General features: G+C 68.9%; 54 protein-coding genes, 1 tRNA gene and 1 pseudogene (2 of these 56 cut by a window edge). 33 read left to right on the top strand and 23 right to left on the bottom strand.

The genetic code is table 11. From position 1 onward, the window contains the following. A protein-coding gene (gene prmB / locus ACT9AS_RS11045; protein WP_445100181.1) for a 50S ribosomal protein L3 N(5)-glutamine methyltransferase crosses the window boundary here: on the bottom strand, window positions 1-336 show its 5' portion. 636 nt of this gene lie to the left of the window's left edge; 336 of the gene's 972 nt are visible here — the first part of the coding sequence; it begins with the start codon at window positions 334-336; its stop codon lies off the left edge, out of view. A gap of 115 nt (window positions 337-451) precedes the next feature. Between prmB and ACT9AS_RS11040 the strand changes: the two genes are divergently transcribed. Further along, the gene (locus ACT9AS_RS11040; protein WP_445100180.1) at window positions 452-1,099 is read left to right on the top strand and encodes an SCO family protein; all 648 of its coding nucleotides are present in this window, start codon (window positions 452-454) and stop codon (window positions 1,097-1,099) included. Between the two features lie 10 nt (window positions 1,100-1,109). Next, window positions 1,110-1,955, top strand: coding sequence for an archaetidylserine decarboxylase (gene asd, locus ACT9AS_RS11035; protein WP_445100179.1), 846 nt, complete (start codon window positions 1,110-1,112; stop codon window positions 1,953-1,955). Window positions 1,956-2,174: 219 nt separating this feature from the next. Here asd and ACT9AS_RS11030 read toward each other — a convergent pair whose 3' ends face one another. Beyond that, window positions 2,175-3,707: a transglycosylase SLT domain-containing protein gene (locus tag ACT9AS_RS11030; protein ID WP_445100178.1), complete on the bottom strand. Its 1,533-nt coding sequence runs from the start codon at window positions 3,705-3,707 to the stop codon at window positions 2,175-2,177. Between the two features lie 132 nt (window positions 3,708-3,839). Between ACT9AS_RS11030 and ACT9AS_RS11025 the strand changes: the two genes are divergently transcribed. Genes ACT9AS_RS11025 through ACT9AS_RS11015 form a run of 3 tightly spaced genes read left to right on the top strand, consistent with a single transcriptional unit; the run spans window position 3,840 to window position 7,196 of the window. Beyond that, on the top strand, window positions 3,840-5,354 hold the full coding sequence (locus ACT9AS_RS11025; RefSeq protein WP_445100177.1) for a helicase HerA-like domain-containing protein: 1,515 nt from the start codon (window positions 3,840-3,842) through the stop codon (window positions 5,352-5,354). Between the two features lie 58 nt (window positions 5,355-5,412). Further along, a complete protein-coding gene (locus ACT9AS_RS11020) occupies window positions 5,413-5,910 on the top strand; it encodes a copper resistance protein NlpE N-terminal domain-containing protein (RefSeq protein WP_445100176.1) in 498 nt (165 codons plus the stop codon). A 23-nt stretch (window positions 5,911-5,933) separates the two neighbouring features. Then, window positions 5,934-7,196, top strand: a complete 1,263-nt coding sequence (locus ACT9AS_RS11015; protein WP_445100175.1) for a hypothetical protein — start codon at window positions 5,934-5,936, stop codon at window positions 7,194-7,196. Between the two features lie 9 nt (window positions 7,197-7,205). Here the strand turns inward: ACT9AS_RS11015 and ACT9AS_RS11010 are convergent, their stop codons facing one another. Next, window positions 7,206-8,696, bottom strand: coding sequence for a rhomboid family intramembrane serine protease (locus ACT9AS_RS11010; RefSeq protein WP_445100174.1), 1,491 nt, complete (start codon window positions 8,694-8,696; stop codon window positions 7,206-7,208). A 92-nt stretch (window positions 8,697-8,788) separates the two neighbouring features. Here ACT9AS_RS11010 and greB point away from each other — a divergent pair, with 92 nt between their 5' ends. Further along, complete coding sequence (gene greB / locus ACT9AS_RS11005; protein WP_445100173.1) at window positions 8,789-9,295, top strand: transcription elongation factor GreB; 507 nt, start codon at window positions 8,789-8,791, stop codon at window positions 9,293-9,295. 9 nt (window positions 9,296-9,304) lie between these two features. On the opposite strand, the gene ACT9AS_RS11000 is transcribed toward greB, so the two are convergent. After that, entirely contained in the window at window positions 9,305-9,991 is a 687-nt protein-coding gene (locus ACT9AS_RS11000; protein WP_445100172.1) for a hypothetical protein, read from the bottom strand. A gap of 138 nt (window positions 9,992-10,129) precedes the next feature. Beyond that, entirely contained in the window at window positions 10,130-11,515 is a 1,386-nt protein-coding gene (gene rimO, locus ACT9AS_RS10995) for a 30S ribosomal protein S12 methylthiotransferase RimO (RefSeq protein ID WP_445100361.1), read from the bottom strand. A 265-nt stretch (window positions 11,516-11,780) separates the two neighbouring features. On the opposite strand from rimO, the gene ACT9AS_RS10990 reads away from it, so the two are divergent. Together ACT9AS_RS10990 and ACT9AS_RS10985 are read left to right on the top strand one after the other, a co-directional pair. Then, entirely contained in the window at window positions 11,781-12,203 is a 423-nt protein-coding gene (locus tag ACT9AS_RS10990) for an HIT domain-containing protein (protein ID WP_445100171.1), read from the top strand. 38 nt (window positions 12,204-12,241) lie between these two features. Then, a complete protein-coding gene (locus ACT9AS_RS10985) occupies window positions 12,242-12,532 on the top strand; it encodes a hypothetical protein (protein WP_445100170.1) in 291 nt (96 codons plus the stop codon). A gap of 21 nt (window positions 12,533-12,553) precedes the next feature. On the opposite strand, the gene dcd is transcribed toward ACT9AS_RS10985, so the two are convergent. Together dcd and apbC are read right to left on the bottom strand one after the other, a co-directional pair. Beyond that, on the bottom strand, window positions 12,554-13,141 hold the full coding sequence (gene dcd / locus ACT9AS_RS10980) for a dCTP deaminase (RefSeq protein WP_445100169.1): 588 nt from the start codon (window positions 13,139-13,141) through the stop codon (window positions 12,554-12,556). A 73-nt stretch (window positions 13,142-13,214) separates the two neighbouring features. After that, window positions 13,215-14,306, bottom strand: a complete 1,092-nt coding sequence (gene apbC / locus ACT9AS_RS10975) for an iron-sulfur cluster carrier protein ApbC (protein ID WP_445100168.1) — start codon at window positions 14,304-14,306, stop codon at window positions 13,215-13,217. A 202-nt stretch (window positions 14,307-14,508) separates the two neighbouring features. Between apbC and ACT9AS_RS10970 the strand changes: the two genes are divergently transcribed. The 3 genes from ACT9AS_RS10970 to rnfB all read left to right on the top strand — a co-directional run bounded on the left by ACT9AS_RS10970 (window position 14,509) and on the right by rnfB (window position 17,725). Further along, on the top strand, window positions 14,509-14,946 hold the full coding sequence (locus tag ACT9AS_RS10970) for a DUF2147 domain-containing protein (RefSeq protein WP_445100167.1): 438 nt from the start codon (window positions 14,509-14,511) through the stop codon (window positions 14,944-14,946). Window positions 14,947-15,112: 166 nt separating this feature from the next. Continuing rightward, window positions 15,113-17,218: a methionine--tRNA ligase gene (metG, locus tag ACT9AS_RS10965; RefSeq protein ID WP_445100166.1), complete on the top strand. Its 2,106-nt coding sequence runs from the start codon at window positions 15,113-15,115 to the stop codon at window positions 17,216-17,218. A 69-nt stretch (window positions 17,219-17,287) separates the two neighbouring features. Further along, window positions 17,288-17,725, top strand: coding sequence for an Rnf electron transport complex subunit RnfB (rnfB, locus tag ACT9AS_RS10960; RefSeq protein ID WP_445100165.1), 438 nt, complete (start codon window positions 17,288-17,290; stop codon window positions 17,723-17,725). Window positions 17,726-17,837: 112 nt separating this feature from the next. On the opposite strand, the gene ACT9AS_RS10955 is transcribed toward rnfB, so the two are convergent. From ACT9AS_RS10955 to ACT9AS_RS10930, 6 genes and pseudogenes are all read right to left on the bottom strand, one after another. Continuing rightward, on the bottom strand, window positions 17,838-18,839 hold the full coding sequence (locus tag ACT9AS_RS10955) for a TraB/GumN family protein (RefSeq protein ID WP_445100164.1): 1,002 nt from the start codon (window positions 18,837-18,839) through the stop codon (window positions 17,838-17,840). Window positions 18,840-18,848: 9 nt separating this feature from the next. Next, on the bottom strand, window positions 18,849-19,796 hold the full coding sequence (locus ACT9AS_RS10950) for a DUF1684 domain-containing protein (protein WP_445100163.1): 948 nt from the start codon (window positions 19,794-19,796) through the stop codon (window positions 18,849-18,851). Between the two features lies 1 nt (window position 19,797). After that, window positions 19,798-21,639, bottom strand: coding sequence for a DNA mismatch repair endonuclease MutL (gene mutL / locus ACT9AS_RS10945; RefSeq protein WP_445100162.1), 1,842 nt, complete (start codon window positions 21,637-21,639; stop codon window positions 19,798-19,800). Between the two features lie 90 nt (window positions 21,640-21,729). Then, window positions 21,730-23,250 carry an N-acetylmuramoyl-L-alanine amidase gene (locus ACT9AS_RS10940; protein ID WP_445100161.1) on the bottom strand — a complete coding sequence of 507 codons (1,521 nt, stop codon included), beginning with the start codon at window positions 23,248-23,250 and terminating at the stop codon, window positions 21,730-21,732. Between the two features lie 88 nt (window positions 23,251-23,338). Continuing rightward, window positions 23,339-23,821, bottom strand: coding sequence for a tRNA (adenosine(37)-N6)-threonylcarbamoyltransferase complex ATPase subunit type 1 TsaE (tsaE, locus tag ACT9AS_RS10935; protein WP_445100160.1), 483 nt, complete (start codon window positions 23,819-23,821; stop codon window positions 23,339-23,341). Next, a pseudogene (locus ACT9AS_RS10930) lies at window positions 23,818-24,642 on the bottom strand (NAD(P)H-hydrate dehydratase); the annotation flags it as partial. The gene tsaE and the pseudogene ACT9AS_RS10930, both read right to left, overlap by 4 nt. Before the next feature lie 105 nt (window positions 24,643-24,747). Here ACT9AS_RS10930 and queG point away from each other — a divergent pair. Next, on the top strand, window positions 24,748-25,854 hold the full coding sequence (queG, locus tag ACT9AS_RS10925) for a tRNA epoxyqueuosine(34) reductase QueG (RefSeq protein ID WP_445100360.1): 1,107 nt from the start codon (window positions 24,748-24,750) through the stop codon (window positions 25,852-25,854). 183 nt (window positions 25,855-26,037) lie between these two features. Here the strand turns inward: queG and pgi are convergent, their stop codons facing one another. The 6 genes from pgi to pcnB all read right to left on the bottom strand — a co-directional run bounded on the left by pgi (window position 26,038) and on the right by pcnB (window position 31,652). After that, window positions 26,038-27,573: a glucose-6-phosphate isomerase gene (pgi, locus tag ACT9AS_RS10920; protein WP_445100159.1), complete on the bottom strand. Its 1,536-nt coding sequence runs from the start codon at window positions 27,571-27,573 to the stop codon at window positions 26,038-26,040. Window positions 27,574-27,593: 20 nt separating this feature from the next. Then, on the bottom strand, window positions 27,594-27,974 hold the full coding sequence (panD, locus tag ACT9AS_RS10915; protein WP_445100158.1) for an aspartate 1-decarboxylase: 381 nt from the start codon (window positions 27,972-27,974) through the stop codon (window positions 27,594-27,596). A gap of 106 nt (window positions 27,975-28,080) precedes the next feature. Further along, a complete protein-coding gene (gene panC, locus ACT9AS_RS10910; protein ID WP_445100157.1) occupies window positions 28,081-28,929 on the bottom strand; it encodes a pantoate--beta-alanine ligase in 849 nt (282 codons plus the stop codon). Between the two features lie 9 nt (window positions 28,930-28,938). Beyond that, on the bottom strand, window positions 28,939-29,766 hold the full coding sequence (gene panB / locus ACT9AS_RS10905; RefSeq protein ID WP_445100156.1) for a 3-methyl-2-oxobutanoate hydroxymethyltransferase: 828 nt from the start codon (window positions 29,764-29,766) through the stop codon (window positions 28,939-28,941). 6 nt (window positions 29,767-29,772) lie between these two features. Then, window positions 29,773-30,309, bottom strand: a complete 537-nt coding sequence (gene folK, locus ACT9AS_RS10900; RefSeq protein ID WP_445100155.1) for a 2-amino-4-hydroxy-6-hydroxymethyldihydropteridine diphosphokinase — start codon at window positions 30,307-30,309, stop codon at window positions 29,773-29,775. After that, entirely contained in the window at window positions 30,306-31,652 is a 1,347-nt protein-coding gene (gene pcnB, locus ACT9AS_RS10895; RefSeq protein WP_445100154.1) for a polynucleotide adenylyltransferase PcnB, read from the bottom strand. Before pcnB ends, folK begins: the two co-directional genes overlap by 4 nt. Window positions 31,653-31,761: 109 nt before the next feature. Here pcnB and ACT9AS_RS10890 point away from each other — a divergent pair. Next, window positions 31,762-31,837: transfer RNA gene (locus ACT9AS_RS10890), tRNA-Glu, on the top strand. Between the two features lie 99 nt (window positions 31,838-31,936). Then, the gene (gene fdxA / locus ACT9AS_RS10885; RefSeq protein ID WP_332614229.1) at window positions 31,937-32,260 is read left to right on the top strand and encodes a ferredoxin FdxA; all 324 of its coding nucleotides are present in this window, start codon (window positions 31,937-31,939) and stop codon (window positions 32,258-32,260) included. Window positions 32,261-32,340: 80 nt separating this feature from the next. On the opposite strand, the gene ACT9AS_RS10880 is transcribed toward fdxA, so the two are convergent. Both ACT9AS_RS10880 and dapA read right to left on the bottom strand, forming a co-directional pair. Next, window positions 32,341-32,970, bottom strand: a complete 630-nt coding sequence (locus tag ACT9AS_RS10880) for a hypothetical protein (protein WP_445100153.1) — start codon at window positions 32,968-32,970, stop codon at window positions 32,341-32,343. A gap of 16 nt (window positions 32,971-32,986) precedes the next feature. Continuing rightward, on the bottom strand, window positions 32,987-33,889 hold the full coding sequence (dapA, locus tag ACT9AS_RS10875) for a 4-hydroxy-tetrahydrodipicolinate synthase (RefSeq protein WP_445100152.1): 903 nt from the start codon (window positions 33,887-33,889) through the stop codon (window positions 32,987-32,989). 198 nt (window positions 33,890-34,087) lie between these two features. On the opposite strand from dapA, the gene ACT9AS_RS10870 reads away from it, so the two are divergent. The 7 genes from ACT9AS_RS10870 (at window position 34,088) to ACT9AS_RS10840 (ending at window position 41,012) form a co-directional block, all read left to right on the top strand. After that, window positions 34,088-34,648 (top strand): ACT domain-containing protein, encoded by a 561-nt coding sequence (locus ACT9AS_RS10870; protein WP_445100151.1) that lies wholly within the window; start codon window positions 34,088-34,090, stop codon window positions 34,646-34,648. Window positions 34,649-34,673: 25 nt separating this feature from the next. Continuing rightward, window positions 34,674-35,147 carry a redoxin domain-containing protein gene (locus ACT9AS_RS10865; protein WP_445100150.1) on the top strand — a complete coding sequence of 158 codons (474 nt, stop codon included), beginning with the start codon at window positions 34,674-34,676 and terminating at the stop codon, window positions 35,145-35,147. 124 nt (window positions 35,148-35,271) lie between these two features. Next, on the top strand, window positions 35,272-36,669 hold the full coding sequence (locus ACT9AS_RS10860) for a PhoH family protein (RefSeq protein ID WP_445100149.1): 1,398 nt from the start codon (window positions 35,272-35,274) through the stop codon (window positions 36,667-36,669). A gap of 3 nt (window positions 36,670-36,672) precedes the next feature. Beyond that, complete coding sequence (locus tag ACT9AS_RS10855; RefSeq protein WP_445100148.1) at window positions 36,673-37,353, top strand: DUF1275 family protein; 681 nt, start codon at window positions 36,673-36,675, stop codon at window positions 37,351-37,353. Between the two features lie 108 nt (window positions 37,354-37,461). After that, a complete protein-coding gene (thiD, locus tag ACT9AS_RS10850) occupies window positions 37,462-38,274 on the top strand; it encodes a bifunctional hydroxymethylpyrimidine kinase/phosphomethylpyrimidine kinase (RefSeq protein WP_445100147.1) in 813 nt (270 codons plus the stop codon). A 4-nt stretch (window positions 38,275-38,278) separates the two neighbouring features. Then, window positions 38,279-39,136, top strand: coding sequence for an alpha/beta fold hydrolase (locus tag ACT9AS_RS10845; RefSeq protein ID WP_445100146.1), 858 nt, complete (start codon window positions 38,279-38,281; stop codon window positions 39,134-39,136). An 82-nt stretch (window positions 39,137-39,218) separates the two neighbouring features. Next, window positions 39,219-41,012, top strand: coding sequence for a sulfatase-like hydrolase/transferase (locus ACT9AS_RS10840; RefSeq protein WP_445100145.1), 1,794 nt, complete (start codon window positions 39,219-39,221; stop codon window positions 41,010-41,012). On the opposite strand, the gene galE is transcribed toward ACT9AS_RS10840, so the two are convergent. Then, window positions 40,925-42,037, bottom strand: coding sequence for a UDP-glucose 4-epimerase GalE (gene galE, locus ACT9AS_RS10835; RefSeq protein ID WP_445100144.1), 1,113 nt, complete (start codon window positions 42,035-42,037; stop codon window positions 40,925-40,927). The genes ACT9AS_RS10840 and galE overlap by 88 nt on opposite strands. A gap of 129 nt (window positions 42,038-42,166) precedes the next feature. On the opposite strand from galE, the gene ACT9AS_RS10830 reads away from it, so the two are divergent. Genes ACT9AS_RS10830 through ACT9AS_RS10780 form a run of 11 tightly spaced genes read left to right on the top strand, consistent with a single transcriptional unit; the run spans window position 42,167 to window position 54,354 of the window. After that, window positions 42,167-42,784, top strand: coding sequence for an XrtA/PEP-CTERM system exopolysaccharide export protein (locus ACT9AS_RS10830; protein ID WP_445100143.1), 618 nt, complete (start codon window positions 42,167-42,169; stop codon window positions 42,782-42,784). Beyond that, window positions 42,781-44,358, top strand: coding sequence for an XrtA system polysaccharide chain length determinant (locus tag ACT9AS_RS10825; protein ID WP_445100142.1), 1,578 nt, complete (start codon window positions 42,781-42,783; stop codon window positions 44,356-44,358). The genes ACT9AS_RS10830 and ACT9AS_RS10825 overlap by 4 nt, the downstream gene beginning before the upstream one ends. Then, the gene (locus ACT9AS_RS10820; RefSeq protein ID WP_445100141.1) at window positions 44,355-45,098 is read left to right on the top strand and encodes a polysaccharide biosynthesis protein; all 744 of its coding nucleotides are present in this window, start codon (window positions 44,355-44,357) and stop codon (window positions 45,096-45,098) included. The genes ACT9AS_RS10825 and ACT9AS_RS10820 overlap by 4 nt, the downstream gene beginning before the upstream one ends. 7 nt (window positions 45,099-45,105) lie before the next feature. After that, window positions 45,106-46,464, top strand: coding sequence for an outer membrane beta-barrel protein (locus ACT9AS_RS10815; RefSeq protein ID WP_445100140.1), 1,359 nt, complete (start codon window positions 45,106-45,108; stop codon window positions 46,462-46,464). Continuing rightward, entirely contained in the window at window positions 46,439-47,650 is a 1,212-nt protein-coding gene (locus ACT9AS_RS10810) for a glycosyltransferase (protein WP_445100139.1), read from the top strand. The genes ACT9AS_RS10815 and ACT9AS_RS10810 overlap by 26 nt, the downstream gene beginning before the upstream one ends. Next, window positions 47,647-48,798: a glycosyltransferase gene (locus ACT9AS_RS10805; RefSeq protein WP_445100138.1), complete on the top strand. Its 1,152-nt coding sequence runs from the start codon at window positions 47,647-47,649 to the stop codon at window positions 48,796-48,798. The genes ACT9AS_RS10810 and ACT9AS_RS10805 overlap by 4 nt, the downstream gene beginning before the upstream one ends. After that, window positions 48,779-50,152, top strand: a complete 1,374-nt coding sequence (locus ACT9AS_RS10800; RefSeq protein WP_445100137.1) for an O-antigen ligase family protein — start codon at window positions 48,779-48,781, stop codon at window positions 50,150-50,152. Before ACT9AS_RS10805 ends, ACT9AS_RS10800 begins: the two co-directional genes overlap by 20 nt. Then, window positions 50,149-51,180, top strand: a complete 1,032-nt coding sequence (locus ACT9AS_RS10795; protein WP_445100136.1) for a polysaccharide deacetylase family protein — start codon at window positions 50,149-50,151, stop codon at window positions 51,178-51,180. Before ACT9AS_RS10800 ends, ACT9AS_RS10795 begins: the two co-directional genes overlap by 4 nt. 2 nt (window positions 51,181-51,182) lie before the next feature. Continuing rightward, window positions 51,183-51,947 carry a polysaccharide deacetylase family protein gene (locus tag ACT9AS_RS10790; protein WP_445100135.1) on the top strand — a complete coding sequence of 255 codons (765 nt, stop codon included), beginning with the start codon at window positions 51,183-51,185 and terminating at the stop codon, window positions 51,945-51,947. Further along, window positions 51,944-53,092 carry a glycosyltransferase gene (locus tag ACT9AS_RS10785; RefSeq protein ID WP_445100134.1) on the top strand — a complete coding sequence of 383 codons (1,149 nt, stop codon included), beginning with the start codon at window positions 51,944-51,946 and terminating at the stop codon, window positions 53,090-53,092. Before ACT9AS_RS10790 ends, ACT9AS_RS10785 begins: the two co-directional genes overlap by 4 nt. Next, entirely contained in the window at window positions 53,092-54,354 is a 1,263-nt protein-coding gene (locus ACT9AS_RS10780) for a glycosyltransferase (protein WP_445100133.1), read from the top strand. The genes ACT9AS_RS10785 and ACT9AS_RS10780 overlap by 1 nt, the downstream gene beginning before the upstream one ends. On the opposite strand, the gene ACT9AS_RS10775 is transcribed toward ACT9AS_RS10780, so the two are convergent. Continuing rightward, window positions 54,309-55,085 (bottom strand): ElyC/SanA/YdcF family protein, encoded by a 777-nt coding sequence (locus ACT9AS_RS10775; RefSeq protein WP_445100132.1) that lies wholly within the window; start codon window positions 55,083-55,085, stop codon window positions 54,309-54,311. The genes ACT9AS_RS10780 and ACT9AS_RS10775 overlap by 46 nt on opposite strands. A gap of 146 nt (window positions 55,086-55,231) precedes the next feature. Here ACT9AS_RS10775 and ACT9AS_RS10770 point away from each other — a divergent pair, with 146 nt between their 5' ends. Continuing rightward, window positions 55,232-55,878, top strand: partial view of a choice-of-anchor Q domain-containing protein gene (locus tag ACT9AS_RS10770; RefSeq protein ID WP_445100131.1) — the 5' end (the start) only. The gene runs 1,294 nt beyond the window's last position; 647 of the gene's 1,941 nt are visible here — the first part of the coding sequence; the start codon lies at window positions 55,232-55,234; its stop codon lies off the right edge, out of view.

Genomic DNA, 55,878 nt, shown 5'->3' with positions numbered 1-55,878 from the left:
CAGCCCGGCGAACCAGGCCTCGCCCGTCAGGTAGGCGGCCGGGATGCGCTCGTTGATGCGGCGCTCGAACAGCGCCAGCACCCTCGCCTTCTCGTCACCGGTGACCTTTGCCACGCCGTAGGCCGGGCCGAGGTCGTGCGGCATCCGCAACGCGTGCAGCACCAGCTGGGTGGCCTCGTCGATGGCGTTGTCGTAGCTGTGGCCGAAGGTCAGCCCGGCTTCGGCAAAACGGCTGCCACCGAAACGGATCAGGTCGATGATCGAAACCGGCTCGAAGGCGGTGGATGCGAAGTCCACGCGTTCGCCGCTGGCTTGATGGGCGGTCACCTGGGTCATGGGGGCACGTTCGGCGGAGGGCCGCCGATTATAACGGTCGCGGCCGGCTATCATGGCCGGCAACCGGGCCGCGCCGATAACCATTGGTTGGCCCGCCATTACTTTCGGGATCGCCATGTTCGACCGCAGCACCATCATCGTCATCATCGTCGCGCTGGCGGCCGGGCTGGGCCTGTGGGCCGTGCAGGATCATTTCGGCAAGGCGCCGGCCACGCAATGGCCGCAGACGCAGGCGGTACGGCTGTTCGACCCGCCGCGCGAACTGCCGGCGTTCGGGCTGCGCCAGTCCGACGGCACCCAGCTGGTGCCGGGTGAGTTGAAGGGGCACTGGACGCTGGTGTTCCTCGGTTTCACCCATTGCCCGGATGTCTGCCCGACCACGCTGGCGCAGCTGTCGCAGGCGCAGAAGCAGTGGACGTCGATCCCGGAATCCGTGCGGCCGCGGGTGCTGTTCGTGTCGGTCGATCCCGAGCGCGACAGCCCGGACCGCATCGGCGAGTACGCGCACGCGTTCCACGAGGACACCCTGGCGGCGACCGCCAACATCCCCGCGCTGGAGAATTTCGCCAAGTCGCTGAGCATGGTGTTCGTCAAGGTGCCGCCGCCGGAGGGCGTGCCGGCCGACCAGTACTCGGTGGACCACAGCGCCTCGATGGCGGTGCTGGATCCGCAGGGGCGGATGTCGGGCTTGATCCAGCCACCGTTCGACCCCAATGCCATCGCCGCCGACATGGCCGCGCTGACCCGGGCCACCGCACCCTGAGCACCGACGCATGAGCCTGACCACCCACCTGACCCATGTGTTGCCGCACCGGCTGATGTCGTCGCTGGCGCGTCGCCTGGCCTACTCGGACCATCCGCGCGTGCGCCGCTGGCTGATCGATACCGTGGTCAGCCGGTTCGGCGTCGACCTCGACGAGGCCGCGCAGCCCGACGCGACCGCCTATCCGACCTTCAATGCGTTCTTCACCCGCGCGCTCAAGCCCGGCGCGCGCGTGGCCGATCCCGACCCGCGTGCGCTGGTGATGCCCGCCGACGGCCGGATCAGCCAGTGCGGGCCGATCGAGCACGGGCGGATCTTCCAGGCCAAGGGGCAGTCGTTCACCGCGACCGAACTGCTGGCCGACGCCGCGGCCGCCAAGCCGTTCGAGGATGGCCTGTTCGCGACCGTCTACCTGTCACCGCGCGACTACCACCGCGTGCACATGCCTTGGACAGGCAGGTTGCTCAAGACCGTGCACGTCCCGGGCCGACTGTTCAGCGTCGGCCCGGCCGCGGTGCGCCATGTGCCCCGGCTGTTCGCACGCAACGAGCGGCTGGTCTGCCACTTCGAGACCGGTTTCGGGCCGATGGCGGTGGTGATGGTCGGTGCGCTGCTGGTGTCGGGGGTGGAGACGACCTGGAGCGGCGAGGAGATCCCCGCCTACGGCGACAAGGTCACCACGCGCGACTGGCGTGGTGAGGATATCGACATCGAGCGGTTCGAAGAGATGGCGCGGTTCAACTACGGCTCGACCGTGATCGTGCTGCTGCCCGCCGGCGTGGCCGAACTGGACGCCGGGCTGGTGGCCGAGGCTCCGGTGAAGCTGGGGCAGCGACTGGCTACGTTGACCGGGTGATGCGGGGTGGTGGCGGAGCGTCGGGCGTGAGGTCACCGGCTGTTGCGTTCCGCCTTTTGCGTTCCTCGTGTATCCCGTAACTCGCTTCGTGCGTCCCGCCTTGTGTAGGAGCGACGTAAGTCGCGATTTCCTGGAATCCCGGGATCGCCGTGCAATCGCGACTTACGTCGCTCCTACAGGGGGCCATCGGGTTGTCGGGGCGCGGGGCGCTACATGCGCCTACCGGCAACCGGTCAGTTCCAGCGCCTGCCCGGGCTTGATCATGTAGCGCGGCGCCTTGATCCCGTTGGCGCGTGCAAGCTCGCCGGTGTCGCACTGGAACTTGCGGGCGATCGATGTGAGGGTCTCGCCGCGCTGCACGCGATACTGGCGCGGACGCGATGCGGGCGCCGCAGCCCCGACCGCCGCGGGCGCCGCCGCGACCACACCGGCACCGCGCACGATCGCCGCGCCCGGATCACTGGCCACCAGGGTGCGGGCCAGCTCGGCACGCGGTCCTTCGACGCAATATCGCTGGTACAGCCCGACGATCCTGCGCGTCGCGTCCAGCGTGGTGCCGGCGGGCAGGCGGTCGTCGGCACGGTATCGCGGGTTGAGGTTGCGCAATGCGCGCATGTAGCCGATGTCCGTGCCGCGGTTGCCCAGGCAGATCGTCAGCTGGTAGATCGACGCGGGCTGCTGCAATTGCAGCTTCGCGGCCTTCGGGTCCACGTCCGGCAGGCTCAATCCATATTCCCGCGGGTGCAGGAACAGCCACGCCGCGGCGATCACCATCGGCACGTAGTCGCGGGTCTCGGGCGGGAACTGCCGGTAGACGTCCTCGCTCCAGAAGCTCTTGCCGGGGTTCTGCTGGAGGATCCGCCGCGCCCTGCCCTCACCGCCGTTGTAGGCGGCCAGCGCCAGCTCGATGCTGCGGTTGAGTTCGCGCATGCGCTCGTTGAGGTAGGCGACGCTGGCCTCGGACGCGGCGTACGGGTCGTAGCGGGTGTCGAAGCCGGTGCCGTCGTCGCCCAGGCCGAAACGCTGTCCGGTCGCGTACATGAACTGCATCGGCCCGGCGGCGCCCGCGCGCGAGGTGGAATGCACGCGGCCGTTGGATTCCTTGGCCATGATCCCGAACAGCAGCGCCTCCGGCAGCCCGGCACGCTCGTACTGCGGCCACATCTGGGGGCGCAGGTACTGGTAGTTCCGGTAGCTGGTGATGAAGTCGTCGCGCATGTCGGTCAGCCAGCGGCGGATGCCCTCCTGCACGGCCGGGTTGTACTGGACCATGCGGTCGAACGCGTGGCGATCGTCGGCCAGCAGCGCCGCCGCGCGCGCGGCCTGTGGCACCTCGTGCGGCATCGCATGGTCCAGCGGCATCGCGTGGTCCGGGCCCATCCCATCGTCGGCCAGGCCGCCGTCGCCGGCTTCCGCATCCGCGTTGAGCTTGAGCAGGCGCTCGTAGGTCGTGAGCAACGAGGGCACCGCGCATCCGCGCTGTTCGACACAGGCGGCCATCACGTCCTCCATGTCCTCCAGCGCGGCATTGGCCCGGGCGGCGCCATCGGGGTCGGCGTTGCCGATCGCCACCATCGCCTCGCGGTAGCTGGCTTCGGCAGCCTCCATCCGCTGGCCGAGCGCCTCGACCGCGGCCCGGTCGCGTCGCGATATGGCGGTGGCATCGAACGGAGCCAGGAGCAGCACTGCGGTCGCAACCGCGATTGAAAACGAGGCGGGAACACACGAACAAACGCGGGCAAGGACGGGCATGGACTGCAAGTGCTGCGAAGTGACCCGCAGGGTAGTCCGGCAATGCCGGCGCCGGCAATCGAGGGCGGCACCGGAAGCCGATGTGCGTGGTTTAGGCCATAGAATCGGCCCCAACCCATCAAGGAAGCGGACATGGCGCCCACCCCCAACCCCATCCTCGTCGGCAAGGCGGTCACCACCCCGACCAGCGGGCAGGTGTTCCTGCAGCCGCGGCTCGGCAACCGCCACGGGCTGGTCGCGGGCGCCACCGGCACCGGCAAGACGGTGACGCTGATGACGCTGGCCGAAGGTTTCTCGCGGATCGGGGTGCCGGTGTTCATGGCCGACGTGAAGGGCGACGTCGCGGGGCTTTCGATGCCCGGCACCGTCAGTGAAAAACTGCAGGCGCGGATCGGGCAGATCGGCGTCGACGGCTACACCAGCGAAGGCAGCCCGACGGTGTTCTGGGACCTGTTCGGCAAGCTCGGCCATCCGGTCCGGGCGACCGTCAGCGAGATCGGACCGACCCTGCTGTCGCGCATGCTGGAGCTCAACGACACCCAGTCCGGCGTGCTCGACATCACCTTCAAGCTGGCCGACGACCGTGGCCTGTTGCTGCTCGACCTGGACGACCTGCGCGCCCTGTTGAACCTGGTCGCCGAGGAGCGCAAGACGATCTCGACCGAATACGGCCTGGTCAGCACGCCGTCGATCGGCGCGATCCAGCGCGCACTGCTGCGGCTGGAGTCCGACGGCGGCGAGATGTTCTTCGGCGAGCCGGCGCTGGAGCTGGCCGACCTGATGCGCACCACCACCGACGGGCGCGGCGTGGTCAACATCCTCGCCGCCGACAGCCTGGTGCTGAAGCCGCGTTTGTATTCGTCGTTCCTGCTGTGGCTGCTGTCGGAACTGTTCGAGCAGTTGCCCGAAGTTGGTGATCTCGACAAACCGAAGCTGGTGTTCGTGTTCGACGAGGCCCACCTGCTGTTCGAGGACGCGCCGAAGGCGTTGCAGCAGCGAGTCGAGCAGGTCGTCCGTATCATCCGTTCCAAGGGCGTCGGCGTGTACTTCTGCTCGCAGTTCCCCGACGACGTGCCCGACGACATCCTCGGCCAGCTCGGCAACCGCGTGCAGCACGCGTTGCGTGCATTCACGCCGCGCGACCAGAAAGCGGTGCGCACCGCGGCGGAAACCTTCGTCGCCAACCCGGCGCTGGACGTGGCCGAAGCGATCGGCCAGCTCGGCACCGGCGAGGCGCTGGTCTCGACCTTGCAGGACAAGGGCATCCCGATGCCGGTCGAACGCACCCTGATCGCGCCACCGCGCTGCCGCATGGGCGCGATTACAGATGCCGAGCGCGCGCACGTGCGTGCCGGCAGCCCGGTCGGTGCCAAGTACGACAATCGCCTCGATCGCGAATCGGCCGAGGAGATGCTGGCGAAGAAGGCCGCGGCCGCGACCGAGCAGGCCGACGCCCCGCCGGCCAAGGCCGCCGAGGACGACGAAACCGGCTTCGGCGACGCCATCCGCAATGCCGTGTTCGGCACCAAGCGCCGCCAGGGCATGGTCGAGACCATGGCCAAGCAGACCGCCCGCACGGTCGGCAGCCAGATCGGCCGGCAGATCCTGCGCGGCCTGCTTGGCGGTATCTTCGGCAGTCGCCGCTGACCGCGGCGTCGGCCCAGCCACCTGCTTCCCCACCCGTTCCATCGACAGGAGTCAAAGCATGAACAAGCCACTGCTCGCCCTCGCCTGCCTCACCGTGATCGCCGTCGCCGCGTGCCAGCCCGAGCCCGCCGCGACCACTACCGCGGCTCCGGGCGCCGCCGAGACGGCGCCCGCCCCGGTCGACGTCGCTCCTGCCGGCGAAGACCTGTCTTCGGACAACGCCGGTTTCGACATGAAGGGCTTCGCCGGCACCTTCAGCGGCACCCTGCCCTGCGCCGACTGCCCCGGCATCGACACCACGCTGGTGCTCAACCCGGACGGCACCTATGAGATCAGCGAGGCCTACCAGGATTCGGATGGCGTGGTGACCCGGATGGACGGCACCTGGACCGTGGAGGCCGACGACAGCCAGGTCCGTCTCGATCCCAACAGCAAGTCCGAGCAGGACCGCCTGTACGCGATCACCTCCAACGAGGAGATCACCATGCTCGACCTTGAGGGCAACCCGGCCGAAAGCGGGCTGGACTACAGCCTGGACCGCCAGCCCGCGAACTGAGCCATCGCCCAAGGAACGAGCCGATGCACGCCACCCCGACGTCCCGTACGCCGCCGATCCCGTTCTGGCACCGCCTGCGCCAGATCACCCTGTATCCATTCCGCGGCGCCGCGCTCTACAGCCTGCTTGCGCTGACCTTCGCGAGCCTGCTGGGGCTGGTCCCCGTGATCGGCTGGGTGATTTCGCTGCTGGTCTGGGTCGGCGCCTACAAGTACGCGTTCGAGATCCTGCGCGCGACCGCCGATGGCCGGATGGAAGCGCCGGAAGTCGTGCTCGATCTCGATGACGGCGTGGTCACGCGGCTGATCGGCATGCAGTTGTTCTTCATCGTGCTGATCGTGCTGGCGATGTGGCTGGGTGGACCGGTGATCGGGCTGCTGGCGATCGCGCTGATCGCGTTCCTGCAGCCCGGCTGCGTGATGTCGCTGGCGATCGACGGCAGCCTGTCGCACGCGCTCAACCCGGCGACGCCGCTGGGCGTGGTGGCACGGATCGGCTGGCCCTACCTGGCGGTGTTCGGCCTGCTGTTCGTGATCCAGGCCAGCATGTTCACCGCCGCCGTCTGGCTGGCCGGGGTGATGCCGCCGGTGCTGGCCGACCTGGCGGTGACCGCCGTGTCGTTCTGGGCGCTGTTCGCCGCGTTCCACCTGATGGGCTATCTGGTCTACCAGTACCACGAGGTGCTCGGTTACGTGCCGACCGGTGCCGATGCGCTGCCCGGCCGGCACACGCCGGATGCCGACCTGCTGGAGGAAGCCCAGGGCTACGTCCGCGACGGGCAGCTCGGCACCGCGCTGGAACTGCTGCGCGGCGAGACCCGCAGCCGCGCGGTCGGCCTGGACACCCACGACCTGTACCACCGCCTGCTGCGGCAGAACGGCGATACCGCCGCGCTGACCGAGCATGCCGGGCAGTACCTCAACCAGTTGATGCTTGAGCGGCAGGACCGCCGCGCCCTGGGCCTGCTGCGCGAGTGTCTCGATACCGATCCCGACTTCGTGCCGTTGCAGGTCGAGCATGCGGTGCAACTGGTCGAGCGCGCGCGCCTTGCCGGCCAGAGCCAGCTGGCGATCGACGTATTGCTGGCTTTGTTGCGCGCGCATCCCCGTCATCCGGACGCACCGCGCTGGGGCCTGGATGCGGCCCTGCTGATGGCCGACCGGATGGACCGCGACGCCGAGGCGCGCGCACTGCTCGAGCAGGCGCGGGAACGCTGTGAGGACGAGGAACTGCTGGCGAAGATAGAGGCGGCGCTGATGGCCCTGCAGGCGCCCGTAGGCGCCTGACGATGGAGATCAGCGCGCGGGGGAATGCGCGTTGACGAGCGGTTCCGACTCCAGCGCTGCCAGCAGGAACCGGGCCTTCTCTGCTTGTGGCTGGTCCGGATGCCGCTCGACCAGTGTCCGCAGTGCCTTCTGGTGGGCGGCATGGTCATGCCGGTCGCGCCAGCCAAGCGCGAGCTGGAACCGCAGTTGCGCCAGCTCCTGTTCGTCGCCGTGCCCCGCACCTTTCAGCACTTCTTCGGCTGAATCCAGCGCCCCCGAACGCAACCAACGGCGCGCCAGTTCCAGGCGTCGTGCAGACGCCACTTCGATTCCGGCGTCGTCGAGTTCCGCCAGGACAGCGCTCTGGGCCTGCACCTGCTCCGGATCGACCACGTCCAGTTCCAGCAACCCGAGCCCGCGCGCAGTCGTCGCATCGCGGCGCTGGCCGTTGCGCGCGACCCGGTACAGCGCCAGTCGCAGATCGAACCGGTCGGGCTGTTCGCGCACAAGCTCCTCGAGCAGGCGTTCGGCCTCGGCCAGTTGCATCCGGCCCAGGCACGCCTGCGCGCGCTCCCAGCGGTCGTCGCGTGGTTGATCGCCGGTGTCGAGGATGAAGCCGTCGCGAACCTGCCCGAACCGCACCAGCGCCGCGCCCATCAACGCACCACTGACGATGCCGCCGGCATGTGCGTCGAAGCCGATGCCGAGGTCGTCGTTGGCCAGCAGGTTGTAGACCTCCCAGCCCAGCCACAGCGGCAGCAGCCAGATCGCCGGCGCCCGCACGTAGTCGAATACGACCCCGAACCAGTAGAAGAACCGGACCGGCTGGCGACCCCAGATCACGCAGAACGCCCCCATCAGCGCGGCGACCGCACCGGACGCGCCCAGCCCACCGCCGGCCTCGCCCCAGCGCCACAGCAGCGACGCGGCACTGGAGCCGAACGCCCCCAGCAGGTAGACCCCGAGGAACCGGCCCGAGCCGAGCGCGCCTTCCACCAGCAGACCCAGCGCGAGCAGGAACAACATGTTGCCGATCAGGTGCATGACCCCGCCGTGCAGGAATGCCGACGCCAGCATCCGCCACGGATCGACCTCGGAACTGCGCAACAGGTGGCGCAGGGTGAACACCTCGCCAAGCAGCGCATCGTACTGCGCACGCAGCGGCCTCCACGTCTCCAGCTCACCGGTGCTGTGGAACAGATCGCCCGACTCCAGCGCAGCAACGAAGCCGACATCGGTCAGTGTCAGGTCGGCGACGTAATCCGCCCGCACATCCTCAGGCATCGCGTCCAGCTCGTTCAGCGCGTCGACCTGGTTGGTCCGGGCCAGGTAACGCCCGTAGGCCGGCACCTCGTGCCGGGCCAGTTCACTGTGCAGATAGTGTTGCCGCGCGCTCGCCATCGCGGCCTCGTCGCCACCCTGCCACCCGAAGAACACCAGCACGTTGGCCACGATCAGCAACGCGGTGACGAACGGGAAGGTCGCACGCGTGAGCGGACGGTGCAGCGGCAGGATCAGCATGGGCGAAGATGGCGACGGGTAGCGCGTAAGCGTCGACGATTCCGGCGGCAGGATGCAAGATCGTCGGAATCATCCGATTGCATGGAATCCCGATGGGCCGTTGGCGACCCCCTGCGGAAAAAAGCACCGCGCTGATTACGCGCGAGGGCCATGAGCGACTCAAGGCCGAGCTCGACGAACTCTGGCGCGTGCGGCGGCCGGAAGTGGTCAAGGCCCTCGCCGCCGCCGCAGCCGAGGGCGACCGCTCGGAGAATGCCGAGTACACCTACCGCAAGAAGCAACTCGGCGAGATCGACCGCCGTGTGCGCTATCTGAGCAAACGGGTGCCCGCGTTGCGGGTGGTCGATGCCGCGCCTTCGGACCCCTTGGCGGTGTATTTCGGCGCGACGGTCGAACTGGAGGACAGCGCCAGTGGCGAGCCCCGGCGTTACCGCATCGTCGGCCCCGATGAGACCGACGCGAAGCTGGGCTGGATCAGCATCGATTCGCCGCTCGCGCGGGCCATGCTGAAGAAGCGGCGGGACGACGAATTCGAGGCGCAGTTGCCCGGCGGCGCCCGGCGGTTCGTGATCGTGGAGGTCCAGTATCCGGCCGGATGACGACTCCGCTCAGGGCACCGGGCGCGGGGTGCCGCGCGCATGGATGGTCACCATCCCACCCATCGCCTCGACATCCAGCAGCGCAACCGGGTCCGGCGCCTGCTCCATGGACACCGGCGCCGACGGGCGAACCGAGCGTTGCGGCGGGCCGTAGACGAACACATTGCCCCCGGTGTCCAGGGTCACGGACTCGCCACGCTCGACCAGGTACTCCCCGGTTTCGAGGTCCCACTGCACGCGGGTGCTGGTCGCATCGACCACGGCGCCATAGCGCTCGCCATTGAGCTCGACCAACCGCATGCCGCCGGTCACGGGATCGTGGCGGTAATGCCAGGTGGTGGCGGTGACAGGGCCCTCGCCCGCGACCTGGCTGACCACCAGTTCGCCCCCGTCGACCGCCAGCGACGAGGCCGACGTCGGCGATGGCACCAGCGCCGCCTCGCCAAGCAGCCGGGCGCCGAACGCCGCGCCGTATTCGTCGCCATCCAGGATGCCGAGCACGCGCTCGTTGCGGTCGGCCGCGATGTAGGCCAGGTCGAGCCGCCCGTCGCCGTTGAGGTCGGCGTCCAGCCGCGCCTCCAGTTCCAGCGTGCCCAGCCAGGCCCGCAGGTCGTCGTCGGAAATGCGCCCGGGCCCTTGTTGGGCCATGGCGACCAGCGGAACGCATGCCGCGAGCAGCACCATCAACCGCCTCATGCCGCCTCCTCGGTCGGGACGCGGGCACGCGGACCAGCACCGGCCCGCGCGTTGCCGCACATACCGGGACAGACGCGGTTCGAACGGCTATCAGGCCATCACATCCCGGGCCGGGAGTTTCCGCGGCCCGGGCGGAGGTCAATCCTCGAAGGCGACCTCGCCGAACAGGTCGTGCTCGTCGCTGCCCATGATCTCGACATCGCAGAAATCGCCCGGCTTGAGGCCGGCGAAATAGCCGTTCTGCACCTGAACGAGGCCGTCGATCTCCGGCGCGTCGGCCATCGAGCGCGCGATCGCCAGCTCACCGTCGATCGCGTCGACGATGCAGCGCTGCACGGTGCCGACCTTGGACTCGAGCTTCGCCGCCGAGATTTCCGCCTGACGTTCCATGAAACGGGCCAGCCGCTCCTGCTTGACCTCCTCCGGCACCGGGTCGGGCAGTTCGTTGGCCCTCGCGCCTTCGACCGGCGAGTAGGCGAACGCGCCGACGCGGTCGAGCTGGGCCTCGTCGAGGAAGTCGAGCAGTTCCTCGAACTCGGCCTCGGTTTCGCCGGGGAAGCCGACGATGAAGGTCGAACGGATGGTGATGTCGGGTGCCACCGAACGCCAGCGCTGGATCCGCTCCAGGGTCTTGTCGACCGCGCCGGGCCGCTTCATCAGCTTCAGCACGCGCGGGCTGGCGTGCTGGAACGGGATGTCGAGGTAAGGCAGGATCCTGCCCTCGGCCATCAGCGGGATGATGTCGTCGACGTGCGGGTACGGGTACACGTAATGCAGCCGCGTCCACAGGCCGAGCTCGCCCAGCCCCTCGCACAAGGCCTTCATCCGGGTCTGGTACGCCTTGCCGCGCCACTCGCGCTCGGCGTAGCGCACGTCGACGCCGTAGGCCGAGGTGTCCTGAGAGATCACCAGCAGCTCCCTGACCCCGCCCATCGCCAGCTTCTCGGCCTCGCGCAGCACCTGGTCCACCGGACGCGACACCAGGTCGCCACGCATCGACGGGATGATGCAGAAGCTGCAGCGGTGGTTGCAGCCTTCGGAAATCTTCAGATAGGCGTAATGCTTCGGCGTCAGCTTGATGCCCACCGTGTCTGTGTCGGCCTCAAGAGGCCGACGCGGCACCAGGCTGGTGAACGGATCGTGCTTTGGCGGCAACGCTTCATGCACCGCGCCGAGCACGCTGTCGTAGTCCTGTGGACCGCTGATCGACAGCACGCCGGGGTGCGCCTCGCGGATCACCTCCGCGCGCTTGCCCAGGCAGCCTGTGACGATGACCTTGCCGTTCTCGTTCATCGCCTCGCCGATCGCATCCAGCGACTCGGCCACGGCCGAGTCGATGAAGCCGCAGGTGTTGACCACCACCACGTCGGCATCGTCGTAGCTGGGCACGAGGTCGTAACCCTCGACCCGCAACTGAGTCAGGATGCGCTCGGAATCGACCAGCGCCTTCGGGCATCCGAGGCTTACGAAGCCCACCCTGGGGTTGCCGGACGCCCGGTCGCCTCCGGGCGCCGGGGCGCTCATGGACGGCGTGGCGTTCTTGGACGGAAGGGGATGCAGTGACATGGAATGGCCGGGTAAGCGAAGGATGGGCGAAACACGCGAACGGCCTGCACGCTTGGTGCAGGCCGCAGGATGTGGTCGGGGCGCGAATTATATCGCGGGCGCTAGAATCGACCCGGAAACCGCCCCGCCAAGCTGAACGACGCCGGGACGGGCCTGCCGGAAGCCGTCAGCCGCAAAGGCCGCCGTCCCGGCACCGCGCCACGCGTCCGACGGAGAGTCCGAGATGAATCCCGCTGCCCAAGGCTGGCAACTGCACCCGCAACTGGCCGACGACACCCACCCCGTGGCGCATCTGGACCTGTGCGAGCTGCGCCTGATGGACGACGCCAACCACCCCTGGCTGATCCTCGTGCCGCGGGTCGCGGACGCGGTCGAATGGACCGACCTCGACGACGCCGCGCAGGCCCGCCTCAACGCCGAGATCAACCTGTCCTGCCGGGCGCTACGGCAGTTGTTCCGCCCGCACAAACTCAACGTCGCCGCGCTCGGCAACATGGTGTCGCAACTGCACATCCACGTTATCGCCCGCTTCGAGAACGACATCGCATGGCCGCGCCCGGTGTGGGGTACGGCCACGGCGAAGCCCTACTCACCGGAGTCGCTGATCGAGCGGATTACGCGCTTGCAGGCAGCAGTCTCCGGCTGATCGCCACACCACTTGCAACCACTTCGACAGAGAACTCCATGCGCATACTGCTGCTCGCCCTTCTGCTCGCCACCACCGCCGTTCCCGCTCACGCCGGGCTGTTCGACAAGAAGCCCGAGGACGCGGCCCGCGAAGCCGCGGAGACGGGCATGGCCGCCGCCACGATCTGGGTCGACGCCAGCTGGGGTTTCCGCAACCAGGGCGCGGCAAATGACCTGAGCAAGGCCCACCAGGCGTTCGCCCGCCACGGTTACAAAGTGGTCAGCGTTGAACCGTATATCGAGAACAACGACCTGCAGGGCTTTTTCGTCACATACCAGAAACCCTGAGGACAGCCATCCGGCCCGCGGTCAGGTGCGGGGCAGTGTCACGCCCCGCTGCCCCTGGTACTTGCCGCCGCGATCCTTGTACGACGTCTCGCAGATGTCGTCCTGGTCCGCCTGGAAAAACAGCATCTGGGCCACGCCTTCATTGGCGTAGATCCGGGCCGGCAGGGGCGTGGTGTTGCTGAACTCCAGCGTCACGTGGCCTTCCCACTCCGGCTCAAGCGGGGTCACGTTGACGATGATCCCGCAGCGCGCGTAGGTGCTCTTGCCCAGGCACACTACCAGGGTGTCGCGCGGTATCCGGAAGAACTCCACCGTGCGCGCCAGCGCGAACGAGTTGGGCGGAATGATGCACTCGTCCGCCTCGACATCGACGAAGCTGCCCGGGTCGAAGTGCTTGGGGTCGACGATCGTCGAGTTGATGTTGGTGAACACCTTGAACTCGCGCGAGCAGCGCACGTCGTAGCCGTAGCTGGATGTGCCGTAGCTGACGATGCGCTCGCCATTCGCCCCGCCCTTGTCGGAGAACTTGACCTGGCCGGCCTCGAACGGCTCGATCATGGCGTTCTGCTCGGCCATGCGACGGATCCAGCGGTCGGACTTGATGCTCATGCAGTGGGCTCTATGGAAAAGGCGGATCGATTGTAAACGCTGGCTTGGCGCAAGGCTGGCCCGCAGGGCGCCGCTACAGCAACGACGCCGAAATCGACGGCGTCACCCGCGGCCGTTGCGCCAGCGCGATCGCCAGTTGCCGTGCCGCATCGCGATAGGCCTGCGCCGCGGCCGAATCCGGCGCGGCCACCACGACCGGCACGCCGGCGTCGCCCTGCTCGCGGATCGCCAACTCCAGTGGAAGGCTGCCAAGCAACGGCACTCCGTACTGGTTCGCCATCCGCTGTCCACCGCCTTCACCGAACACGTGTTCCGCATGGCCGCAGTTGGAGCAGACGTGCACCGCCATGTTCTCGACCAGCCCGAGCACCGGCACTTCGACCTTCTCGAACATCTTCAAGGCCTTCTTCGCGTCCAGCGTGGCGACATCCTGCGGCGTGGTCACGATGACCGCGCCAGCCACGGGAATCTTCTGGGCGAGGGTCAGCTGGATATCGCCGGTTCCGGGCGGCAGGTCGATCAGCAGGTAGTCGAGGTCGTCCCAGCGGGTGTCGTTGAGCAGTTGGGTCAGCGCCGAGGTCGCCATCGGTCCGCGCCAGATCATCGGCGTGTCCTGTTCGACCAGCAGTCCGATCGACATCGCCTGGATGCCATGCGCGCGCATCGGCTCGATCGACTTGCCGTCCGGGCTGTCGGGCCGTCCCGACAGCCCCAGCATCATCGGCACGCTCGGGCCGTAGACATCCGCATCCAGCACACCGACCCTGGCGCCGTCAGCAGCCAGCGCGAGTGCGAGGTTGACCGCGGTGGTGGACTTGCCCACCCCGCCCTTGCCGGAGCCGACCGCGATGATGTTGCGGACCTTCTGCAGCGGCGACAGCCTGGGCTGCACTGCGTGCGCGGTGATCCGGCTGCGCAACTCGAACCGCGCCAGTTCGGCGCCGTGTCGCTGGACGACTTCGGCCACGGCCATGCGGTAGCGCTCCTGCGAGGCGTCGGCCGGGAAGCCCAGGATGATCTCGACCGCCACCCGGCCATCGTCACCGGCCACCCGGACCACCGCGCCGACCCCGGCGAGACTGTCTTTGTCCCCCGGGGACACCGGCAATGCGGAAATATCGGCTTGCAGCGATTCGTTGATGTTCAAGGCAGGGCCTGTAAGCATTGGAAACAGCCCATTTTAGGCCAACGCACGCATGCGCCGGCCTGCGCCAGATCAAGCCGACCGCAATACGCGGGGTCCGGTCCGGGGCTGTCGAAAGCACCTGAACGGGTGGCCGCGAAGGCCCGTCAATACGCCGGCGGATGCGGTATAAAGGCCGCACTGGCTTCTCCACCACAGCCATTCGACAACCCGGAGGAAATACATGCGCATCAAGATGCTCGCACTGCTGCTGCTCGCGTTGCCCATGGCCGCTTTCGCCCAGACCAGCACCCCGGTGGGGTCGTGGAAGACGATCGACGACGACACCGGCAAGGCCAAGTCGGTGGTTGAAATCTACGAGACGCGCGACGGCAAGCTCGCCGGCCGGGTGGTCGATGTGCTGCAGTCGGACCAGGGCGAGAACCCAGTCTGCAAGAAGTGCAAGGGCGACCGCAAGGACCAGCCGATCGAGGGCATGGTGATCATGTGGGGCCTCGAGCGTGACGGCGACAGTTGGGAGGGCGGCAGGATCCTCGACCCGGCCAACGGCAAGGAATATTCCGTCAAGGTCACCCCGTCCACGGACGGCAGCAAGCTCGAGGTCCGTGGCTTCATGGGCTTCTCGCTGCTTGGCCGGACCCAGACCTGGATGCGGCAATAGGGCAACGCCGGCAAAACGCGCGATCACGCGCTTCCATCCTGTGACGGCCCGCCTCGCGCGGGCCGTTTTTCGTCATGCCGCCCGGTGGACACGCCAGACTTCGCAGCCGCCATGGAGCGCCCGCGACGCGTGCGATAATCGGCGCCCCTTCATCGTCCACATGCCCATGCCCCGCGAGCTCGTCGTCACCTGCGCCCTGCCCTACGCCAACGGCCCGCTGCACCTCGGCCACCTGGTCGGCTATGTCCAGGGCGACATCTTCGCGCGCGCGCAGCGGCTGTCGGGCAACGCTGCCCACTTCGTCTGCGCCGACGACACCCACGGCACGCCGATCATGCTGGCCGCCGAGAAGGCGGGGATGACGCCCGAGGCCTACATCGCCGGCATCCAGGCCAGCCACGAGCGCGATTTCGCCGACTTCGGGGTGGCGTTCGACCACTACGACTCCACCAACTCGCCGCGCAACCGGGCGCTGACCGAGGCGATCTACGCCAAGCTCGACAACAGTGGCCACATCAAGCGCCGCTCGGTCGCCCAGCTGTACGACCCGGCCAAGGGCATGTTCCTGCCCGACCGCTTCGTCAAGGGCACCTGCCCCAACTGCGGCACGCCCGACCAGTACGGCGACAACTGCGAGCACTGCGGCGCGACCTATGCGCCGACCGAGCTGAAGGAGCCGCGCTCGGTGGTCAGCGGCGCGACACCGGAATTGCGCGAGTCGGAGCACTTCTTCTTCGAGGTCGGCGACTTCGATGCGTTCCTGCGCGAATGGCTGTCCGGCGACGTCGCCGCGCCGGGGGTCAAGGCCAAGCTGAAGGAGTGGCTGGACGCCGAGGGCGGCCTGCGCGCGTGGGACATCTCGCGCGACGCGCCGTACTTCGGTTTCGAGATCCCCGGCCACCCGGGCAAGTACCTGTACGTCTGGATCGACGCGCCGATCGGCTACCTGTCGAGCTTCCAGGCACTGTGCGAACGCGAGGGGCTGGACTTCTTCAGTTACCTCGCCCGCGACAGCGACGCCGAGCTGCACCACTTCATCGGCAAGGACATCGTCAACTTCCACGGCCTGTTCTGGCCGGCGGTACTGCACGGTGCGGGCTTCCGCGCGCCGACCCGGCTGCACGTCAACGGCTACCTGACCGTCGACGGCGCCAAGATGTCGAAGTCGCGCGGCACGTTCGTCATGGCACGCACGTATCTGGACGCGGGCCTCGACCCGGAGGCGTTGCGTTACTACTTCGCGACCAAGACCTCGGGCGGCGTCGATGACCTCGACCTCAACCTCGGGGACTTCGTCGCACGGGTGAACTCGGACCTGGTCGGCAAGTTCGTCAACCTCGCCAGCCGCTGCGCCGGCTTCATCAGCAAGCGCTTCGACGGCCGGCTGGCGGATGCATTGCCGGACCCCGCGATGTACGCGCGCTTCGTCGAACAGTTGCAGCCGATCGCCGAGGCCTACGGGCGCAACGAGGCCGCCACCGCGCTGCGCCTGACCATGGCGCTGGCCGACGAGGCCAACCGCTACATCGACGAGCACAAGCCGTGGGTGATCGCGAAGCAGGAAGGCGCCGACGCCGAGCTTCAAGCGGTCTGCACCCAGGGATTGAACCTGTTCCGTGTGCTCAGTACCGCGCTCAAGCCGGTGCTGCCGCGCGTGACGGCCCAGGCAGAGGCCTTCCTGGACTCGCCGGTGTCGGCGTGGGGCGGGATTGCCACGCCTCTGACCGGCCACCGCATCGCCGCCTACACCCCGCTTTTCACCCGTATCGACCCGAAACTGATCGAAGCCATGACCGAAGCCAGCAAGGAATCCCTGAAATCGACCGATGCCACCGCGGCTGTTGCGGGAGCGGCCTCGGCCGCGAAGCCGGTAGCCGCAGGGGGCGTCACTTCGATCGCGGCTGAAGTCGCGCCGACGAAAAAAAGCGGCGATGCGTCCGCCACGATCGGCATCGACGACTTCGCCAAGCTCGATTTACGCATTGGCAAGGTGCTCGAGTGCGAGTTCGTCGACGGCTCCGACAAGCTGCTGCGCTTCCAGCTCGACGCCGGCGAACTCGGCCAGCGGCAGATCTTCTCCGGCATCCGCGCGTCCTACCCGGAGCCGGGAAAACTGGTCGGCCGCAGCGTGGTGTTCATCGCCAACCTCGCGCCGCGCAAGATGCGTTTCGGCATGAGCGAGGGGATGATCCTCTCGGCCGGTTTCGATGCCGGCGCGCTGGCGCTGCTCGACGCCGACACCGGCGCGCAGGCCGGGATGCCGGTACGTTAGCCGGAGTTTCGCGCCCGGCGCGTTCCGGAACCCCGGTTGCCGGAAGATCCCGAGGCTACCGCTGCCGCCATGTCCGACTTGATTGAACGCCTCGACCGTCTACTGCCACAGACCCAGTGCGGCCAGTGCGGCTATGCCGGGTGCCGGCCGTACGCCGAAGCCATGGCGGCTGGCGAGGCCGGCGTCGACCACTGCCCTCCCGGCGGCGATCCCGGCGCACGGGCACTTGCGCGGTTGCTGGGCTTGGATCCGGTGCCGTTCGATCGCTCGCGCGGCGAGCACCTGCCCGCGCAGGTCGCACTGGTCGTCGAGGAGGACTGCATCGGCTGCACCAAGTGCATCCAGGCCTGCCCGGTCGACGCGATCATCGGCGGCGCGAAGCACATGCATACCGTCATCGAGCCACTGTGCACCGGCTGCGAGCTGTGCGTGCCGGCCTGTCCGGTGGATTGCATCGTGCTGGTGCCGGCAACTGCAGCGGGCGGCGCTCCTGCAGGAGCGACGTAAGTCGCGAACGCACGGCGATCCCGCAACTCGACGTGCCCTCGACGTGCGTATGCCGGCATCGGGATCCACCCTTGCAAGCAACCCGACGCTGCAATCGCGACTTACGTCGCTCCTACAGTGGGGGCTGCGGCGTCGGTGAAGCCGGCGCTTCGCACGCTCTGCAGATCCGCTCGACGTCGTAGCCCCTGTCGCGCAGTTTCTCGACCAGGCCGTCCTCGCCCAGCAGGTGCAGGGCGCCGACCACCACCAGCGTATCGTCGTCGCCCGGCGCTTCCAGCCTGTCCTGCAACCGGGGCAACCAGGCTTCATTGCGTGCGACGTTGACGGTGCGGTAGGTCTCGGGCGTCTTCTGCAGCATCTCCAGCCGGGTCAGCGCATCGAGTTCGACCACGTCGCCGTCGCGCCAGGCCTGGTGCAGCGCGGCCAGTGTGGCGGGCATCTCCTGCGGCCGGTCGAGGAAGTCCGCGAGACCGGCGACCTGCTCCTCCATTGGGATCGAGTCGAGCGCGCGCAACTGGTCCTCGAAGGTTTCCAGCCCGCCGGCGGGCTTGCCCTCGGCCTCGGCGCGCGCCATCAGGTGCCGGTCCAGCCCCTGTTCGGCGCTGAAACCAAGTGACCGGGAGAGCCCCATCAACAGCGACAGGTTGACGAACCATGGCTCGTAACCGTCGACCCGGGCGAGCGAACCGCCCTGTCGTGTCAGCAGCCGACGCAGCTTTTCACGCAGGCGCGGTGGCAGCACCGCGGACAGGGTCCGCTGGTCATCGTAGGCGGCGGCGGAAAGGAACTTCGCCGGGGCCGCCGGATCGTTCAGCGCCGCCGGCGGGATCTCGAACACCAGCGACTCCGCGTCGGCGAAGGCCTGTTCGACATCCGCGGACAACGGGTAGTCGTCGTCCTTGAGCAGGTGGAACGAACCCAGCAGGTAAAGCGCGTTGTCGCCGTCGGACACCTTCCACAGCAACGGCACCGGCGGCACGTATTCCGGTGTCTGCGACGGAACCGGTTGCGACGGAACCGCCTGCAGCGCATGGCGGGCAACGGGCTCGACCGCCGCCGCGGCGACCTGCGACACCGCGAGCAGCATCGCCGCGAGCACCCTTATCGACCGCATGCGCAATCCTCAGTGACCGTAGGCTTTTTCGCCGGCGGCAATCGCCAGGTCCAGCCGGTTTTCCGGCGGAGGCAGCGGGCACGTCGCAAACGCGGTGAACGCGCACGGCGGGTTGTAGGAACGGTTGAAATCCACCACCACATGGCCGTCGGCATCGGGCTTGGGGACATAGAGGAAGCGGCCGGCGCCGTAGCTGCCATGGCCATTGGTGCGATCGGCGAATACCAGGAACAGCTCCTCCCCGCCTTCGTCCAGCGCTTCGATCCGGTGGGTGACGCCATCGCGCTCGAACTCGATCGCGCCCGGATTGGGCACCTCGTCGGTGGTGCCGATGATGTTGGCGACCTCGATGGTCTGGCCCGCCGGGTTCGGCACCCAGTTGCCGGTGACCTGCCACCCGGGATCGGCCGGCCAGTAGTCGAGGCCATGGAATCCGGTGCGGGTCGGTGCGTCGGCATGGCGGACGCGCAGGGCGATGCGGTCGCCACGCCGGATCGGGGTGGCGCGTCCCTTGCCCTCATCGAAGCCGATTTCGCTCGGCCCGGCGGGATCGTCGTCGGTACGCAGCACGGCGGCACCGGTCAGCGGCTCGCCGTCGAGGGTCAGGGCCACGCCGTCCTCGGGGACGAAGCGCAGGACGCCGTCGTCCAGCCTGATCATGCCCAGGTGGTCCGGCCCCATGGTCAGCTGGATGCCGTTGTCGGCGTCGCTGCCGACGTAATGGGAACCGGAGGTGATCCAGTGCAACCCGGTCAGGCTGGCCCAGCCGTCGGGCTTGAGCAGGCCCGCCTTGCGCTGGTCGCGCCAGGCTTGCTGTGCGTTGTTGAATGCGGCGGTTTCGGCAGACATCGGGGCGTCCTTCGCGGGGTCGTTGGAATCACTGCTGCCGCACCCCGCAAGGGCGGCGCCCAGTACGGTCGCGCAGAGCAGCAGGCGGGCGATTTTGGGTTGTGGCATGTCAGCGTCCTCGCAGGAACCAGCGGTCCATTTCCGCCAGCGTGAAACGGGCCCAGGTCGGACGGCCGTGATTGCACTGGCCGGAGCGCTCGGTCGCTTCCATTTCGCGCAGCAATGCGTTCATCTCGGGCAGGCTCAGGCGCCGGTTGGCGCGTACCGCGCCGTGGCAGGCCATGGTCGAGAGCAGTTCGTCGCGGGCAGCCGCCACGCGGCGCGACTCGCCATGCTCGCGCAGGTCGGCCAGCACGTCGCGCAGCAGCGCTTCGACGTCGCCATGGGCGAGCAGCGCGGGCACGCTGCGCAGGGTCAGCGATTGCGGACCGGCGCGGGTAACTTCAAAACCGAGCGCATCGAGGGTCGCGGCTTCGCGCTCGGCGACGTCGGCCTCGCGCTCCGACACCGCCAGGGTCGCCGGCACAAGCAACGGTTGGGTGCGCAGCCCGGCACCGTCGTGCGCGGCCTTGAGTTTCTCGTAGCCGATGCGCTCGTGCGCGGCGTGCATGTCGACCACGACCAGGCCCTCGCGCGACTCGGCGAGCACGTAGATGCCGTGCAGTTGCGCGACCGCGTAACCCAGCGGCGGCAAGGTGTCGTCGCCGGTGTCGGGCAATGGCGCGCGCTCGGCCAGCGCGGCCGGGGCAAACGATCCAGCCGGGGCATCGGCCGACAGGCGCGGGCCCGTGGTCGTGGACGCGTCGCCGTACAACGCAGCGTAGCCGTTGCGCACTTCGGCCACCTGCAAACCAAGCGGAGCCTGCGGCGGTGACCAGCGGTGGTGCGGCGCCTGCCCCGCCGGTTCCTCGCGCGCAAGCGCGGGCACGACGCCGGCGCGGGTCTCGGCGAGCGCCGCCTGCAGCGTGCGGTAGACGAAGTCGTGGATCAGCCGCGAGTCGCGGAACCGGACCTCGTGCTTGGCCGGGTGCACGTTGACGTCGACGCGGCGGGGATCGAGTTCGAGAAACAGCACGTAGGCCGGCTGGCGCCCGTGGAACAGCACGTCGGCGTAGGCCTGTTTCACCGCGTGGGCGATGCTGCGGTCGCGGATCGCGCGGCCATTGCAATAAACGTACTGCTGGTCGGCACTGGCGCGGTTGTAGGACGGTTGCGCGATCCAGCCGTGCAGGCGCAGCGGCTGCGCCGAGTCGGAGATTGCCGCGCCCTGGTGGTCGACGTGCAGGGCGTTCTTCGCGAACTCCTCGCCAAGGGTCTCGTGCAGCCGTACGTCCGACAGCAGGTCGGTGTCGCCCTTCCAGCGCCGCGATGGCTTGCCGTTGTGCGACATCCGCAGCTCGACATCGGGACGGGCCAGTGCGAGCTGCCGCAACCACTCCTCGATGTGGCCCAGTTCGGTGCGCTCGGCGCGCATGAACTTGCGCCGCGCCGGCACGTTGAAGAACAGGTCGCGAACCTCGACCGTGGTGCCGCGCGGATGCGCGCGTGGCGCCACTTCACCGACCCGTCCGCCTTCGATCTCCAGCGACGAGCCATGCTCGGCATCGGCACGGCGCGAGCTCAGCACGAAGCGGCTGACCGAAGCGATCGATGGCAACGCCTCGCCGCGGAACCCGAGCGTGGCGACGCCTTCGAGGTCGTCGAGCGAGGCGATCTTGCTGGTGGCGTGGCGCGAGACCGCCAAGGGCAACTCGTCGGGCGCGATGCCGGCACCGTCGTCGCGGATGCGGATCAGGCGCGCGCCACCCTCTTCCAGGTCGATGTCGACCCGGCGGGCGCCGGCATCCAGGGCATTCTCGACCAGTTCCTTCACCACCGAGGCCGGTCGCTCGACGACCTCGCCGGCGGCAATCTGGTTGATCAGGATGTCGGGGAGCGGGCGGATCTGCACGGAACGACGCGACTCACGGCTGGATGGCGGGACTGGCCATCATAGCGAAGCGAATGCGTCCTGCCGCGCCCGCCGACCGGTTCGCGACCGCTATGGACTGCCGCCGGCAGCGCCCAGCGAACCACCCGCGGCGGCGCGTGCGGCATACATCGTCCCCGGCGGCGGCTGGCGGGTGAAGAACGTATTGACCCCGTCGAGCACCGCGCCGGCCAGCTTGCGCTGGAACGCGGGATCCTGCAGCCGGCGCTCCTCCTCCGGATTGGAGATGAAGGCGGTCTCGACCAGCATCGCCGGCATGTCCGAGGTGCGCAGCACCGCGAAGTTGGCGCGTTCGATGTGGCGCTTGTGGATGTTGCCGACCTGCATCAGGCCACCGAGGATTTCCTCGGCCGCGTCTTCGGACGCCTTCAACTGGCCGCTCTGGGTCAGGTCGATCAGCACCGAAGCCAGAGTGTTGCTTGTCTGCTCGAGACGGACGCCACCGACCAGGTCGGACGAGTTCTCCTTGTTGGCCAGCCAGCGCGCGCGCTGCGACGAGGCGCCCTTGAGCGAGAGCACGTAAACCGACGATCCATCGGCACTGCGGTTCTCGGCCGCGTCCGCGTGGATCGAGATGAACATGTCGGCCTTGGCCGCGCGCGCCAGTTTTGCGCGCTTGTTCAAGGGAATGAACACGTCGGTATCGCGGGTCAGGTAGGCCTTCAGCCCGGGCGCGGCGTTGATCTGACGGGCCAGTTCCTTGCTGATCTGCAGCACCACGTCCTTCTCGCGGGTGCCGTTCTTGCCGATTGCGCCGGGGTCCTGGCCACCGTGCCCGGGATCGATCGCGATGATCAGCGGCCGGTTGTTGCGGCTGTCCATCAGCTCGCGCATGGTCTTGACCGGCGGCGCGTCCGCCACCGCGGGACTGGCCGGCACGGGTGCGGGCTGGCCGGTGGCGATGCGGGTGGGCACGCCAGTGGCGATCGTCGTCGGCACCGCCGGGGCAGGAGTGCTCGCGGACGCGACGGTTGCCGGCGCGGCCTGGCTGGCGTTGCCGGCGGTGATCTGCGAAATCAGGCGGGTGGTCGCGGCCGACGACGCCGCGGCCTGGTCGGCCCACTGGTCGATCGGGGATCTACCCGGTGTGGAAGCGTTCGGCGTGGCGCTGGATGGCGCGGGCGCGACGGCCGCCGGGCTGGTGGCTGCCACGGCCGTGGGTGCCTTGCCGTCGCCCGGCCACTCGATCACCAGCCGGGGCCCGGAAGCGCCCTGCTCGAGCCGGGGCCCGAGTGCGGTGACCTGCTGTCCGAGGTCGAACACGATGCGCGCCGTGCCGGGAACCGGCTGGCCGGTGCGGATGCCCTGGACCACTCCGCTGCCTGCCGGGACCTGCATGCCATTGGCGATCGTCGATGCCGGCAGGTCGACCACCAGCCGGTCGGGACCGGAAAGGCTGATGACCTTGAACCCGGAGGCCTTGTCCAGCGCGATTTCGGCGCGGGTACCGGTCGCGCCCGTGCTCAGGTGGACGCCCTCGACCTCACTGGCGCGCGCCAGGTTCCAGGCCAGCGCCGAAAGCAGCGCGGCGCCGAGCAGAAGTTTCTGGAAAGTGGCGCCTTTGGCTCGCATGGGGCGTAGTCAAGCACCAGCCCGCGACTATTGCAAGCATTTTTTCCCTTAGGAATCCGACACCTGCCGAACCTTCTTGTGGAATCGTTCAGGAGTCGGACGCAACTGCCCCATCCAGCTCGAGTCGATCCAGCCAGCCGCGCCCTGTCTCGCTCAAAGGGGTCAGCCGGACCTGGCGACCGGCACCTTCCAGCGCCAGGGCGACCTGCAGGTCCGGTGCCGGCAGGGCGTGTCCGCCGCGTTCCGGCCATTCCACCAGCCACAGCGTGGCGTCGTCGGTGTCGAGCCCGAGGAACTCCAGTTCGCCGGGCTCGCCGATGCGATAGAGGTCCATGTGCCAAGCCTCTCCACCTTCGGCGAGCGGATAGCGCTCGACCAGGGTGTAGGTCGGGCTGCGGATCGCGCCCGCCACCCCGAGCGCGCGCAGCAACGCGCGTGCGAGCGTCGACTTGCCGGCGCCCAGGTCGCCCTGTAGGTGGACGACCGCGCGCGGCGGCCGGGTCGCGGCCAGCGCGCGGCCCAGGCGGTCGGTCTGCGCGCTGTCGGCCAGCCAGTGCGACTTCGGATTCATTCGGAACGCCCCGGGTTCGCGAGCCGCCGCAGCCACGGCATCAGGTCGGTCGGCAACAGGCCGCGCTCGCCGCCTTCGCGTGCCGCGGCGTCGCCCGCGGCAGCGTGCAGCAGTGCGCCACAACTGGCCGCGTCGAACGCATCCAGTCCCTGCGCATGCAGCGAGGCGACGACCCCGGCCAACACGTCACCCATGCCACCGACCGCCATGCCGGGGTTGCCGGCGTCCACTTGTCGAGGAGAGCGCTTGGGGGCCGCGATTATGCTGCCCGCACCCTTGAGCACCACCACCGCATCGAACTGTCCGGCAAGACGGCGGGCAACCCCGAAACGGTCGCGCTGGACTCCGGCGGTGTCGATTCCCAGCAGGCGCGCGGCTTCGCCCGGGTGTGGTGTCAGGATCGAGCCCGCGGGCAAGGGGCACGGCGATGCGGCCAGCAGGTTGAGGGCGTCGGCGTCGAGCACAGCCGGTTTTCCAGCCGCCAGAACCCGCGCCAGCAGCATCGCACCCCATGCACCCTGCCCCAGCCCCGGACCGATCGCGATGACATCGGCGGCGTCGATGAAACCGGCATCAAGCGCATCGGCATCGTCGGCATGGCCATGGGCCATCGCCTCGGGCAATCGAGCCAACAGCGCGGCGACATGCGGTTGCCGGGTCAGCACGTCGACCAGCCCCGCCCCGCTGCGCAACGCCGCTTCGGCCGCTAGCAGGATCGCGCCGCCGTGGCCATGCTCGCCACCGATGCAGAGCACCCGGCCGTGTTCGCCCTTGTGGCTGTCGCGGCGACGCGGCTGCAGCCAGCGCCGCAGGTCGTGCGGCTGCAGCGACTCGACCGGTGCGTCGCTGCCCGGGACGGCGTTGATGTCGTTTGGGGCCGCTGCGGTCATGCCGTCGATTCTATACTTGCAGCCATCGTGAACCCCTTGCCGCACACCGCCGAAAACCCGCGTGCGAACGACGCCGGCGCCTCCGATCCCGTCGTGCTGGCGCAACGCATCCGCGAGATCGCCCGCGAGGCCGGTTTCCAGCGCTGCGGGATCAGCGGCATCGAGCTCGGCGACGACGAGGCGCACCTGCGCGACTGGCTGTCGCAGGGTCTGTACGGCTCGATGGGCTGGATGGCGCGCCATGGCGACATGCGCTCGCGGCCGGCCGAGTTGATCCCGGGTACCTTGCGGGTGATCTCGGTCGGGCTCGACTACGGTCGCCGCGACGACGAGGAGGCCTGGCAGACGCTGGCCGACGGCGAGCGCGCCTATGTCGCGCGCTATGCACTCGGTCGCGACTACCACAAGCTCATGCGGCAGCGATTGCAGAAGCTCGCCGAGCGCATCGCCGCGATGGTCGGGCCGTTTGGCCATCGCGTGTTCGTCGACTCCGCGCCGGTGCTGGAGCGCGCGCTGGCGCGCAACGCCGGGCTGGGCTGGATCGGCAAGCACACCTGCCTGATCGACCGGGACGGCGGCAGCTGGTTCTTCCTCGGAGAAATCTACGTCGATCTGCCATTGCCGGTCGACGTGCCCGCGACCTCGCATTGCGGCACCTGCACGCGCTGCATCGACATCTGCCCGACCGGCGCGATCACCGCGCCGAACCGGCTCGATGCCCGGCGCTGCATTTCCTACCTGACGATCGAGCACGAGGGCCCGATCCCGACCGAACTGCGCGAACCGATCGGCAACCGCATCTTCGGCTGCGACGACTGCCAGCTGGTGTGTCCATGGAACAAGTTCGCCAAACGCACCGACGAGCCGGATTTCCGTGCCCGCAACAACCTCGACGAAGCGAGCCTGGCCGAACTGTTCGCGTGGACCGAGGCGGAATTCCTGCAGCGGACCGAAGGCTCGGCGATCCGTCGCAGCGGCCATTCGCGCTGGCTGCGCAACATCGCGGTGGCCCTGGGCAATGCACCGTCCACGCCGGATGTCGTGGCGGCACTGCAGTCGCGGCGCGATGTCGAGGATGCCGTGGTACGCGAGCATGTCGAATGGGCACTGACCCGCCACGGCGCAAACCGTCCGCAGGAGTGACCTGTAGGAGCGACGTAAGTCGCGAAGTCGAGAGCCCAGCGGAAACTTGGGAACACGTTTGCGAAGTGGCGGCCGGAGGCGCTTCGGGGCCATCCACGAAGGCCCGGTTGCGCCGCTGCGGATGTGTCGTGGATTTCGCGACTTACGTCGCTCCTACAAATTCACCTTCACGGCCCTTCCGGGTCAGTCCCGCAGCCGCCGGATCAGTTCGCGCGTCACCGGGTCGTCCGCTTCGGCTTCACCGCGTACGGCGGGCAGCAGGCCGTCGGCCACCTGCTTGCCCAGTTCGACGCCGAACTGGTCGAACGGATTGATGCCCCAGATCACGCCCTGCACGAACACGCTGTGCTCGTACATCGCCAGCAGGGCGCCGAGCGAGCGCGGTGTCAGGCCATCGAGCAGCAGCATCGTGCCCGGTCGGTTGCCGGGGTACGCGCGATGCGGGTCCTCGCTGTCCTGGCCGTTGGCGAGCGCCTCGGACTGGGCCAGCAGGTTCGCGAGCAGGGCTTCGGCGTTGTCGCCACCGGCCGATGCGTCGCGGGCGCCGTCAACGACGCCGATCATGTCCATCGGCACCACCTGGGTACCCTGGTGCAGCGCCTGGAAGAAGCTGTGCTGGCTGTCGGTGCCGACCCCGCCCCACCAGGCCGGCGCGCTGTCGACGGCGAGTCGCCCGCCGTCGACGCGCACCGATTTGCCGAGGCTTTCCATCACCAGTTGCTGCAGGTAGTTGGGCAGCAGGCGCAGGCGGTCGGCGTACGGCAGCACGGCATGCGTCGCCAGCCCGAGGGCGTTGCGGTTCCAGACCGCGGTGAGGGCGTGCCAGAACGCGAGGTTGCCGCGAGGCGGCGTGCGCAGCACGTGCTCGTCCATCTCGGCGGCGCCGCCAAGCAACGCCTCGAAGCCGTCCATTCCCAGCGCCAGCGCGATCGGGAAGCCGACCGCCGACCACAGCGAGTAGCGACCGCCAACCCAGTCCCACATCGGCAGGATGCGTTGCGGCGGGATGTCGAACGCCTCGCGGGCACGATCGACATTGGCGGTGATCGCATACAGCCGGCCGTCGTCACCGGTCGCGCCCGTGCCCAGCCACTCGCGCAGGAGCCGGCCGTTGAGCAGGGTTTCCTGGGTGCCGAAACTTTTCGAGATCAGCAGCACTGCGGTGCGGGCCGGGTCGAGTTGCGCCATCAGCGCCCTCGCGGACGCCGGGTCGACGTTCGACAGGAAATGGATCCGCAGACCCTGCTCGACCGGCGACGCCAACGCGTCGACCACCAGCCGCGGGCCGAGGTCGGAGCCGCCGATACCAACGCTGACCACATCGGAGACGCCACTGGCGCGCAGTTGCGCCGCGAGCGCACGCATGCGGTCGTTGGCCTCGCGCGCCTGTGCGTGTGCATCCCGCGTCACGCCGGATTGCGACAGGTTGCCGCGCAGCGCCGTATGCAGCGCGGGCCGGTGCTCGGTGGCGTTGACCGGTTCGCCATCGAACATCGCGCCCAGGCGTGCAACCGCCTCGGCGGAATCGGCCAGCGAGAACAGTGCGTCGAGCGCGTCGCGGTCGTAGCGCTGGCGGGCGAAGTTGGCGTACAGCGGACCGACCTGCAGCGCCATGTCGCTGGCGCGTGCCGGGTCGTCGCGCAACAGCGCCGCGATCGGCCGGTCGGCCAGTCGCGCCGCGTGCGCGCGCAGTTGTTGCAGTTGCTGGATGACCGTCATCCGGTGCACCCCGCCGCCGGTCAGGCGGCCTGCGCCGGGATCGACGTGTTGGTGTGGGTCAGCTTGTTGTCGCCGTCGACGTACACCAGGGTCGGCTTGTACTTCGCCGCCTCGGCCTCGTCGAACTCGGCGTAGGCGCAGATGATCACCAGGTCGCCGGGCTGCGCGCAGTGGGCGGCGGCGCCGTTGACCGAGATGATGCCGCTGCCCTCTTCGCCGCGGATCGCGTAGGTCACGAAGCGGTGGCCGCTGTTGACGTTGTAGATGTGGATCTGCTCGTACTCGCGGATGCCGGAGATATCGAGCAACCGGCCATCGATCGCGCAGGAGCCTTCGTAATGCAGCTCGGCGTGGGTCACGGTGGCGCGGTGGATCTTGGCCTTCAGAAGGTTCAGTTGCATCTCGATCGACTCCGACCGCGGCATGCGGGCGTTCAACAAGTGCCCAGTTTATCAGCGCATGGCGCGGCGCAACATAACGGCGGTGGAATGGCGACAGACCGGCGTCTCAGGGCTCGAACTCGAGGTTGTCGATGAGGCGCGTGCGGCCCAGCTTCGCCGCCACCAGCGCCACTCGGGGGCCGCCTTCTCCCGCTCCGGGCTCGGTCAGGTCGGGCCGACGCACGACGGCGTAGTCGACCTCGAAGCCCTCGTCCGCCAGCCGTTTCGCGGCATCGGCTTCGACCTGGTCCCGTGGCACGCCGGCGCGCATGGACTCGCGCATCGCCTGCAGGCAGCGCTGGATCCCCGCCGCGACCGGGCGCTCCGACGCCGACAGGTACTGGTTGCGCGAACTCATCGCCAGCCCGTCCGCCTCGCGCAGGATCGGCGCGGCCACCAGCTCGACCGGGAACGCGAGGTCGCGCACGAGGTAGCGGATCACCGCGAGCTGCTGGTAGTCCTTGCGCCCGAACACCGCCAGGTCCGGCTGCACCTGGTTGAACAATCGCGCGACCACGGTTGCCACGCCATCGAAGTGGCCAGGCCGGTGCGCGCCTTCCAGCATCCCGGTCACCACCGGCACCCGGACCTGCACCGTCGCTTCCGGCCCGTACGGGTACATCGTCTCGACCGACGGCAACCACAGCAGGTCGGCGCCTGCCGCATCCAGACCCGCGGCATCGGCCTCGGGGGTCCGCGGGTAGCGGGCGAAATCCTCGTGCGGCCCGAACTGGGTCGGGTTGACGAACACGCTGGCGACGACCCGGTCGACGCGTCCGCGCGCCAGTTCGACCAGCGAGTGATGCCCGGCGTGCAGGTTGCCCATGGTGGGCACGAGCCCGACCCGCAGCCCGGTGCGTTTCCATGCGTCGACGCGCGCGCGCAGGTCGGCCAGTCCGGTGACGGTTTCGATCATGGTGGGTGGTCAGGCGTAGGAGTGGTCGGCGTCGGGGAAGCTGCCGTCGCGCACGGCATCGGCATAGGCCTGCATCGCGCCCACCACCGAGCCGCCTTCTGCGAGGAAGTCCTTGACGAACTTCGGCCGGCGATGGCCGCTGTCGAGGCCCAGCGCATCGTGCAGCACCAGCACCTGGCCGTCGCACTGCGGTCCGGCGCCGATGCCGATCGTCGGGATGTCGAGGTCGGCGCTGATCGCGGCGGCCACCGGTGTCGGAACGCATTCGAGCACCAGCAGTTCGGCGCCCGCCGCGGCAACCGCGGCGGCATCCGCGCGCAACTTGTCCGCGGCGGCCTCGTCGCGGCCCTGGACCTTGTAACCGCCCAGCCGCAGCACCGATTGCGGGGTCAGCCCGAGATGTCCGCAGACGGGGATCTCGCGTTCGACCAGATGGCGGATCACCTCGCACTTGTGGCCCGCGCCCTCGATCTTGACCATGCCCGCGCCGGCCTGCAGGAACCGTGTCGCCGCGTCGAGCGCGCGCTCCGGCGAGGCGTCGGCCTGGAACGGCATGTCGGCCACCAGCAGCGCGCGCGACAGGCCGCGGGCGACGCAGGCGGTGTGGTAGCTGATGTCGTCGGCCGTGACCGGCAGGGTGCTGTCGCGCCCCTGCACGACCATGCCGAGCGAGTCGCCGACCAGCACCAGGTCGATGCCGGCCTGGTCGATTGCGCGCGCGAAGCCGGCGTCGTAGCAGGTCAGCATTACCAGCCGGCGGCCGTCGTGCTTGGCCTCGCGCAGCATCGGGACGGTCCATGGCTTGCCGGCGGGTGCGGATGGGGTCGAGGTGTACATGGGCGATCAACCGGCCGCGCGGGGGGGCGGCGGAGCGTCATACGTTAGCGCTTCGATGTCTTCGCTGGGAATCGTCGACAGCGCATCGCGCGCCGCGCCGACGCCGGGAATCCATGCGTCCGGTGCGATCTGGAGCAACGGCAGCAGGGCGAAGGCACGCTGGTGCAGGTAGGGATGCGGCACGCGCAGGCCGGGCTCGTCGATGACCGCATCGGCATACAGCAGCAGGTCGAGGTCGAGCGTGCGTGGGCCCCAGCGGTCGGAACCATCCTCGCGGCGCTCGCGACCGGCGGCGCGTTCGATGTCCAGCATCGCCGCCAGCAGGTCCCGCGCGGCCAGCGTGGTTTCGAGCATGGCGACGGCGTTGGTGAAGTCCGGCTGGTCGGTCATGCCCCAGGCCGGCGTGCGGTACAGGCCGGACGCGCGACGCAGCCGGATACCCGGCGTCCGGCCGAGCGATTCGAATGCGGCCTGCAGGATGCCGGCACTGTCGCCGAGGTTGCTGCCGAGGCCGACGTAGGCGACGACCACCGGGGCGTTCATTCCCCGGCAGCCACCGACGCGCCGCGACGACGGCGGCGGCGCTTGCGCGGGGCGCGCTCCTCGCCATCATCCCCCTGCCCGGCCGTCGCCTCCGGATCGATTCCGTCATCCGCCGGATCACCCGCCTGCGCCTGCATGTCCCGCCAGAACGCGACGTCCGCCGCGTGCTCGTCGGACGCGGTCAGGCGCAGGCTCAGGAAGTCGAAGGCGGCGCGGAAACGGGGATGGGTAAGCATCCGCGATACACGCTTGGGCTGGCGCAGGGAGAAACGCGACTGCAGCAGCCAGATCTCCTGCATCGGCAGCGAGAACCTGCGCGGCAGCGCGACCATCGACAGCTGGTGCACGGTGACCCGGTCAGCCGCGCGGCGCTGTGCCTCGGCGGCATGCACGCCCTGCGCCTGCAGCGCCATCAGCGCGCGGCAATAGGCCGGCCACAGCAGCAGTGCGAACAGGAACGCCGGCGACACCGGTTCGTCGTTGGCGACCCGCCGGTCGGTACCTCGCAGTCCTTCAAGCACCATCCGCCGCAGCGCGCCGCTGCGGTTGGCCTTCATCGCCGCGGCGCTTTCCGGCAGCAGCGCCGGCAGCAGGCCGTGGCGCTCAAGACGAATGAAGCTCTCGACGGCGTGCCCGGACAGGAACAGCTTGAGGCACTCCTCGAACAACCGCGCCGGCGCCGCCTCCGACAGCAACGGCGCCAGCACCGGGATCGGCGCGGCGGTCGCCGCCTCGATCTCGAAATGCAGCTTGGCCGACAGCCGCACCGCGCGCAGCATCCGCACCGGGTCCTCGCGGTAGCGGGTCTCGGGATCACCGATCAGGCGCATCAGGCGGTTCTGCACGTCCTCGAAGCCGCCGGTGTAATCACGCACCGAGAAATCCTCGATCGCGTAATACAGCGCGTTGGCAGTGAAGTCGCGGCGGACCGCGTCGTCCTCGATGGTGCCGTAGACGTTGTCGCGCAGCAGGCGCCCGCCTTCGTGGGTCTCGCGGTCGCCGCTGCCGTCGTCGACGTTGGCGCGGAAGGTCGCGACCTCGATGATCTCGCGGCCGAACACCACGTGCGCCAGGCGGAACCGCCGGCCGATCAGGCGGCAGTTGCGGAACTGCTGGCGGACCTGCTCCGGGGTGGCGTCGGTGGCGACGTCGAAGTCCTTGGGGTTCCCCCCGACCAGCAGGTCGCGGACCGCACCGCCGACCAGGTAGGCCGAGAACCCGGCGTCACGCAGGCGGTACAGCACCCGCAGCGCGTTGGGGCTGATGTCCTTGCGCGAGACGTTGTGCTGGTCGCGCGGGATGACCCGGAGACCGGGATTGGGAAGTGGTTTCTGGTCTGGCATCGAGCGGGCGTCGCCGCGTTGGAATTTTTTCAAGGATACCCGTTGCCGGGCGCAACATAGCCCCCTATACTAGCAGGCCGCGCAACGTTGAGAGTCCGGCGCGGAACCTGCTCCCTTCGTCTAGAGGCCTAGGACGTGGCCCTCTCAAGGCTAAAACACGAGTTCGAATCTCGTAGGGAGCACCATATATCCGGAAGCCCGCGCAGCAATGTGCGGGCTTCTTTCTTTATCGGCTCTGGCCTGGAATCGCTACAATCCGGGCTGGCCAACACGGAACCCGATCCATGCCCTTCGTCGTCACCGAGAACTGCATCAAGTGCAAGTACACCGACTGTGTCGAGGTGTGCCCGGTCGACTGTTTCCACGAAGGCCCCAACTTCCTGGTGATCGATCCCGACGAGTGCATCGATTGCACCCTGTGCGAGCCCGAGTGCCCGGTCAACGCGATCTACCCCGAGGACGACGTCCCCGGCGGGCAGGAAACGTTCGTCCAGCTCAACGCCGAACTGGCGAAGGAGTGGCCGGTGATCACCGCGCGCAAGGATGCCCCGGCCGACGCCAAGGACTGGGAAGACAAGCCCGGCAAGCTGGAACTGCTGGAGCGCTGACGCTCCGGCCTTGCCCAACAGCAGGCGGCAAACAAAAACGGGCGCCCAGGGCGCCCGTTTTTCGTTGCAACGGCGACGCGTCAGTTCGCGCCGAGTGCCGCCTGCAATTGCGCTATCAGCTGCGCCGGCGCCTCACCGGACGCCGGCATGCCGCGCGGGTCGACCGCCGACACGTAGGCACCCGCTTCGACCTCGCTGACCCGGACCAGGAAGTTGACGTCCTGGTAGTTGACGTCGAACACGCCCAGCAGCTGGGCGCGACTGGCCACGCTCACGCCCTCGATGCCGGCGAGCGCGGTGTCGACCCGGGCAAAGGCGTCATCGCGGCTACCCGCCATGTTGAATCCCGCAGCCGCCGCCGGGGTGGCCGTGGCAGTGCCGGCGGATGGCGGGACCGGCGCCGGGGCGGGCGCCGTGCCCGCGGCTTCCGGCGTTGCGGGATCGCCCACGACGGGGGCCGCGGCCGGCGCGGCCGTGGCGGATGCGGCCGCCACGGTGCCCGACGCGGTCACCGACCCGGCCGGCGCACCGGCGGTCGCGCCGGTACGCGGCAGGTCGAGATCGGGCGGCACTTCAAGCGGCCGGTTTTCCGGGGCCGGTGCATAGAGCTCGTTGCTCTTGCGGAACCAGCTGCAGCCGGCGGTACCGGCCAGCGTGACCAGCAGGGCGCCGGCGATCGCGGTGCGGAGCAGTGAACTATTGGAACGCATGGGGGAATCTCCAGGGTCAGGCCGCGACGGCGTCGCAGGCGATTTCAAGCTCGCGGATGGCGGCGGCGATCTTCGCCGCGGCGTCGTGATGGGTTGGCGAGAGTGGCAGCAACGGCAGGCGCACGCCATGGCCGATGCCCTGACGCGCCAGCAATGCCTTGAGCGGGATCGGGTTGGGTTCGACACCGAGGAACCCGTAGATGTCGGCCATGCGGGCGTCCCACCCCGTGGCGGCGTCGCGCTTGCCTTCCTGCGCCAGCGTGCACAGGCGGCGGAAGGCACGCGGCAGCACGTTGGATGCCACCGACACCACGCCATCGGCACCGGCCAGCATCGCGCGGCAGGCGGTCGGATCGTCACCGGTCAGCACCACGAAACCGTCGTCCTTCAATGCCAGCAACGCATCCATCCGCTCGACGTCGTTGCGGGCTTCCTTGATGCCGATGATGCGCGCATGCCCGGCAAGCGCGGCGACCGTATCCGGCAGCATGTCCGTACCGGTGCGGCCCGGCACGTTGTAGAGCACCAGCGGCAATGCACCGTCGTCGGCGACCGCGCGGTAATGCGCTACCAGGCCGGCCTGGGTCGGCCGCACATACGGCGGCGTGACCACCAGCGCGGCGTCGGCACCCATCGCGGCGGCGCGCCGGGTCTGCTCGATGGTCTTTCCGGTGTTGGACAACCCGGTCCCGACCAGCACCGGTATCCGCCCGGCGACCAACTCGACCGCAGTTCGCAGCAGGGTGTCGAACTCGGCGTCGTACAGGGCCGCCGCCTCGCCGGTCGAACCGGCCACGACGACCGCCCCGGTGCCGCCCTGCAACTGCATGTCGAGCAGGCGGCGCCAGGCGTCCAGGTCGATCTCGCCATCGGCGTCGAATGGCGTCGCAAGCGCGGTGATACTGCCGGAAAGTCGCAAGTCGGAAGCCTTTGCGGAGTCGCGTAGGAGGGGGCAGCGTGCGGCGCTGCGGATGGGCCGATGTTACTTGCGGCCCGAAAGCACGGGCAAGTATGCTGGTTTTCAATCACGGTCCGTTCGCGGACCGCCGTTCAGTCTCGGGACCCGTGGTTCGACGCCATCTCCCGGGCCAGTTGCCCATTCCATGCAGGCGCCGTCTTGACCGATTCCAGTACCCGACCGTCGCCGAACGAAAACCACCTTCTGATCAACGCCTACACGACGCATCCGGAATCGCCACTGTTGTCGGTGTCGCGGCGGATCGCCGACAGTGGCTGCAACCTGGTCGATGCGCGGTTGTCGACCGTTGGCCGCGACGTCTCGGTGACCGCGCTGGCGGTCGGCTCGTGGGACGCGATCGCCAAGCTCGAGGCGATGCTGTCGCGGCTGGAGCGCGAGGAAGGCTTCAAGCTGATCTGGTACCGCACCGGCGAGAAGAAGATCCAGTCGGACCTGCTGCCCTACATCGTCGAGGTGGTGGCGGCCGACAAGCCCGGCATCCTGTTCCAGCTGGCCGATTTCTTCGACCGCCAGGGCATCACCATCGAGAGCCTGCACTGCTCGCGCTACCGGGCGATGCAGACCGGTGCCGACATGTTCTCCGCGCAGGTCACCATCGGGGTGCCGGCGAGCATGCACATCGCCGCGCTGCGCGACGACTTCCTGGAGTTCTGCGACCACCTCAACCTCGACGCCATCATGGACCCGATGAAGTTCTGAGGCGCCTGATTCCAAGGAACACGAAATGCTCGACACCGGCGACAAGGTTCCCACCGATCTCCCGCTGGCGCTGTCCAGCGAAAAGACCGTCACCCTCGGCGACTACGCGGGCCAGTGGCTGGTGCTGTACTTCTACCCCAAGGACAGCACCCCGGGCTGCACCACCGAGGGCATCGACTTCAACGCGCTGCTGCCGAAGTTCCGCAAGCTTGGCGCGACCGTGCTCGGGGTCTCGCGCGACTCGGTCAAGTCGCACCAGAATTTCTGCGCCAAGCAAGGTTTCAGGTTCGACCTGGTCAGCGACAAGGACGAGGCGCTGTGCAACGCCTTCGGCGTGATCCGCGAGAAGAACATGTACGGCCGCAAGGTCATGGGCATCGTGCGCAGCACGTACCTGATCGACCCCGAGGGCGTCATCGCGCGGTCATGGCAGCCGGTCAAGGTGCCGGGCCATGCCGACGCCGTGTTCGAAGCGCTCAAGGCTGCGGCGACGCAGTGACCCCAACCACTCCAGTCCATCCCACCACCCCGCTCCGCGGGCACGTGGTGGCTTTGCCGTGCGTGACCGCCCGGCGCATACGTGTTGCACCCCACTCAATGATCCAACCACAGCGGAGCTCGCGATGACGAGAGGCAAGCGGATCTACGTGCTCGATACCAACGTGCTGATGCACGACCCGACCGCGCTGTTCAAGTTCGCGGAACACGATGTCTACCTGCCGATGCAGGTGATCGAGGAGCTCGACAACGGCAAGAAGGGCACCACCGAAGCCAGCCGCAACGCGCGCCAGGTCAGCCGCTTCCTCAACGAGCTGGTCGAGGCCGCCGGTGCCGACAGGATCCAGACCGGCATCCCGCTGGCGCCGCCCAGTGGCCTGAAGCTGCGTGGCCAGGAAAGCGCCGGCTGCCTGCGTTTCCAGACCGACAACTTCGACGCCGGCAAGCGTTTCGGCGCGGTGGTGCCGGACAACGCCATCCTCGGCGCGATCCTCGCGCTGAAGGACGCCGAGCCCGACGTGCCGGTGGTGTTCGTCTCCAAGGACATCAACCTGCGGATCAAGTCGGCGATCGCCGGCATCGTCTCGGAGGACTACGAGAACGATCGTGCGCTCGATGACTTCAGCCTGCTCTACACCGGCGCCACCGAGCTGCCGGAGGACTTCTGGAAGCGCCACGGCAAGGACCTGAAGTCGTGGACCGACAAGGGCCGGACCTACTACGAGATCTCGCGGGTGCAGGACGACGACTGGTATCCCAACCAGTACCTGTACCTGCCCGGCGACGACGAAGCCGAACTCAAGGTCGCGAAAGTCACCGACGACAAGGTCACCCTGCAGATCGTCGACGACTACCGCCACAGCCAGCACTCGGTCTGGGGCATCACCGCGCGCAACCGCGAGCAGAACTTCGCGCTCAACGCGCTGATGGATCCCGAGATCGACTTCGTCACCCTGCTCGGCACCGCCGGTACCGGCAAGACCCTGCTCGCGCTCGCCGCGGGCCTGGCGCAGACGATGGACCAGCAGCGTTACCGGGAAATCATCATGACCCGCGCCACGGTCAGTGTCGGCGAGGACATCGGCTTCCTGCCCGGCACCGAGGAGGAAAAGATGACGCCGTGGATGGGTGCGCTCACCGACAACCTGGAAGTGCTGACCCACAACCAGGAAGGCGGCAGCTGGGGCCGCGCGGCGACCAACGACCTGCTCGCCTCGCGGATCAAGATCCGTTCGCTCAACTTCATGCGCGGGCGCACGTTCCTGAGCCGCTGGCTGATCCTCGACGAGGCGCAGAACCTCACGCCCAAGCAGATGAAGACGCTGATAACGCGCGCAGGTCCCGGCACCAAGATCATCTGCCTCGGCAACGTCGAACAGATCGACACGCCGTACCTGACCGAGACCACCTCGGGCCTGACCTACGCGGTCGACCGCTTCAAGAACTGGCCGCACAGCGCGCACATCACCCTGCGTCGCGGCGAGCGTTCGCGACTGGCGGACTACGCCTCGGAAGTGCTGTAACCGGTGGCCGAACGGCTGGCCACTTGGGTCTGGGTCGGTGCCGCCGCGCTCGCCAGCGTGGCCGGCATCGTCAACGTGGTCGGCTTCCTCGGCTTCCAGCAGCAGGCGGTCACCCACCTGACCGGCAACACCTCGCTGCTGGGGGCGGCGCTGGTCGGCGGCGATGCCGGCATGGCGATCGGACTGGCGGCGATGCTGGCCGCGTTCGTGGCCGGCGCGATGCTCAGCGGGCTGATCGTGCAGGAAAGCACGCTGCGGCTCGGCCGCCGCTACGGCGTTGCGTTGACGATCGAATCGCTGATGCTGCTGGCGGCCATCCCGCTGTTCCGCCAGCAGCACCTGGCCGGACCGATCCTCGCGGCGATGGCCTGCGGCCTGCAGAACGCGATGGCGACCACCTACAGTGGCGCGCTGGTGCGCACCTCGCATGTCAGCGGCATGTTCACCGACCTGGGCATCATGCTCGGCCATGCATTGCGCGGCCTGCCGCTGGGGCGGCGGCGGCTGGCGCTGTGCGTACTCGTGATCAGTTTCTTCTTCCTTGGCGGCGTGGCCGGCGCATTGCTGTTCGCGCGGATCGGCTATGCCTCGCTGTACCTGCCGGCGGCATTGACCGGCTGCACCGGACTGGGCTATTTCGCCTACCGCCAGCTCACCCGCGTACGCGACCCGGGGGGCATCTAGGCCCGTTAAACGCGATCACCGCACCGCCCGCCTGCGCCGGCTCCGCATCGTGGCTGAAAACCCCTCCCGCAAAAGCAGCATCCCGGCGCGTTCGGCGACAATGCCTCCATGGACACCACCGACCCCCGCCCGCCCAGCGCGCTCACCATCGCCGGCTCCGACTCCGGCGGCGGTGCCGGCATCCAGGCCGATCTCAAGACATTCGCCGCCCACGGCGTGCACGGACTCACCGCGATCGCGGCGCTGACCGCCCAGCACACCCGCGGGGTGACCAGGGTGCACGTTCCCGACCTCGGCTTCCTGCGTGCACAGATCGAAGCGTGTTTCGAAGACTTCCGCATCGTCGCGGTCAAGCTCGGCATGCTCGCCAACGCCGATGTCATCCACGCCGTGGCCGATGCCCTGGAACACCACGCGCCCGCCCACGTCGTGCTCGATCCGGTGATGGTGGCGACCTCCGGCGCACGGCTGCTGGAGGCCGCGGCCCTCGACGCATTGCGCACGCGGCTGTTGCCGCTCTGCAGCGTGCTGACCCCGAACCTTCCGGAAGCCGAGCTGCTGCTCGGCCACCCCATCGCCGACCGCGACGCGATGCGGCTTGCCTGCAACGAACTGCTGTCCACCGGCGCCCGCGCGGTGCTGCTCAAGGGCGGACACCTGGTCGACGATGGCGACGTTATCGACCTGCTGGCCGACGGCGACGGGATCCGCGAGATCAGCCACCCGCGCCTGCGGCTCGATGCGCATGGCACCGGTTGCAGCCTGGCCTCCGCCGTGGCGGCCAACCTCGCCCTGGGCAAGCCGTTGCCGGTGGCTTGCAGCGACGCCGCCGACTACGTCCATCGCGCCCTGCGGGGCGGCTACCGGCCGGGCCGCGGCGATGTCGTGGTGCTCGACCACTTCGGCGCGGGCCGGGGCTGAGCCCGTGCGATCGTTCGAGATCGCACTGCGGTCCGATGACGGCCATCAACACCGGTTGCGGGCCTGCGTTCCGGCAGAGCCGTCGGCTGCGTTGCTGTGGCTGCCGGCGCTCGGTGTCGCGGCACGCCATTACCAACCGTTCGCCGAATCGCTGGCGGAACGCGGCATCGCGGTATTCGTGCACGAATGGCGCGGCCACGGCAGCAGCAGCCTGCGTGCCGGCCGGCAACAGGATTGGGGCTATCGCGAACTTCTGGAGCTCGACCTACCGGCGAGCGAAGACGGTATGCGCCGTGCGCTGGGCGACATCTGTGCCGCCGACCTGCCCCGCATCATCGGCGGCCACAGTCTCGGCGGTCAGCTCGCCAGTTGCCGCCTCGCCATCGCGCCGGGCTTTGCCACCCGACTGTGGCTGGTCGCCAGCGGCGCACCGTACTGGCGCGCCTTCCCGCGACCAACCCGCTATGGGCTGCCACTGGCATACCGGTTCCTGCCGTGGTTGGCCGACCGCTGCGGCGCCCTACCCGGGCACCGGATCGGCTTCGGCGGCACCGAAGCCCGCGGCCTGATCCGCGACTGGGCCCGCACCGCGCTGAGCGGTCGCTATGCGGGTGCCGGCATCGAGGTGGACCTGGAAACCTCCTTGGACAAGGTCGACGTCGACATCCGCTCGGTGGTGTTCGCCCATGACTGGCTGGCGCCGGAATCCTCGCTGCGGTTCCTGCTCGGCAAGATGCCGCGGGCAGCATCCACCACCACTGTCCGCATCGACACGGAGTCGCTCGGCACCGTGGCCGATCATTTCGCATGGATGAAGCACCCCGGCCCCGTGGCCAGCGCACTGGCGCAGCCGATCGAATGACCTAGCCCACCGGGGACCGATCGCACCGGCGAATTCCGTTGTCCCGGGTAACGCGCACGCAACCCGGGGGCGATCGGGAACCATGCGAGGGACGGCCAACGTTGCACTGTCCGCCATCAAGGTGCTGCTGCTGGCGGCCTTCATGCTTGGCATCAATCCGCTGCTGCGCGAACGCGTCGCGGACATCGGCGTGCAGCCGGCGTTGCTGGTGTTCCTGGCGGTGTGGGTACTGGCGGGCGTGGCGCTGCTGGCGCTCGCGTTCCTGGCCGGGCCGCTGGCGAGGACCTGCTGGAGCGTGCTGCTGTTCTGCGCGGCCACCATGCATCTCGCCCACGTGGGAATCACCGGCCGACCGCTGGGGTTACTGGACTTCGAGCAGTTGCTGGGCCTGGCCGGGTTTGCCGGCAACCTCGCCGGATTCCATGCGGGACCGATCCTTTCGGCGATGGCCTGGTCGCTGCTCGGCGTGGTCGCCATCAACATGCCGCCGTTCCTGCTGCGGGACCACCCTTCGCACGGTTGGCGGAAGTGGACACGATATGCGCCGGGCGTGCTGCAATGCGTTCCCGTACTCGCCATCGCCACCGTCGTGCATGCCCGCGGCGGGGAAGGCTCCAATGGAATGCCCGGCCAGTACACGGCGCCCGCGTTCGCCTTCGTGCTGGGGCTCGAGCAGGCCGCCGCTCCACCGCCGGAACCGCGTCGAGCGGTCACGCTGGCAGCGGAAGGACTGGCATCGCCCCTGCGGCACATCGCCCTGGTCGTCGACGAAAGCGTGCACGGCGGCTTTCTCGACCTGAACTCCGACCGCGGCGTGGACACCGGACTGCGGTCCGCCTCGGGCACGGTGTCCAATTTCGGCATCGCCTCGTCGATCGCCAACTGCTCGACGACATCGAACGCCGGCCTGCGGTTCGGGATCGGCCGCGACGACTACCTCCGCGACCTGCAGCGCCACCCATCGATCTGGCAGTACGCGCGACGCGCCGGCTATCGCACGGTCTACATCGATGCCCAGCGCCACGGGGGCCGGCTGCAGAACCTGATGACGCCCGAGGAGGCGCGGGATATCGACGCCTTCGTGCAACTGGACAGCGCGACGCCGGTCGACCAGCGCGACATCCAGGCCGGGCAGCGACTGCGCGAGGCACTGTCGCGCACCGAGCCGAGCTTCATCCTGGTCAACAAGATGGGCTGCCATTTCCCGTACGAGGGCAAGTACCCTGCCCGACAGGCACCGCATTCACCGACGATGGCGCGCACCTACTTCGGCAACGAGGGCGACCCGGATATCGCCCTGGCCAGGATCGACGGCGATCGCGAGCGCATGCTGAACAGCTACCGCAACTGCCTGCAATGGAACACCCGGCAGTTCTTCGACCAGGTGCTGCCCTCGCTGCCGCTGGACGACGTGCTGATCGTCTACACCGCCGACCACGGACAGAACTTCCACGAGCCCGGCGAGCCGCACCGGCAGACCCATTGCACCATCGGCCCGGCCGATCCGGACGAGGGGACGGTTCCGCTGGCGACCATAACCGGACACCCGGGCCTGGCCGTGCAACTTGCGCAAGCGGCCAAGCGCAACCACGGCAGGGCCAGCCAGTTCAGCCTGCACCCCACCCTGCTGTGGCTGATGGGCTTTCCGCGCCACCAGCTCACGACCGACCGCGGCTTCGAACCCGACCTGCTGTCGCCCCTCGATGCGGACGGACAACGGTTCCTGTCGACCTTTTTCGTACGGTTCGGCCGGGCGCCGGTGTGGAACAGCATCCGTCCCGACGCGTCTCAGGCATCCGGCAGCGCCATGTCGGCATCCGCCAGCGTGGGCACGGACGCGGGCACGGACGCGGGCACGGATGCAGCCACCCGCTGACCGCGGCGGGCCCGGGACCGGTAACCATCGGGATTGAGCGACTGCCAGTGCCATGCATCGCGACACATCGCGTCCAGCCCGAGCTCCGCCTTCCAGCCCAGCAGCCGCGAGGCCAGCGACGGGTCCGCATAGACCTCGGCCACGTCGCCGGGACGGCGGTCGACGATCGTGTACGGGATCGGCCGCCCCGACGCGGACTCGAACGCCTGCAGCAGCTCCAGCACGCTGATGCCGTGCCCGGTGCCGAGGTTGACGGTCAGCGGACGGCCGGTATCCATCAGGTACTCCAGTGCGTCGACGTGCGCACGCGCCAGGTCGACCACGTGGATATAGTCGCGCACGCCGGTGCCGTCGACGGTCGGGTAGTCGCCGCCGAACACCTGCAGGCGCTCGCGGCGCCCTGCCGCCACCTGGCACACGTAGGGCATGAGGTTGTTGGGGATACCGCCGGGGTCCTCGCCGATCAATCCCGAAGGATGCGCGCCGACCGGATTGAAGTAGCGCAGGTTGGCCACCGCGAATGCGGGGTCGAACCGGCACAGGTCGTCGATCAGCTGCTCGTTGACCAGCTTGGTCCGGCCATACGGATTGGTCACGTCCAGCCGCGCGTCCTCGCGCACGGGCACCGCTTCGGGCGTGCCGTACACGGTGGCCGACGAACTGAACACGAGCCGGTGCACGCCCGCCTCCGACATCGCCTGCAACAGGGCGACGCTGCCGCAGATGTTGTTGTCGAAATACTCCAGCGGACGCTCGCAGGACTCGCCGACCGCCTTGAGCGCGGCGAAATGGATCACCGCGTCGAAACGGTTGGACGCGAACAGCTCCGCCAGCGCGGCGCGATCGCGGATGTCGAAGCGATGGCAGTCGACCGCGGACCCGGTCAACAGCGCCAGCCGCGGCAACACCCCACGACAGCTGTTGGCGAAGTTGTCGACGATCGAAACCCGGTGCCCAAGCGCCGCCAGCGCGACGCAGGCATGCGCACCAATGAACCCGGCGCCCCCGGTTACCAGCACGTGCATGGACACCCCTTCCCGTTCGATCCCGCTCGATACCAACGGCGAGCCGGCCGATAACCGGCAGCGGACAGCCGTGGCCGGCACAGGGACTTCGCTTCGTTTCCCCCTACAGACATCCGGGGATCCACTGCCATGAACGTTGTCCGCACCCTCCTCTCCGCCGGGTTCTGCCTGCTGCTCGCAGCCTGCTCGACCACCGGAACGACCACCGCGGTACCACCGCCCGTCGATGGCGCCATGCCCACCGACTACCTGATCGGCGTGGACGACATCGTCCAGGTGTCCGTCTGGCGCCAGCCGGAGCTGGGCATCACCGTGCCGGTGCGCCCGGACGGCATGATCTCGGCGCCGCTGGTCGGCGATGTCCGCGCCGGCGGGCTGACGCCCGAGGCCGTCGCCAAGGACATCGAGGAGAAGCTGACGGTCTACGTGCGCGACCCGCAGGTCTCGGTGATGCTCACCGACCTGCGCAGCCATGAGTACCTGTCGCGGGTGCGGGTGACCGGCGCGGTCAAGCAGCCGATCTCGATCCCCTACCGCCAGGGCATGACCGTGCTCGACGCGGTGCTCGCGGCCGGTGGCGTCACCGAGTTCGCGGCCCCGGCGCGCTCCGACCTGTACCGCAAGGCGGGCGACGGCACCCGCAGCTTCGGCGTGCGGCTCGACCTGATCCTCAACCAGGGTGACCTGTCGACCAACTTCGACGTGGCCCCGGGCGACGTGATCACCGTTCCGGAGCGCCTGATGTGAGCAACACCAATCTCGCACTGGAGTGGGCGCCCCCGGAACCGGAGTCCCCACTGGCGCTGGTCCCGCCGCTGTTGAAGGAAGGGCGTCGACGGATCGCGATGCTCGCCGGCATCTTCGCCGCCATCGCCCTGCTGGCGCTGGCCGCCGGCCTGCTGCTTCCGAAGCGCTACACCTCCAGCACCAGCATCCTCGTTGAGGACAGCAACATCATCCGCCCGCTGCTCGAAGGCCGCGCGGTGCCCACCGGCGTGTCCAACCGCGCCAGCATCGCGCGCCAGGTCGCCTACAGCCGCAAGGTCATGGACGAGATCCTCAAGACCGGCGGCTGGTGGCAGGACGGCATGGCACCGGCGACCAAGGAGCGCCTGATCGAGGAGATCACCGGCCGCACCGGCGTCACCAACCCGCGCGAGAACCTCATCCAGATCACCTACACCGACCGCGACCCGCACCGCGCCTATGAGGTGACCCGGCGCTTCGCCGAACTGGTGATGGCGGAAAGCCTGGCCGCCAAGGAACGCGAGGGCCGCGACGCGTACGCCTTCATCGACACCCAGGTCCAGCGCTACCACCAGAAACTGGTGGAGGCCGAATCGAACCTCGAGCACTACCGCCAGGCCAACCCGGATGCGCGTCCCGGCGTGGATGCCAACGTGGTGTCCCGCCTCAACGAGCTGCAGCGCCTGGTCGACAACGCCCGCATGGAACTGGGCGACCTGCGCTCCCAGGAGGCCGCGCTGCAGACCCAGCTGTCGGGCGAAAGCGAGATTTCGCTGGCCTCGACCCAGTCGTCGCAGATCCTTGCCCGCATGGCCGAACTGGAGGCCGAGCGCAGCCGCCTGATGATGAGCTACACCGAGCTGCATCCGGACGTGGTGCGGGTCAACCACCAGATGGAAGACCTGCGCAACCAGCTCGAGCGTGCCGACGCGATGGCGGCCAGTGGGTCGTCCGCCACCGCCTCGTCGCTGGGCGGCGTCACGACCTTCAACCCGCTCTACGCGGAACTCAAGAGCAGGCTGGCGCAGGTGCGCACCAGCATCGCCGCGGTGCAGTCGCGGCTCGCGTCGGCGGAAGCGCTGCAGGTGCGTGAAAGCGCACGTCGCAGCCGCATCGATTCCTCCGAGAGCCGGCTTGCGGAGCTGTCGCGTGACTACGAGGTCAACCGCGACCTGTACCAGGACCTGCTCAAGCGCCGCGAGAACGCGCGCCTGTCCATGACCCTCGATGCCGAGCAGAGCGGCCTCACCTTCCGCATCCAGGAGCCCGCACGGGTTCCGGCACGCGGCAACGGCCTGCGCCTGATGCACGTGGCGGCGGCCGGGCTGGCCATGGCGATCCTCGTGCCACTGGGTCTGCTGGTGCTGTACGTGAAGTTCGACCCGCGCGTGCGGTCGCCGCAGCAGATCGAACTCAAGGCCTCGCTGCCGGTGCTGGGCACGGTGCCGCGGCACGTGACCGTGCGCGAGCACCGCCATGACATCCGCAGGTACGCCATCGCGGCCACGCTGTTCATCGTGGTGCCGCTGGCCTATGCCGCGGCGCTGGCGGCCAAACTGGTGCAGACCCTATGAACGACTCATTCATGCCCTCCGTGCCGGCCGAGGGCGACGATGCCGTTGCCGTCGGCGGTCGCGACATCATCCGTCGCAAGGGCGACTGGTCGCTGACTCCGGCCCAACTGGAATCGCGCGCGCTGATCCAGCGCGATGCCCTGTCGCGGCCCGAGGTCGACGCGTTCCGCGAGTTGCGGACCAAACTGCTTGCAATGACCGATGGCAATGCCGTCACCCTGGTCGTCCCGGTCAGCGCTGGCAGCGGTGGCAGCTTCGTCTCGCGCAACCTCGCCGCCGCGCTGGCGTTCGAGGAATCACGGACCGCGCTGCTGATCGACTGCGACCTGCGCAACCCGTCGCAACACACCACCCTGCAGGTCGATCCCGACCAGGGCGGGCTGGTCGACTATCTCGACGGGCCGGACGCACAACTGGCCAGCCTGATCTACGACACCGGCATGCCGGGGCTGCAGTTGCTGCCCGTCGGCAATGCACCCGAGGCCGGCGGCGAATACTTCTCGTCGTTCCGCATGCGGCTGCTGCTGGACACGCTGCGCAGCCACAACCCGGAGTGCCACATCTTCCTCGACGGCCCACCGGTACGCGGCACCCCGGATGCGCGGATCCTCGCCGAGCTGGCCGACGTGGTCATCCTGGTGGCGGGCTACGGCCGCGACACGCCATCCGCGATCGCCCAGGCGGCGGCCAACTTCGCCCCGGAAAAATTCGCCGGCGTCGTCTTCAACGAAGGGGTCTGAGACCCGCATGCGCGCCATTCCCCACTCCCGCAACCCGGCGACGCGCCGGCGCAATTGCGGCATCGCCGCGCTCGCCCTCGCGCTGCCCGGCCACGCGATGGCGGTGCAGCTCGACTACGCCGTCGGCGCCGGGCTGATGTACACCGACAACGTCAACCAGGACGAGTTCGACCCGATCGACGAGAACATCTTCAGCACCCGGGTCGACTTCGCGCTCACCGAGAACAACCGCCACCTGGACCTCGCGGTCCGCGGCGACGCGGAGCACCTGAACTACCTCGACAACGTCTACGACGACGAAGTCCGGGGCAGCCTGGTGGCCGACCTCGACTGGACCATCCGGCCCGACCGGCTGGTGTTCTCGGTCGACAACCACATGGGCTACGAGCCGATCGACTTCCGCAGCAACAACGCGCCCGACAACCTGCAGCGGATCAACGTGTTCTCCGCCGGCCCGACCCTGATGGGGCGCCTCGGCGAACACACCGACGGCGAACTCGAACTGCGCTACGTCAAGACCGACGCCGAGAAGACCGAGGACTTCAACACCGACCGCTACAGCGTGGCGGCCCGCCTGCTGCGCGACTTCGACCCCACCCAGCGCGGCGGCTTGAACCTGGAAGCGCTGCAGGTCGACTTCGACCGGCCCGACCTGTACTCCGGCTACCACCGCCGCGATGCGTTCTATTCGCACGACCTCGCGCTGAACCGGACCGTCCTCCACCTTGAGGCGGGCTACTCCTGGCTCGACCTCGAAGGCTACAGCGCCACCTACGATGCGCCCCGCCTGCGTGCCACCGCCGACGTCCAGCTGAGCCCCCGGTCGCGCGTGCACGTCGACCTCGCCTACCAGTTTGCCGAAGCCGCGCACGACCTGGTGAGGCGGCTGAGCGAATCGGGGGACCCGTTCGACCCCACCAACCCCGGCGACCCCGGCATTCCGGACGGCCCGACGGTCGGTCCATCCGGGGCGATCACGCCGGACGTCTACCGCGAACGGCGCGTGCAGATCGGCTACTCCTACGTCGGCGAACGCCTGACGTTCGACGTCAATCCGTACTACTCGCGCAACCACTACCTCAACTCCCCGATCGACAACCGCGGCGATCGCGGCATCTCGCTCGATCTCGGCTATCGGCTGACACCGCGCACCGACCTGTCGGTCTCGGCCTGGGCCAGCTCGCGCAAGTACGACAGCTTCCCCCGCAAGGACAAGGACCTGTCAGCGAGTATCGGTGTGTCGCACCGGTTTACCCGCCACTGGAGTGGCCAGGCCGAAGTGCGCCGCCTGGACCGCGACAGCAACGCCAACGGGGGAAGCTATGTCGAGAATGTCGCCTTTGTCAGCATTACCTACCGCCGCTGATCCGTTCGGGTTCGAGGCCGCGCCGGTCGAACCCGTCCCGCAGCGGCACATCCGCCTGCTGCTGCTGACCGACACGCCCGTGCTGGCTGCCGGCGGCAGCGAGCGGTTCCTGCGCAACATGGTCACCCGGCTGCCGGGCGACCGTTACGACATCACTGTGGTCCAGCTGAGCGGCCACCTGAGCGAGGGCATCCAGCTCGCCCCGGTGTTCTCCCGCCCCAACGTGACCGTCCGGGTATTGCCCGTCGGCGCCGTGTACGGCCCGGCCGGTTGGCGCGCGTGGCGGGCATTGCGCGAAATGCTGCGGCGGGAGCGGTTCGACATCGTGCAGTCCCACCACGAGAAGGCCGACCTGCTGAACGCCTTGCTGCCGCGCCGGACCGGCACCCTGCGGATCTCCAACCGCCGCGACATGGGATTCAAGAAGAGTCGCAAGCTGAAACAGGCGTTCCGCGTGATCAATCGCCGGTTCGACGCGGTCGTCGCGCCGGCGGTCGACATCCTGGCGAACCTGGCCGGGCAGGAGTCGCTGGACCGCAACCGGACGTTCTGGATCCCCAACGGCGTGGACACCGACGCGTTCCAGCCGCCCACGGCGGACGAACGCGTCCACGCCCGTCGCGCGCTGGGGCTGCAGGGCAACGAACTGGTGCTGGGGTGCGTTGCACGGATGGTGCCGGTGAAATGCCACGACGACCTTGTCGCCGCCTTCGCTGTCCTCCACCGGCAGCACCCGGAAGCCAGGCTGCTGCTGATCGGCGACGGCCCGCTGCGTGACGCGATCAAACGGCAGGTGTCCGGACTGGGTCTCGACGACGCGGTACTGCTGCCGGGCAACCGCGAGGACATCGACGCGGTGCTGCCGGCAATGGACATCGCGGTGCTGTCGTCATCCTCCGAAGGCATGTCCAATGCCCTGCTCGAAGCGATGGCCTGCGGCCTGCCGGTCATCGCCACGGCGGTGGGCGCGAATACCCAGCTGGTCGCCGACGGCGGGAACGGGCTGTTGTCGCCGCCACGCATGCCGGAGCTGCTGGCGCGGTCGATGCTCGCCCTGGCCGGATCGCCGGCGCGGCGCCAGGCCATGGGTGCCGCATCGCGCGCGCGCGTCGTCGCCTCGCATTCGCTGGGGCGCATGGTCGACGCCTACGACCGCCTGTACCAGCAACTGCTGGAGCCGGCATGACGCCCAGCCTGCCCCTGTCGACGCTGCAGCTGCGGTCCAGTGCCGGCCTCTACGGCGCCGACCGGATGGTGCTGACGCTGGCCCGGGCCCTGTCGGACCGGGGCGTCGCCAGCCGCTTGCTGAGCATCAACAACTACCGCCTGCCGGAACAGCCGCTGCACGCTGCCGCGTATGCAAGCGGGCAGGATGCGGTGCTTCTGCCCTGCCAGGGCCGCATCGACCCGCGTACCGCCCGCGCCCTCGCCCGGCAGATCGCCGCCGGTCCGGGCCGCCTGCAGGTGTTGCACGCGCACGACTACAAGAGCGCGTTCTACGCCTGGCTGGCCAACCGCTACCGCAGGGTCCCGATGGTGGCGACGCTGCATGGCTGGATCGAGGGCTCGCGCTCGCAGCGGATCTACAACCGGGTCGAACTGGCGTTGCTGCGCCGCTTCGACGCGATCGTCGTGGTTGCGGCCGCGCAGGCCGAGCGGCTGGGTCGCGCCGGTATCGCACGCGAGCGGATCCACCAGGTCGACAACGCCATCGAGCCACCGTCGGTGGACGACGACGCACGGACCGCCGAGGTCCGGCGGGAACTGCGACTGGACGATGCGGGCTTCGTGTTCGGCGCGGTGTCGCGGCTGTCGGCGGAGAAGAACCTCGCGCAGTTGATCGAGGCCTTCCAGCCGCTGGCCCGGCGGATGCCCGGGGCGCACCTGCTGGTCGTCGGCGACGGGCCGGAGCGCGAAGCGCTGGAAGCCTGGTGCCGGGCGCTGTCGCTCACCCGCCAGGTCACTTTCGCCGGCAACCGCTCCGACATGGGCGCGATCTACCCGTTGCTGGATTGCCTGGTGCTGCCGTCGCTGACGGAGGGCATGCCGCTGGTGGTACTGGAAGCGATGACCCGAGGCATCCCGGTGGTCGCCAGCGCGGTCGGCGACGTGCCGCGCCTACTGGCCCACGCCACCCACGCGCGGCTCGTGCCAGCAGGCGACCGCGCGGCACTGGCGACCGCGCTCGACCAGGCCATCGGCTTCCAGGGATGCCACGACACCCGCGCGCGCGCATATGCGCTTGCCCACCACGCGCCTGCGGTCATGGCCGACAGATACATCGACATATATCGACAGCTGCTGGTACACACCCATGTCCACGCAGCCCACTGATCCCGCATCAGGCGCGGCGCAGCCCCGCTTCCCGCTTGCGGCACGGGCGTTGCGGACGCAGGCCGCGGCGCAGGGGCTCGCGCGGCCGAAGTCGGCTGCCATTCCACCGCCCGCCCTGCAGGCGAATTCCAACCGGCTGACACCTGGACCGGCCAAGCTGTGGCCGCTGTTGCTGTTCCTCTTCCTGCTGCCACTGCAGAACGTGCAGACCGGCTACATGCCGAACCTTGGCGGCGGCCTCAACTTCCTCAACGTGATGTTCATGCTGGCACTGGGCGGCGCATTGATGGCGCGCGGTCGACTCGCCCCGGGCGAACCGTTGAACCGGTGGGTACTCGCCTACGCCATCTACATGGTGGTGTCGCTGCTCATCGGCTACCAGTACGTCAGCGGCACCGAAGTCCACCTCAATACGCTCAAGGACCACCTGCTGGCGGTCTTCATGGTGTACCTGGTGCAACTGGGCGTGTCCGACTGGGCCGCGGTGAAGCGGGTGGTGCTGGCCACCCTGCTGCCGTTGCCCTACATCGCCAAGGTGGTCTGGTCCCAGCACAGCAGCGTGTCCAGCTGGGGTTACGACGACGACATGCGGATCAGCGGCACCTTCTCGCTGCTGGGTGCCAACGAGTTCGCCGCGTTCTGCACCACCCACGCGGTGGTGCTGTTCGCGATCCTGCTGGCCACGCGGCTGCCGCGGTTCTGGAAGCTGGTGCTGGCCGGCGGCATCGCCTGCATGGTCATCGGCGTGCTGTACGCCTATTCGCGCACCGCGTACGTCGCGCTGATCCTCGGGCTGGTGACGGTGATCCTGGCCTGGCGCGGGCGCTGGAAGCTGATGCTTCCGTTGCTGCTGTCGGTGGTGATCCTTCCCAGCGTGCTGCCGTATTCGGTGGTGGAACGGTTCGACAGCACCACGGTCGAGGCCGACGAGCGCGACGAGAGTACCGACATGCGCTTCGTCTACTGGGGCATCGCGCTCGACACCTTCGGCCGCCACCCGGTCGTGGGCACCGGCTACCACACCTTCCACCACTCCGAGATCAACCCTTACAACAAGGACACCCACAACCTCTACCTGCGGACGCTGGCCGAGGGCGGCGTGGTGGGCGCGGTGATCCTCGGCGGCCTGCTGCTGTCGCTGTTGATGGTCGGGCTGAAATCGATGACCCGTGCGCGCACCGGCACCTGGCACTACGCGCTCGGGCTGGGCCTGGTCGGGGCGTGGACGGCGCTGATCTGCGGCAACCTGTTTGGCGACCGTTTCACGTACTACCCGGTGGTGGCGTACTTCTGGACCTACGTGGCGCTGGTCCTCAAGGCGCGCCACCTGCCGCCCGAGGGAGCGCCGCGATGAGCTACCGGGCCATCCACTGGTTGCGCTACGTCATCGCCATCGCCTGCCATTACGGCGGCCCGGACCATTTCTACCGGCGAGCCACCGGCGCCGGGCTGGTGATCCTGATGCTGCACCGGCTGCGCGACGACGCCGACCCCTATCCACTCAGCCTCGCACGCGAGAGCTTCAGGCACCTGCTGCTCTGGCTGCAGCGGCGCGACGCGCTGACCAGCCTGGACGACGGCCTGGGCGCGCTCGGCGATGGCACCGCCCGCGGCGTCCGCTATGCGATCACGCTCGACGACGGCTACCGCGACAACCTGCATCTGCTGTCGCCCGACCTGCCGGCGGTGCCGGCGGTGGTCTACGTCGCCACGGGGCACATCGGCGGCCCGTCCATCTGGGCCTACCGGCTCGTCGAGGCGGTGGAATCACGGCAGGGCGACCATCTCGATCTCGCCGAACTCGGACTGGGCTCGTTCGACCTGTCCGATCCACGCGAGCGCACACGGCTCTACACGCTGCTGCCACCGCGGCTGAAGCAGCTCCCGTGTGACCGGCTGGAGCAATGGGTCGACGCGATCACCGGATCGCTCGGCGCGCAGGTGAACCAGCCGGAGGCCGGGATGCTCGACTGGGACGACGCCCGGGCGCTGGCCGCGGCCGGCATCCAGATCGGCGGCCATACCCATCACCACGCGATGTTGAGCCGGCTCGACGACCGCAGCGCCGCCTCGGAAATCATGGAGTCGCACCGCGCCATCACCCAGGGGATCGGCAAACCGCCGCGGCACTTCGCCTATCCCAATGGCGGCCCCGACGACTTCGGTTCGCGCGACGTCGAACTGGTCCGCCGCGCGGGTTTCGCGACCGCGGCCACCACCATCGAAGGGGTGAACCGCGCGCACGTCGATCCGTACCGGCTACTGCGCTTCAATGTGCACGAAGCCCGCTTCCGTGCACCCACCGGCAAGCTGTCGCGTGCGCTGTTCTTCAGTGAGACCAGCGGCATGCTCGGCTGGCTGCGCGGCCTGCGGACGGCATGACCATGGTCCCTGTCCTCATGTACCACGGGCTGCACGACTCGCCGCGATCGGCGGGGCGGTTCGACCCGGTCTACAGCGTCACCCCGGCGGCATTCGCGCGCCAGCTCGATTGGCTGGACGCGAACGGATACACCGCGGTCCGCCTGGAACAGGCATTCGACGACGCAGGCCCGGGAAGTCCGGGACGCCGGGTGGTCATCAGTTTCGACGACGGCGATGTCAGCAACATCGAGGTCGCGCTGCCGATGCTGCGCGAGCGCGGCATGCATGCGGAGTTTTTCATCACCACCGGTTTCATCGACCAGCCCGGCATGCTGTCGGCTGCCGACGTGCGTGCGCTCGCTGAAGCCGGCATGGGGATCGGGTCGCACGGAACCACCCACGCATTCCTCGAAGACCTGGACGAGCCGCGGCTGCTGGCGGAACTGCAGGACAGTCGCCAGCGCCTGGAGTCGATCACCGCACGACCGGTGTCGGCACTGGCCCTGCCGGGCGGGCGCGGCGGCGACCGCGAACGGCGGCTGGCGCTCGCGCTCGGCTACCGGCACCTGCTCGGTTCGGTGCCGGGGATCAACCGGAAACGCGAAGGCGGCTGGCTGGAGCGCATCGCGGTCACCCGCGACCTGGACCTGACCGGTTTCAGCCGCCGCGTCGCCTGGCGCGGCATGCGCCCGCGCCTGCTGCAGGTGCGGCACCAGGCGCTGGGAGTGACCAAGCGCGTGCTCGGCAATGCCGGCTACGAGCGCCTGCGGGAGCGACTGCTGTGAGCACGTGGCCGTACTGGGGGACGCTGTTCTGGTCGTGCATCGCACTGGTGCTGTACGCCTATGCCGGCTACCCGTTGCTGGTGGCGATGCTGGCCCGCCTCCGCGGCAGCCGGCCGCGGCTGGGCGGCGAATGCCCGGCCATCACCGTGGTGGTCGCCGCCCACGACGAGGAGCGCACTATCGGCGCGCGCGTGCGCAACCTGCTGGCGCAGGACTATCCCGCAACGCGACTCAAGGTGCTGGTGGTGAGTGACGGCAGCGGCGACCGCACGGTGGACGAAGCCGACGTCGGCGACCCGCGCGTCACCGTCATCGCGCTTGCGGGCAACGTCGGCAAGGCGATGGCGATCAACGCCGCGCTGGCCCGGGTCGACACCGGGCTGGTCGCCTTCGCCGATGCCCGCCAGCAGTTCGCGCCGGATGCGCTGCGCCACCTGGTCGCGCCGTTCGCCGATCCCACGGTGGGACTGGTCAGTGGCGAGCTGGTGATCCGTCCCGCCGACGGCGACCCGGCCGGGCACGGCATCGGCCTGTACTGGCGCATGGAGAAAGCCCTGCGCGCGAACGAGGCCCGCATCGGCTGGCTGCACGGCGCCACCGGGGCGATCCACGCGATGCGCCGCGAGCTGTTCCGCCCGTTGCCGGCGGGGACCGTGCTCGACGACATGTGGATGCCGTTGCAGGTGCTGCTGTCCGGCCGCCGGGTGTGGATGGCGCGCGACGCCATCGCGATCGACGTCGCCAGCCGGGACAACAGCGAGGAGTTCCGCCGCAAGCTGCGGACGCTCGCCGGCAACTGGCAATTGCTCGCCCGCCTGCCGGTGCTGCTCGACCCGCGGCGCAACCCGGTGTTCTTCGCGTGGGTCTCGCACAAGTTGTTGCGGCTGCTGGTGCCGTGGGCGCTGCTGCTGGCATTGCTGGCATCGGCCGCCGCCGCGGCGGCTTCACCCGCCTACCTGCTGCTGGTCGTGCTGCAGGTGCTGGCCTACCTGGGCGCGGGCATCGCGCTGGTGCTGCCACGGCTGGCCGCACGCGTGCCGTTGCTGCCGACTGCGGGCAGCTTCGTGGTCCTCAACTTCGCGGCGCTGCTTTCGTTGCCGGCGATGCTGGTGTCCGACCCCGTGGGCCTCTGGAAGAAGCACTGATGGCCCGCATCCTCGCCCTGACCAGCCGCCTGCCCTTCCCGCCGCGCGAGGGCCACCAGCTGCGCGCGTGGCACCTGCTGAAAGCCATGGCCAGTCGCCACGAGGTGACCCTGGTGAGCTTTGTCCGCGAGGACGACGAGCCGTCCGAAGCGGACCCGTTGCGGCGCATCCTGCAGGGCCTGCACCTGCACCCGATCCCTGCCGAGCGCTCGCACCTCGCGCTCGGCCGTGCGCTGCTGCGCGGCACCCTGGGCGCCGGCCCCTTCCTCGCGGCCAAGTATTCCTCGGCGGCGTTCCGGCGGCAGGTCGCCGAGCTGGCGCGCGACGCCGACCTGGTCCATTTCGACATGCTGCCGCTGATGGCGCACGCCGATTGCGTTCCGGCGGGCATTCCGGTGGTGCTCAATGCGCACAACGTCGAGCATCGACTGCTGGCCACGCGGGCGGAGATCGAACCCGACCGCCTGCGCCGGCGCTTCCTGTCCGGCCAGGTCGCCCGCTTGCGCACGTTCGAGGCCGCCGCCTGCGCCCGCGCGGACCAGGTACTGGCCTGCTCGGAACCCGACGCGACGGCATTGCGCGGACTCGCCCCGGACACGCCGGTGGAGGTGATCGCCAACGGCGTCGACCTGGATGCCAACCAGCCCGAGGCGACATCGACGACCCGGCCGCAACTGGTGTTCGTCGGCCAGATGGGCTGGTTCCCGAACCGCGACGGCGTCGACTGGTTCCTGCGCGACGTGTTCCCGCGGATCCTGCGTGCATGCCCGTCCGCGGAGTTCGTGCTGGTGGGCAAGCACGACGGCATCGTGGTCCCCGCGGACGTGGCGCCACTGGTCAGGCTGGCCGGGTTCGTGCCGGACCTGCGGCCGCTGGTGCAGGCGGCCGCGGTCTACGTGGTCCCGCTGCGCGCCGGCAGCGGCACCCGGCTGAAAGTGCTCGAGGCGATGGCGCTCGGCAAGGCGATCGTCAGCACCCGCGTCGGCAGCGAAGGCATCGTGCTGACACACGGTGAAAACGTGCTGTTCGCCGATGAGGCCCAGGCGTTTGCCGATGCCGCGGTGGCGTTGCTGCAATCACCCGAGGAGGCAGCGCGACTCGGTCGGGCCGCGCGTGCCCTGGCCGAACAGCGCTACGGCTGGGAGGCGATCGGCAGCCGCTTGCTGGACTGCTACGACGGCCTGCTGCCGGCATCGAACAGTGGCGAAAAAACACATCAGGAACCCTCGGCGGATCGCCTGCTCGGCGCTGCCACCGATTGACCTGCCGCCCGCCAGGCGCGGAAACGATAGACCAGCCCGCCCACCACTTCGTAGATCGCGCTTTCGCTCTTGACCAGCGCCGATGATTGCGGGACCAGCGCGCCGATGCTGCGCGGCGGCAGGTAGGCCGAATCGGTCGAATGCAGGCAGGGACTGAAGCCGGCCGCATGGAACGCCGTCAGTGCGCGTGGCAGGTGCAGCGCCGAACTGGCCAGCCGGATCCGCGCCGGCAGGCTGCCGCGCAACGCCATGGCGCTTTCCCAGGTGGTGGTGGACTGCCGCTCCACCCGGATGTCGTCCACGGCAACGTTCCAGCTGCGTGCCAGGCCGGCGAGCACCTCGCTTTCCTTGACCGCGAACGGCCCGCCGCCCGCGATCACCAGTTCGCCGCCGCCGTGCTGCCACAGGTCCACCGCGCCACGCAGCCGCACCCAGCTTTCCGGCGTCAGCTCCGCGTAGTCGTGGGCGGCGCGGGGCGCGCCTTCCAGTCCGCCGGACAGCAGCACGATCGGCGAACGGTCGCCGGTCTCGCAACGCATGCCACGCGCCATGCCGGATTCGACCAGCCGGACCAGCTGGTTGGCACCCAGCGGGGTGAACAGCAGCAGGACCACCAGCGCGCAGATACCGAAGCCGATGCGCCACGGCGTCCGCATCCGTCGCCAGCACAGCGCCGCGAGGCCGGCCAGCAGCAGGGCCCACGTAAGTGGAGACAGCAGGTAATAGATCATGCGGAAGCCGCCTCGACCGGGTGGCGGGCGGCGCATGGACGGCCGTCGCCGGGCGCGCGACGCGTAGTCACAAGGGTGTCCAGCGCATCACCCCGATGCCGAGGGAGCTCCCAGGTATGTACGTGCATCCCCGTCGCCTGCTTCGCATGTCCGGTTTCGTCCCCGTTCTGACGGTGCTGGTGCTGTTGGGCGCAGCAACGTCCGCCCACGCCGCACAAACCTACTACGTGCGAACCGACGGCGGCAGCGCCGGCCAGTGCACCGGCCTGGCCGATGCGCCCTACCCCGGCCACGGCAAGGACCAGGCGTGCGCATGGAACAGCCCGCTGGTCGCCCTGCCGACCCACGACATGGCGCGGATCGATGGCGGCGACACTTTGCTGATCGGCCCGGGCGACTACCTCGTCGGCTGGGGCGCGCCGGGCCTGGAGGAGAGCGAGCGCTGCTACGGCGACGCGCGCTACGACTGCTACCCGTCCGCGGTGCCGGGCGGGCGGTCGTCGGACCAGCGCACCCGCATCCTCGGCCGCGGCCACGACGCCGGTTGCGCCGCATCGCCGCGCCTGATTGGCGTCGAGCGCGTCGACATGGTGTTCAACCTCGAGGGCAGCGACCACGTCGAAATCGGTTGCCTGGAGATCACCGACCGCAGCGACTGCATCGAATTCCACACCGACGACGCCGTGCGTTGCGAACGCGACAGCCAGCCGTTCGGCGAGTGGGCGTCGGTGGGCATCTGGGCGAAAAACTCGCGCGATGCATGGCTGCACGACCTCGACATCCACGGCCTCGC

The sequence above is a fragment of the Lysobacter sp. F60174L2 genome, from assembly GCF_052547135.1.
This window is presented reverse-complemented; position numbering and strand designations above follow the sequence as displayed.

Coding starts and splice junctions, on each gene's coding strand:
- rnfB (WP_445100165.1), top strand. CDS start 17,288: ATGTCCGACTTGATTGAACGCCTCGACCGTCTACTGCCACAGACCCAG.
- asd (WP_445100179.1), top strand. CDS start 1,110: ATGAGCCTGACCACCCACCTGACCCATGTGTTGCCGCACCGGCTGATG.
- folK (WP_445100155.1), bottom strand. CDS start 30,309: ATGAACGCCCCGGTGGTCGTCGCCTACGTCGGCCTCGGCAGCAACCTC.
- rimO (WP_445100361.1), bottom strand. CDS start 11,515: ATGAGCGCCCCGGCGCCCGGAGGCGACCGGGCGTCCGGCAACCCCAGG.
- ACT9AS_RS10990 (WP_445100171.1), top strand. CDS start 11,781: ATGAATCCCGCTGCCCAAGGCTGGCAACTGCACCCGCAACTGGCCGAC.
- dcd (WP_445100169.1), bottom strand. CDS start 13,141: ATGAGCATCAAGTCCGACCGCTGGATCCGTCGCATGGCCGAGCAGAAC.
- ACT9AS_RS11040 (WP_445100180.1), top strand. CDS start 452: ATGTTCGACCGCAGCACCATCATCGTCATCATCGTCGCGCTGGCGGCC.
- ACT9AS_RS11010 (WP_445100174.1), bottom strand. CDS start 8,696: ATGCTGATCCTGCCGCTGCACCGTCCGCTCACGCGTGCGACCTTCCCG.
- ACT9AS_RS10795 (WP_445100136.1), top strand. CDS start 50,149: ATGAGCTACCGGGCCATCCACTGGTTGCGCTACGTCATCGCCATCGCC.
- thiD (WP_445100147.1), top strand. CDS start 37,462: ATGGACACCACCGACCCCCGCCCGCCCAGCGCGCTCACCATCGCCGGC.
- ACT9AS_RS11030 (WP_445100178.1), bottom strand. CDS start 3,707: ATGCCCGTCCTTGCCCGCGTTTGTTCGTGTGTTCCCGCCTCGTTTTCA.
- ACT9AS_RS11000 (WP_445100172.1), bottom strand. CDS start 9,991: ATGAGGCGGTTGATGGTGCTGCTCGCGGCATGCGTTCCGCTGGTCGCC.
- ACT9AS_RS10860 (WP_445100149.1), top strand. CDS start 35,272: ATGACGAGAGGCAAGCGGATCTACGTGCTCGATACCAACGTGCTGATG.
- pcnB (WP_445100154.1), bottom strand. CDS start 31,652: ATGCCAGACCAGAAACCACTTCCCAATCCCGGTCTCCGGGTCATCCCG.
- ACT9AS_RS10955 (WP_445100164.1), bottom strand. CDS start 18,839: ATGCGGTCGATAAGGGTGCTCGCGGCGATGCTGCTCGCGGTGTCGCAG.
- ACT9AS_RS10790 (WP_445100135.1), top strand. CDS start 51,183: ATGGTCCCTGTCCTCATGTACCACGGGCTGCACGACTCGCCGCGATCG.
- ACT9AS_RS10805 (WP_445100138.1), top strand. CDS start 47,647: ATGACGCCCAGCCTGCCCCTGTCGACGCTGCAGCTGCGGTCCAGTGCC.
- greB (WP_445100173.1), top strand. CDS start 8,789: ATGGGCCGTTGGCGACCCCCTGCGGAAAAAAGCACCGCGCTGATTACG.
- ACT9AS_RS10940 (WP_445100161.1), bottom strand. CDS start 23,250: ATGCGAGCCAAAGGCGCCACTTTCCAGAAACTTCTGCTCGGCGCCGCG.
- ACT9AS_RS10840 (WP_445100145.1), top strand. CDS start 39,219: ATGCGAGGGACGGCCAACGTTGCACTGTCCGCCATCAAGGTGCTGCTG.
- ACT9AS_RS10950 (WP_445100163.1), bottom strand. CDS start 19,796: ATGCCACAACCCAAAATCGCCCGCCTGCTGCTCTGCGCGACCGTACTG.
- panD (WP_445100158.1), bottom strand. CDS start 27,974: ATGCAACTGAACCTTCTGAAGGCCAAGATCCACCGCGCCACCGTGACC.
- ACT9AS_RS10865 (WP_445100150.1), top strand. CDS start 34,674: ATGCTCGACACCGGCGACAAGGTTCCCACCGATCTCCCGCTGGCGCTG.
- panB (WP_445100156.1), bottom strand. CDS start 29,766: ATGTACACCTCGACCCCATCCGCACCCGCCGGCAAGCCATGGACCGTC.
- tsaE (WP_445100160.1), bottom strand. CDS start 23,821: ATGAATCCGAAGTCGCACTGGCTGGCCGACAGCGCGCAGACCGACCGC.
- ACT9AS_RS11020 (WP_445100176.1), top strand. CDS start 5,413: ATGAACAAGCCACTGCTCGCCCTCGCCTGCCTCACCGTGATCGCCGTC.
- ACT9AS_RS11015 (WP_445100175.1), top strand. CDS start 5,934: ATGCACGCCACCCCGACGTCCCGTACGCCGCCGATCCCGTTCTGGCAC.
- ACT9AS_RS10800 (WP_445100137.1), top strand. CDS start 48,779: ATGTCCACGCAGCCCACTGATCCCGCATCAGGCGCGGCGCAGCCCCGC.
- galE (WP_445100144.1), bottom strand. CDS start 42,037: ATGCACGTGCTGGTAACCGGGGGCGCCGGGTTCATTGGTGCGCATGCC.
- ACT9AS_RS10830 (WP_445100143.1), top strand. CDS start 42,167: ATGAACGTTGTCCGCACCCTCCTCTCCGCCGGGTTCTGCCTGCTGCTC.
- ACT9AS_RS10780 (WP_445100133.1), top strand. CDS start 53,092: ATGGCCCGCATCCTCGCCCTGACCAGCCGCCTGCCCTTCCCGCCGCGC.
- apbC (WP_445100168.1), bottom strand. CDS start 14,306: ATGCTTACAGGCCCTGCCTTGAACATCAACGAATCGCTGCAAGCCGAT.
- pgi (WP_445100159.1), bottom strand. CDS start 27,573: ATGACGGTCATCCAGCAACTGCAACAACTGCGCGCGCACGCGGCGCGA.
- ACT9AS_RS10775 (WP_445100132.1), bottom strand. CDS start 55,085: ATGATCTATTACCTGCTGTCTCCACTTACGTGGGCCCTGCTGCTGGCC.
- panC (WP_445100157.1), bottom strand. CDS start 28,929: ATGATCGAAACCGTCACCGGACTGGCCGACCTGCGCGCGCGCGTCGAC.
- fdxA (WP_332614229.1), top strand. CDS start 31,937: ATGCCCTTCGTCGTCACCGAGAACTGCATCAAGTGCAAGTACACCGAC.
- ACT9AS_RS10985 (WP_445100170.1), top strand. CDS start 12,242: ATGCGCATACTGCTGCTCGCCCTTCTGCTCGCCACCACCGCCGTTCCC.
- metG (WP_445100166.1), top strand. CDS start 15,113: ATGCCCCGCGAGCTCGTCGTCACCTGCGCCCTGCCCTACGCCAACGGC.
- ACT9AS_RS10970 (WP_445100167.1), top strand. CDS start 14,509: ATGCGCATCAAGATGCTCGCACTGCTGCTGCTCGCGTTGCCCATGGCC.
- ACT9AS_RS11025 (WP_445100177.1), top strand. CDS start 3,840: ATGGCGCCCACCCCCAACCCCATCCTCGTCGGCAAGGCGGTCACCACC.
- ACT9AS_RS10820 (WP_445100141.1), top strand. CDS start 44,355: ATGAACGACTCATTCATGCCCTCCGTGCCGGCCGAGGGCGACGATGCC.
- ACT9AS_RS10815 (WP_445100140.1), top strand. CDS start 45,106: ATGCGCGCCATTCCCCACTCCCGCAACCCGGCGACGCGCCGGCGCAAT.
- ACT9AS_RS10880 (WP_445100153.1), bottom strand. CDS start 32,970: ATGCGTTCCAATAGTTCACTGCTCCGCACCGCGATCGCCGGCGCCCTG.